At 53.8% G+C, this 57671-nt stretch carries 48 protein-coding genes and 2 pseudogenes (2 of these 50 cut by a window edge); 25 read left to right on the forward strand and 25 right to left on the reverse strand.

Annotation, left to right across the window (positions count from 1 at the left end):
- From ACLJRS_RS19690 to hrpB, 8 genes are all read right to left on the reverse strand, one after another.
- Positions 1-756, reverse strand: partial view of a fimbrial biogenesis outer membrane usher protein gene (locus tag ACLJRS_RS19690; protein ID WP_001750268.1) — the beginning only. Its footprint begins 1902 nt before the window's first position; 756 of the gene's 2658 nt are visible here — the first part of the coding sequence; the start codon lies at positions 754-756; its stop codon lies beyond the left edge, outside the window.
- Positions 757-841: 85 nt separating this feature from the next.
- A complete protein-coding gene (gene stfA / locus ACLJRS_RS19695; protein WP_001090554.1) occupies positions 842-1402 on the reverse strand; it encodes a fimbrial major subunit StfA in 561 nt (186 codons plus the stop codon).
- Between the two features lie 940 nt (positions 1403-2342).
- Positions 2343-4382 carry a Fe(3+)-hydroxamate ABC transporter permease FhuB gene (fhuB, locus tag ACLJRS_RS19700; protein WP_001673685.1) on the reverse strand — a complete coding sequence of 680 codons (2040 nt, stop codon included), beginning with the start codon at positions 4380-4382 and terminating at the stop codon, positions 2343-2345.
- A gap of 14 nt (positions 4383-4396) precedes the next feature.
- Positions 4397-5287 (reverse strand): Fe(3+)-hydroxamate ABC transporter substrate-binding protein FhuD, encoded by an 891-nt coding sequence (gene fhuD / locus ACLJRS_RS19705; protein ID WP_001205357.1) that lies wholly within the window; start codon positions 5285-5287, stop codon positions 4397-4399.
- Positions 5287-6084, reverse strand: coding sequence for a Fe3+-hydroxamate ABC transporter ATP-binding protein FhuC (fhuC, locus tag ACLJRS_RS19710; protein WP_001157204.1), 798 nt, complete (start codon positions 6082-6084; stop codon positions 5287-5289). Before fhuC ends, fhuD begins: the two co-directional genes overlap by 1 nt.
- A 48-nt stretch (positions 6085-6132) precedes the next feature.
- The gene (gene fhuA, locus ACLJRS_RS19715) at positions 6133-8322 is read right to left on the reverse strand and encodes a ferrichrome porin FhuA (RefSeq protein ID WP_000113220.1); all 2190 of its coding nucleotides are present in this window, start codon (positions 8320-8322) and stop codon (positions 6133-6135) included.
- A gap of 292 nt (positions 8323-8614) precedes the next feature.
- Positions 8615-11137: a bifunctional glycosyl transferase/transpeptidase gene (gene mrcB, locus ACLJRS_RS19720; RefSeq protein ID WP_000918127.1), complete on the reverse strand. Its 2523-nt coding sequence runs from the start codon at positions 11135-11137 to the stop codon at positions 8615-8617.
- Positions 11138-11277: 140 nt separating this feature from the next.
- Positions 11278-13707, reverse strand: coding sequence for an ATP-dependent helicase HrpB (gene hrpB / locus ACLJRS_RS19725; protein WP_001750267.1), 2430 nt, complete (start codon positions 13705-13707; stop codon positions 11278-11280).
- 72 nt (positions 13708-13779) lie between these two features.
- On the opposite strand from hrpB, the gene thpR reads away from it, so the two are divergent.
- The 9 genes from thpR to panD all read left to right on the forward strand — a co-directional run bounded on the left by thpR (position 13780) and on the right by panD (position 21030).
- Complete coding sequence (gene thpR, locus ACLJRS_RS19730; RefSeq protein ID WP_001294185.1) at positions 13780-14310, forward strand: RNA 2',3'-cyclic phosphodiesterase; 531 nt, start codon at positions 13780-13782, stop codon at positions 14308-14310.
- A gap of 16 nt (positions 14311-14326) precedes the next feature.
- Positions 14327-15031 (forward strand): DNA/RNA nuclease SfsA, encoded by a 705-nt coding sequence (sfsA, locus tag ACLJRS_RS19735; protein WP_000899412.1) that lies wholly within the window; start codon positions 14327-14329, stop codon positions 15029-15031.
- Positions 15032-15207: 176 nt separating this feature from the next.
- The gene (dksA, locus tag ACLJRS_RS19740) at positions 15208-15663 is read left to right on the forward strand and encodes an RNA polymerase-binding protein DksA (protein WP_001155232.1); all 456 of its coding nucleotides are present in this window, start codon (positions 15208-15210) and stop codon (positions 15661-15663) included.
- A gap of 68 nt (positions 15664-15731) precedes the next feature.
- Complete coding sequence (gluQRS, locus tag ACLJRS_RS19745; RefSeq protein WP_001667835.1) at positions 15732-16628, forward strand: tRNA glutamyl-Q(34) synthetase GluQRS; 897 nt, start codon at positions 15732-15734, stop codon at positions 16626-16628.
- A 161-nt stretch (positions 16629-16789) separates the two neighbouring features.
- Positions 16790-18187, forward strand: a complete 1398-nt coding sequence (gene pcnB, locus ACLJRS_RS19750) for a polynucleotide adenylyltransferase PcnB (RefSeq protein ID WP_125540466.1) — start codon at positions 16790-16792, stop codon at positions 18185-18187.
- Entirely contained in the window at positions 18184-18663 is a 480-nt protein-coding gene (gene folK, locus ACLJRS_RS19755) for a 2-amino-4-hydroxy-6-hydroxymethyldihydropteridine diphosphokinase (protein ID WP_000150773.1), read from the forward strand. Before pcnB ends, folK begins: the two co-directional genes overlap by 4 nt.
- 120 nt (positions 18664-18783) lie before the next feature.
- Positions 18784-19575 (forward strand): 3-methyl-2-oxobutanoate hydroxymethyltransferase, encoded by a 792-nt coding sequence (panB, locus tag ACLJRS_RS19760; RefSeq protein WP_000805493.1) that lies wholly within the window; start codon positions 18784-18786, stop codon positions 19573-19575.
- Positions 19576-19700: 125 nt separating this feature from the next.
- Complete coding sequence (gene panC / locus ACLJRS_RS19765) at positions 19701-20555, forward strand: pantoate--beta-alanine ligase (RefSeq protein WP_000905348.1); 855 nt, start codon at positions 19701-19703, stop codon at positions 20553-20555.
- A 94-nt stretch (positions 20556-20649) separates the two neighbouring features.
- Positions 20650-21030: an aspartate 1-decarboxylase gene (gene panD / locus ACLJRS_RS19770; RefSeq protein WP_000621526.1), complete on the forward strand. Its 381-nt coding sequence runs from the start codon at positions 20650-20652 to the stop codon at positions 21028-21030.
- 6 nt (positions 21031-21036) lie between these two features.
- On the opposite strand, the gene ACLJRS_RS19775 is transcribed toward panD, so the two are convergent.
- The gene (locus ACLJRS_RS19775; protein ID WP_000245308.1) at positions 21037-22266 is read right to left on the reverse strand and encodes a polysaccharide deacetylase family protein; all 1230 of its coding nucleotides are present in this window, start codon (positions 22264-22266) and stop codon (positions 21037-21039) included.
- Positions 22267-22327: 61 nt separating this feature from the next.
- Complete coding sequence (locus tag ACLJRS_RS19780; RefSeq protein WP_000901960.1) at positions 22328-22768, reverse strand: PTS sugar transporter subunit IIA; 441 nt, start codon at positions 22766-22768, stop codon at positions 22328-22330.
- Positions 22769-23137: 369 nt separating this feature from the next.
- Here ACLJRS_RS19780 and stiA point away from each other — a divergent pair, with 369 nt between their 5' ends.
- The 5 genes and pseudogenes from stiA to ACLJRS_RS19805 all read left to right on the forward strand — a co-directional run bounded on the left by stiA (position 23138) and on the right by ACLJRS_RS19805 (position 26335).
- Complete coding sequence (gene stiA, locus ACLJRS_RS19785) at positions 23138-23677, forward strand: Sti fimbria major subunit StiA (RefSeq protein WP_000779123.1); 540 nt, start codon at positions 23138-23140, stop codon at positions 23675-23677.
- A gap of 47 nt (positions 23678-23724) precedes the next feature.
- A complete protein-coding gene (stiB, locus tag ACLJRS_RS19790; RefSeq protein WP_410957884.1) occupies positions 23725-24408 on the forward strand; it encodes a fimbrial biogenesis chaperone StiB in 684 nt (227 codons plus the stop codon).
- Positions 24409-24434: 26 nt separating this feature from the next.
- Positions 24435-24683 (forward strand): annotated as a pseudogene (locus ACLJRS_RS19795) (FimD/PapC N-terminal domain-containing protein); the annotation flags it as partial.
- A 15-nt stretch (positions 24684-24698) separates the two neighbouring features.
- A pseudogene (locus tag ACLJRS_RS19800) lies at positions 24699-25247 on the forward strand (fimbria/pilus outer membrane usher protein); the annotation flags it as partial.
- 8 nt (positions 25248-25255) lie between these two features.
- The gene (locus ACLJRS_RS19805) at positions 25256-26335 is read left to right on the forward strand and encodes a fimbrial protein (RefSeq protein WP_000794041.1); all 1080 of its coding nucleotides are present in this window, start codon (positions 25256-25258) and stop codon (positions 26333-26335) included.
- A gap of 116 nt (positions 26336-26451) precedes the next feature.
- On the opposite strand, the gene ACLJRS_RS19810 is transcribed toward ACLJRS_RS19805, so the two are convergent.
- The gene (locus ACLJRS_RS19810; RefSeq protein ID WP_000983418.1) at positions 26452-27222 is read right to left on the reverse strand and encodes an ABC transporter permease; all 771 of its coding nucleotides are present in this window, start codon (positions 27220-27222) and stop codon (positions 26452-26454) included.
- On the reverse strand, positions 27219-28145 hold the full coding sequence (locus tag ACLJRS_RS19815; RefSeq protein ID WP_410957885.1) for an ABC transporter ATP-binding protein: 927 nt from the start codon (positions 28143-28145) through the stop codon (positions 27219-27221). Before ACLJRS_RS19815 ends, ACLJRS_RS19810 begins: the two co-directional genes overlap by 4 nt.
- 108 nt (positions 28146-28253) lie before the next feature.
- Here ACLJRS_RS19815 and can point away from each other — a divergent pair, with 108 nt between their 5' ends.
- Positions 28254-28916 (forward strand): carbonate dehydratase, encoded by a 663-nt coding sequence (can, locus tag ACLJRS_RS19820; protein WP_000651591.1) that lies wholly within the window; start codon positions 28254-28256, stop codon positions 28914-28916.
- Positions 28917-28973: 57 nt separating this feature from the next.
- Here the strand turns inward: can and hpt are convergent, their stop codons facing one another.
- Complete coding sequence (hpt, locus tag ACLJRS_RS19825; RefSeq protein WP_000683342.1) at positions 28974-29510, reverse strand: hypoxanthine phosphoribosyltransferase; 537 nt, start codon at positions 29508-29510, stop codon at positions 28974-28976.
- Between the two features lie 205 nt (positions 29511-29715).
- On the opposite strand from hpt, the gene ACLJRS_RS19830 reads away from it, so the two are divergent.
- On the forward strand, positions 29716-32106 hold the full coding sequence (locus ACLJRS_RS19830; protein WP_000829727.1) for a glucose/quinate/shikimate family membrane-bound PQQ-dependent dehydrogenase: 2391 nt from the start codon (positions 29716-29718) through the stop codon (positions 32104-32106).
- A 77-nt stretch (positions 32107-32183) separates the two neighbouring features.
- Here ACLJRS_RS19830 and cueO read toward each other — a convergent pair whose 3' ends face one another.
- The gene (gene cueO, locus ACLJRS_RS19835) at positions 32184-33794 is read right to left on the reverse strand and encodes a multicopper oxidase CueO (protein WP_410957886.1); all 1611 of its coding nucleotides are present in this window, start codon (positions 33792-33794) and stop codon (positions 32184-32186) included.
- Between the two features lie 201 nt (positions 33795-33995).
- On the opposite strand from cueO, the gene ACLJRS_RS19840 reads away from it, so the two are divergent.
- The 3 genes from ACLJRS_RS19840 to speD all read left to right on the forward strand — a co-directional run bounded on the left by ACLJRS_RS19840 (position 33996) and on the right by speD (position 36125).
- Positions 33996-34343, forward strand: a complete 348-nt coding sequence (locus ACLJRS_RS19840) for a YacC family pilotin-like protein (protein ID WP_000846613.1) — start codon at positions 33996-33998, stop codon at positions 34341-34343.
- Between the two features lie 106 nt (positions 34344-34449).
- Positions 34450-35310, forward strand: coding sequence for a polyamine aminopropyltransferase (gene speE, locus ACLJRS_RS19845; RefSeq protein ID WP_000829968.1), 861 nt, complete (start codon positions 34450-34452; stop codon positions 35308-35310).
- A 20-nt stretch (positions 35311-35330) separates the two neighbouring features.
- Positions 35331-36125: an adenosylmethionine decarboxylase gene (gene speD / locus ACLJRS_RS19850; RefSeq protein WP_000734276.1), complete on the forward strand. Its 795-nt coding sequence runs from the start codon at positions 35331-35333 to the stop codon at positions 36123-36125.
- Positions 36126-36154: 29 nt separating this feature from the next.
- On the opposite strand, the gene ACLJRS_RS19855 is transcribed toward speD, so the two are convergent.
- The 5 genes from ACLJRS_RS19855 to yacL all read right to left on the reverse strand — a co-directional run bounded on the left by ACLJRS_RS19855 (position 36155) and on the right by yacL (position 40723).
- Positions 36155-36922 (reverse strand): DeoR/GlpR family DNA-binding transcription regulator, encoded by a 768-nt coding sequence (locus ACLJRS_RS19855; protein ID WP_000678253.1) that lies wholly within the window; start codon positions 36920-36922, stop codon positions 36155-36157.
- A 9-nt stretch (positions 36923-36931) separates the two neighbouring features.
- Complete coding sequence (locus ACLJRS_RS19860) at positions 36932-37915, reverse strand: D-threonate 4-phosphate dehydrogenase (protein ID WP_000448753.1); 984 nt, start codon at positions 37913-37915, stop codon at positions 36932-36934.
- Positions 37905-39176 (reverse strand): D-threonate kinase, encoded by a 1272-nt coding sequence (gene dtnK / locus ACLJRS_RS19865; protein WP_000783303.1) that lies wholly within the window; start codon positions 39174-39176, stop codon positions 37905-37907. The genes ACLJRS_RS19860 and dtnK overlap by 11 nt, the downstream gene beginning before the upstream one ends.
- On the reverse strand, positions 39173-40126 hold the full coding sequence (locus tag ACLJRS_RS19870; protein ID WP_001022089.1) for a 2-keto-3-deoxygluconate permease 1: 954 nt from the start codon (positions 40124-40126) through the stop codon (positions 39173-39175). The genes dtnK and ACLJRS_RS19870 overlap by 4 nt, the downstream gene beginning before the upstream one ends.
- A 234-nt stretch (positions 40127-40360) precedes the next feature.
- Positions 40361-40723 (reverse strand): protein YacL, encoded by a 363-nt coding sequence (gene yacL / locus ACLJRS_RS19875; RefSeq protein WP_000384308.1) that lies wholly within the window; start codon positions 40721-40723, stop codon positions 40361-40363.
- A gap of 270 nt (positions 40724-40993) precedes the next feature.
- Here yacL and ACLJRS_RS19880 point away from each other — a divergent pair, with 270 nt between their 5' ends.
- Positions 40994-41317 (forward strand): low molecular weight protein tyrosine phosphatase family protein, encoded by a 324-nt coding sequence (locus ACLJRS_RS19880; RefSeq protein ID WP_001101536.1) that lies wholly within the window; start codon positions 40994-40996, stop codon positions 41315-41317.
- A 410-nt stretch (positions 41318-41727) separates the two neighbouring features.
- Positions 41728-42192: a membrane protein gene (locus tag ACLJRS_RS19885; protein WP_000110436.1), complete on the forward strand. Its 465-nt coding sequence runs from the start codon at positions 41728-41730 to the stop codon at positions 42190-42192.
- Between the two features lie 39 nt (positions 42193-42231).
- Here the strand turns inward: ACLJRS_RS19885 and acnB are convergent, their stop codons facing one another.
- Positions 42232-44829, reverse strand: coding sequence for a bifunctional aconitate hydratase 2/2-methylisocitrate dehydratase (gene acnB, locus ACLJRS_RS19890; protein WP_000888958.1), 2598 nt, complete (start codon positions 44827-44829; stop codon positions 42232-42234).
- 388 nt (positions 44830-45217) lie between these two features.
- On the opposite strand from acnB, the gene ACLJRS_RS19895 reads away from it, so the two are divergent.
- Positions 45218-46843, forward strand: a complete 1626-nt coding sequence (locus ACLJRS_RS19895) for a DUF3300 domain-containing protein (protein ID WP_000174520.1) — start codon at positions 45218-45220, stop codon at positions 46841-46843.
- A gap of 12 nt (positions 46844-46855) precedes the next feature.
- On the forward strand, positions 46856-47647 hold the full coding sequence (locus ACLJRS_RS19900; protein ID WP_000757452.1) for a DUF2950 family protein: 792 nt from the start codon (positions 46856-46858) through the stop codon (positions 47645-47647).
- 37 nt (positions 47648-47684) lie between these two features.
- Here ACLJRS_RS19900 and ACLJRS_RS19905 read toward each other — a convergent pair whose 3' ends face one another.
- The 5 genes from ACLJRS_RS19905 to pdhR all read right to left on the reverse strand — a co-directional run bounded on the left by ACLJRS_RS19905 (position 47685) and on the right by pdhR (position 55374).
- On the reverse strand, positions 47685-47969 hold the full coding sequence (locus ACLJRS_RS19905) for an outer membrane protein (RefSeq protein ID WP_000765363.1): 285 nt from the start codon (positions 47967-47969) through the stop codon (positions 47685-47687).
- Between the two features lie 288 nt (positions 47970-48257).
- On the reverse strand, positions 48258-49682 hold the full coding sequence (gene lpdA / locus ACLJRS_RS19910) for a dihydrolipoyl dehydrogenase (RefSeq protein ID WP_001519338.1): 1425 nt from the start codon (positions 49680-49682) through the stop codon (positions 48258-48260).
- 200 nt (positions 49683-49882) lie between these two features.
- Entirely contained in the window at positions 49883-51772 is a 1890-nt protein-coding gene (aceF, locus tag ACLJRS_RS19915; protein ID WP_000963594.1) for a pyruvate dehydrogenase complex dihydrolipoyllysine-residue acetyltransferase, read from the reverse strand.
- A gap of 14 nt (positions 51773-51786) precedes the next feature.
- Entirely contained in the window at positions 51787-54450 is a 2664-nt protein-coding gene (gene aceE, locus ACLJRS_RS19920) for a pyruvate dehydrogenase (acetyl-transferring), homodimeric type (protein WP_000003852.1), read from the reverse strand.
- A 159-nt stretch (positions 54451-54609) separates the two neighbouring features.
- Positions 54610-55374 carry a pyruvate dehydrogenase complex transcriptional repressor PdhR gene (gene pdhR, locus ACLJRS_RS19925; protein ID WP_000331771.1) on the reverse strand — a complete coding sequence of 255 codons (765 nt, stop codon included), beginning with the start codon at positions 55372-55374 and terminating at the stop codon, positions 54610-54612.
- Positions 55375-55936: 562 nt separating this feature from the next.
- Between pdhR and aroP the strand changes: the two genes are divergently transcribed.
- Both aroP and ACLJRS_RS19935 read left to right on the forward strand, forming a co-directional pair.
- A complete protein-coding gene (aroP, locus tag ACLJRS_RS19930; protein ID WP_000969487.1) occupies positions 55937-57310 on the forward strand; it encodes an aromatic amino acid transporter AroP in 1374 nt (457 codons plus the stop codon).
- 163 nt (positions 57311-57473) lie between these two features.
- On the forward strand, positions 57474-57671 hold the 5' portion of the coding sequence (locus ACLJRS_RS19935; protein WP_000357534.1) for a glycoside-pentoside-hexuronide (GPH):cation symporter. It continues 1209 nt past the right edge of the window; 198 of the gene's 1407 nt are visible here — the first part of the coding sequence; the start codon lies at positions 57474-57476; its stop codon lies off the right edge, out of view.

The raw sequence follows: 57671 nt of genomic DNA on the forward strand, positions 1-57671 counted from the left end.
GAGCTGCGGGATCGCCCGCCAGGCGTAATAGCGGTTCCAGTCCCAGTTCTGTTCGGAACTGGAGCCAAAGTTGTCTTTATCTTCGCTGTCATTTTCGTGACGATAGTTAGCCTGCCAGTCCGCGCGCAAACGCCACGCGCCGAGGTTGGCACCCACCGTGCCGTTGCCGCTGATGTCATATTCATCGCCGTCATCATGTTCAGCATGTCGCCACTGGCTGTTAACGTTGTAGTCAAATAATACGCCGGGAATCCCTTCATCCCAGCGGGAAGGTGGATCCCACTCTTCATCGCTGTATTCCAGATACGCCTGCGGAATAATCACCGTCAGCGTTGACTGGCTTAAATCCGTTTGGGTTTCCATCCCTTCCAGTTGATCTGGTTGCAGACACTGACCGGCATTTATCCAGATCATTTTATCTGCTATTTCAGGTTTTAACCCCAGCAGCGAGACCAGTTCAGGCGATAAACAGGGATAGGTGTTATCAGGATCGTTATTATCAACGGAATACGTAATAACATTATCCTGGACAATTTGACTCTGATTGACCAGCACCTGGAGATGATAGCTCCCCGGCATAATGTAGCCTTTACGGGAAAAACGGGAGAGATCCAGGCTGGCATCATCTTTAACATCAAGAAATCGGGTATTAAATTGAATGGGCGCTTCCGCGTAGCTATTTTCCGGACCGACAGCCAGAACAATACCCACCACGGCCGCAAGCGTGCTCAGACGAAATTTTTTATAGTGAGCCATCAGACAATCTATCCCTGAAATATATAATCTATTTTTTTACTTTGAGCATCATCCTGCGGCAGACTGCCGCAGGATGATATTTCACTTACAGATAGCTGATCGTGAAGTTTACGGTGCTGCTGAATTCGCCGGTATCGATAGTGGTGGCAGCAGAATCGCCTTTCACCCAGGCTTTGAAGTTAAGAGTCTGTTTCGCCGCCGCAACGCTGCCGTTCATCGTCAGGTTTTCGCTGTAAGCGTCGCCCAATTTGATCGCGGAACCCAGGTGGTTGCCGATAACAATGCTGGAACCCGCCATTTCGCCGCCGCCGATACGCATCAGCGCAACGCTGCCCGGATTAGCGCTGGATTCGTTACCGATGGCAGAGAAAACGGTAGACGCTTCTTTCTCAGTGGTGAATGCGCAGTTTTCCAGACCGATATGGAAATCGACTTTTGAAGATTCTTTACCGCCCATCAGAGAACCGGTACCGATATGGCCCAGGTTAACGGTCTGGTGTTCGTCGCCAACCACGATTGAACACGGTGAATCTTCAATAGTACCGGTAAAAGTCACCGTACCAGTATTACTGCCCGCAGCATTGGCAAAGCTGGAAACACCCATAACCAGTGCGGCAGCAACCGCAGCTTTTACTGCTGTATTCATTTTTCATCCTTATTAAAAGTTGGTGAGTATTTTTACGCTATTCACACAGAGTTATACTCAATACCCCATGTTTATATTAGTAGATATATATTATATGACGAGTTATGAAATTGCCGATGCAACATTCAAAAGAAGCAAACAACACGTTAATAAATAACATCCCTTAGGCGCGGTGAAGTATTTTTCATTAAAAACCCAAAGACAAGCGTTTTTTATTTAAAGGATTATCAGAATTAAATAATAAATATTTTTACCGTTCAAAAAACAAACAAAGCAAGCAAGACGGGAGAGCCAAAAAAACAATAAACATGTCAAAATGAATAAAAAAAGATCAGAATTACAGTACTGAATATATAGCAATGACGCGTAACATTTATTTTTGGTATAAATTTCATTAAAAAAAAACAAAAAATGCTAAATTACATTTTTTTTGTTTACTCGTGGCAATTAATTTATTTTAATAGAGTTGTTTTTTATTACTTCGATAAAAAAATAATATTTTATTATCGAAGTTTTATAATGAAAATTTATTATTAAATTAAAATTGATTTACGAGATGCATTAAAGATGCGGCATCCGCATCTTAATATTTAAAAAGGCTTAATACCGAAACCGGTAATTCTTATTATTGGATAGATCATGCCGCAATTTATCATCAACGTTTCGGGCCTGGATATGTTGAAATTAGTCACCCTGTTCACGAGACAGCGGCGCGCCACTGAAATAGCTCATGACTTATCGATACAAAAATAACACCTGCTTCTTGCTGAAAATAAAAGCAGAGTTCCCTCGATAAAACGTGACAGGACAGCTCTCGCACCTGATAGCGTTCAGCTATTTTTAGGCCTACAAAATATTGCCACAACATATTGATATTGTGTAATTTGTAGGTCGGGTTGAGCATGGCTGCCACCCGACATAAATGTGGCACAGCTTTTTTTTACCGACTCTGTTTACGTAGCAAATAGATAAAGTACGGCGCGCCAATAAAGCTTGAAAGCAGTCCCGCCGGGATCTGATACGGAAATAGCGCCATCCTGCCGCACCAGTCGGCAAAGACCAGTAAAACGCCCCCTGCCAGCGCCGAGATGACCATATGCGGCATCGTCCGGCGAAAACCGAGCATCCGCGCAATATGCGGCGCCATCAGTCCAACGAAACTCAGCGGCCCAATGGTCATCGTCGCGGTTGCCGTCAAACACGCCGCCAGCGCCAGCAGCGCGATACGCGACGGCGTAAGCGCCATGCCCACCGCACGCGCGGCATCGCCGCCCAGGGGCAAAATCGTTAACCAGCGGCGACACAACGGCACAAGTGCCAGCAAAATCACCATTACGATCGCGGTTCGCGTAACCTGCCCGCCAGTGGCGTTATAGGTAGATCCTGAGAGCCAGGTCAATACTTCCGCCATCCGCGGGTCGCCGCTCGCCTGGAGCATCATTAGCAGCATGGTAAACGCGGTGCTGAGCGCCATCCCCGCCAGCAACATCCGTTGCGGCGAGAAACCGCCGCGCCCGGCGGCTATCATAATAATCAGCAGTGTCGCCGCCGCGCCCAGGCTTCCGGCAGGCAGTAGCCAACCGAAGGCATTCCCCGGCACCAAAAACAGCATCAACACCACGCCAAACGCGGCTCCGGAACTGATCCCCAGCACTTCCGGGCTGGCCATTGGATTACCGGTCAGACGCTGAATAATGCAGCCCGCCACCGCCAGCATGACGCCCGCCATTAACGCCGCCAGTATCCGCGGCCAGCGCCACGGCATCAGTTCTTCAAGCAGCGTTCCGCTCGCCCACGTCCAGCCGTGCGCGTCGCGACCAAAAGAGAGGGCGACCCATGTTGCCAGCAGCAGGAGCGCGCCACCGGCAACGGCAAAAGCAAGAACGTGCCGACGTTCCGCCGCCACACGATCGCTGGCGTTCATATCCGGCGCGCTCATGCTTTTAAGCCGCGGCAGCAGCCACAGGAGCAGCGGCGCGCCGATTAACGCCGTCACTGACCCGGTGGAAACCTCCATCCATACGCGGGTTAGCCAAAGGATAATCTGATCGGATAGCCACAAAATAAGCGCCCCAATGAGCGGCGCCAGCATCAGGCGCGCCAGCAGACGTCTTGCGCCAAGCATTTTCGCCAGCAGCGGCGCAAACAGGCCGATAAAACCGATAATGCCCACCGCGTTGACCAGCAGAGCGCTCAACACAATCGCCAGCGACAGCGCCGCCAGACGCGCTAACGACAGCGCTAGACCCAGATTACGCGCAACGCCGTCATCCAGCCCCATCAGCGTCATCGGGCGTAACAACAATAACGTGAGCATCACACCGCCCAGCAACTGCGGCCACAGACGCTGCACGCCGCTCCAGTCGGTTTGCGTTAGCGTTCCTGTGCTCCATAAAAACATGCTTTGCAACTGATCGTGGTGGAAAATCACCAGTAACTGGTTGATTGCGCCACAGTAAAGGCTGACCACCAGCCCGGCGAGGATCAGGGTCACTGGCGACAGACGTTTGCCCCACGCCACGCCGAACACCAGCGCGCCGACGATACAGGCTCCCGCCAGGGCGGCAAACTGCGTGGTCAGCGCGCCGGGAATCGCCCAAAGCGTAGTCACCGTGATCCCCAATTGCGCGCCGGTCGCCACACCCAGCGTGGTCGGTTCCGCCAGCGGGTTACGTAATACTTGCTGGAACAGGACGCCTACCAGCCCAAGTCCCGCGCCCACCAGTAGCGAAATCGCCAGTCTTGGCAGCAGGCTGTAATGAAAAATCATCTGCTCAATGATGTCGATATCCGGTGACCAGATAGCCTGTTGCCACTGGCTGCGCGGTAGCGCAACGGAGAAGTTAACCCATGTCAGCCAGCAGGCGGCAACAAACAGCGCCAATAACAGCAACGCCGGATGGCGGCTTCGCCTTATCCGGCCTACAAAGCGCCCGAACCGTAGGTCGGATAAGACGCTTTTCGCGCCGCCATCCGGCATTTCACGTTTTCTGCTCACGCTTTGCCTCCCAACACGTTATTCAGGATGCGGACAAAGTGCATCGTGGAGAGGGTCGCGCCATAGAACCAAACGGCGGGCACCCGGTGAAAGCGCCCGGCGCGGACAAACGGCATGGCCTGCCACAGCGGCGTTGCCATCAGCGCGTTCATATCGGTGTTATTCCCGTGATCGAAGCAGATCACATCCGCTTCTTTATACATCGCCAGCCGATCGATGCTAACCGCCGTACTGCCCCAAAAGTTGGTTTCACCCTGCCAGGCATTGACGATGCCATACTCGTCCAGCACCTCCTGGAACAGGCAATTCGGGCCGAGCACCAGCATATGCCGCGGATCGATAAGCGTCGTCATCAGTAACGGACGCCCCCCGCGGCGGATAAAATGCGGCTTCTGGCTGGCGATGAAGCGATCGTATTGCGCCAGATGTTTTTCTGCCGCAGCTTCCAGATTCAGCGTCTGCGCCAGTTCAACCAGCGAGCGTCGGGCCACCGCCAGCGGCTTTTTGCCGTCGCTAAAATCGAACCCGCGCCCCGGCGCGATCCGCGCCAGTTTCTCCGGCGAGGGTCCGTAGCCTGCCGACCAGACCATAAACGACGGCTTCATCTCCGTCAGCAGTTCGAGATTGGGTTCAGTGCGAAGACCCACATCAATCACCGAATCCGGCAACGGCGGTTCGCTAACCCACAGCTTATAATTTGGCACGTCCGCCACGCCATACGGCGTAATACCGAGCGCCAGCAGCAGCTCAACCGGCAGCCACTCCAGCGCCACAATCCGGCGGGGATCGATAGCGGCAGCCTGCGCCGTATTCATTTGCCACAGCAGCGGCGAGAGCGCCATCGCCGTTAATAAACGGCGGCGAGTAAGAGGATATAAATCACGCATTAATACACAAAACTCACAGGTGCCGCGCCCGCCGGATGCGGAAGGATACCCATCGGGATACCGTAAATCTGTTCCAGCGTGTCACTGCGCATCAGTTCCGCAGGCGTTCCTTGCGCAATCATTTCACCGCCGCGTAGCGCGACTAAATAATCACAGTAGCGGGCCGCCATGTTGATATCGTGCAGCACCGCTACCACCGTCAGCCCGCGCTGTTGGCTTAAACGATGCACCAGCGCCAGCACGTCAACCTGATGGGCGATATCCAGCGCTGACGTCGGCTCATCCAGCAGCAGACAACGGCTGTCCTGCGCGACCAGCATGGCAATCCACGCGCGCTGGCGTTCACCGCCGGAAAGACTGTCTACCAGACGATGCGCCAGCGGTTTTAAGCCGACCAGCGTAATCGCCTCGTCTACTTTTTCCCGGTCCGCGACGCCAAAGCGTCCCAGCGCGCCGTGCCACGGATAGCGGCCAATCGCCACCAGTTCGCGCACCGTCATTCCTTCCGCCTGTGGCAATTGTTGAGGCAGATAGGCAACTTTGCGGGCAAACGCCTTGCTGCTCCAGCTCGCCAGCGGCTGATTGTCGAGCAGAATATCCCCTTCGGAAGGCGGCTGATGGCGGCCCAGCATTTTTAACAGCGTGGATTTACCGGAACCATTATGACCAATAAGTCCGGTGACGCGACCTGCGGGAAACGTTAACGAGAGGGGGTGTAAAAGCGTGCGGCCCGGCACACGAAAGGCGACGCTTCGCAGCGCAAAGGTGGTATCGGAATGAATGTGGTTTTCCTGCATCGCAGCCAACTTGTAAAACGGGCACGGCAAGCCGTGCCCAAAAAGAAATTAGAAACGGAAGGTTGCCGTTGCAACGACCTGACGTTCTGCGCCCCAGAAACAGCCGTAGGTCTGGAAGCAGCTGGCGACGTATTCGCGGTCGAGCAGATTATTAACGTTAACCGCAATGCTGGAGCCCGCCATACCAAAACGCGCCAGATCGTACTTGACGACCGCATCCATCACCGCTGCACTGCCTACCTTGAAGCTATTAGCCGGATCGCCGTAACTGGAACCAATAAAACGACCGCCTGTTCCCAGCGTTAAACCTGACAACGGACCTTCGTTGAAGGTGTAATCGCCCCACAACGACGCCATGTGTTCAGGCACCTGCTCTGGCGTATTCCCTTTCAGATTAGTGTCTTTCGTGTATTCAGCATCAGTATAAGTGTAAGACGCCGTCATATTGATGTTAGCCGTCAATGCTGCTTTGGCTTCCAGCTCTACACCTCGCGCACGAATTTCGCCTGCCGGCACCTGCGCTAATGGGTTGGTTGGATCGGCGGTCAGGTTATTGGTTTTGGTCAGCTGATAAACGGCACCCGTAACAACAACCGGCATGTCTTTCGGTACATATTTCACCCCTGCTTCATATTGCTCGCCTTTTGACGGCTTGTAAGAAACGCGTGGGGTGCTCCACAAATCGAAGGCGCTTGGCTCGAAAGATTGGCTATAGCTGAAGTAAGGTGAAATTCCATTATCGAATACGTAGTTTACGCCACCGCGCCAGGTGAACTGGTGGTCATTACGTTCAATATATCCTTCTGTCGGCGTAGTGGAATTCTGACGCACCGTTGTCGCTTGTTTAGACCAGTCATAGCGGCCGCCGAGAGTAAATACCCACTTATTCCATTCCGCCTGATCCTGAACATAGAGGCCTGTTTGTTTACTTTCGTTCATCTGGTACGGCTCAGCGCCGCCGAAAGCAAAGTATTCAGGATGGTAATTGTTATAGAGATCGATTGACGGCGCGCTACCAAACGTCGCGTTAATATCATTACGCATACGCATGAAATCGACACCCGTCAGCAACGTATGATCAATATCGCCGGTCGCGAATTTACTTTCCAGTTGTGTATCTACGCTGAAATTCTGTAAACGCTCGTTGTCAACGATAGTACCGCGGTTAAGCGTATGGCCGTCCGCCGCAATCCCCGTGCCATAGACGCTTTTTTGCGCGGTTTTCATTTCGACAAAACGTAAATTCTGGCGCACGGTAAAAGTGTCGTTGAAGCCATGCTCGAAACTGTATCCCACCATTTTCTCGTTACGAGAATAGGTGTTGTTTGACGCCCCTTCATTGAAATCTGTCGGCAAGCGTTTACCATTCGGTAACGGTTCAACCGTTCCCTCTTTCGGCAGCCAGCCGTAGTAGCCGGTCTCTGGTTCGTTCTGGAAATAAGAAAGGAACGTAAAATTCGTTTTCTCATCAGGACGCCAGGTAAAAGAGGGCGCAATCGCATAGCGCTGCGACTCAGAACTCTTTTGCTGCTCATTTGTCGAACGCGCCAGCCCCGTCAGACGATATGAGAACTCACCGTTGTCATCCAGGGAATCACTAAAATCAAAACCGGTCTGGAACAAATTGTCCGTCCCCATTTTGAATTGAATTTCTTTCAGCGGCTCAGTAGTCGGCCGCTTGCTAACCATCGAAATGATACCGCCCGGGTTGCTCTTACCGTAGAGGACGGACGTTGGGCCACGCATCAACTCAACACGCTCAAGCATGTAGGGATCAATAACCGCATCGTTGTAGAAGTTCCCCTGCAATTTCAGGCCATCCAGATAGTTGTTCTGGCTCAGGCCGACGGAAGAGAAGCCACGGATAATCACGAAGTCATAGGTATTGGAAGCGCCGCGGCTGCTTACCGTTACACCCGGCGTGTAACCCAACGCTTCTTTTACTGACTGGAATTGATGCATCTGCATCTCTTCGTTAGTGACCACCGAAACCGACTGTGGCGTTTTTTCGATAGGTGTATCAGTTTTGGTGGTGGTGGCGGAACGCTTCGCGGCGATGGTCGGAGCCGGTCCCCAGGCACTTTCCTGCGCGGCAGGCGCTGCGGTTACGGTAATGGTTTCTTCTTTCGGTTGAACCGCCGCCTGTGCATAGACAGACATGCCGCTAACCGCTGTGGCTACTACAACTGCGATTTTACGCAGTGAGGAGTTTGGCTGAGCAGTTTTAAGACGCGCCATTGGTATATCTCTGATGAAAGTGAATGATAACGTAAACGATAATTATTATTATAACCGCAGCATGATAGGCGAAATATCGTCGCAATGGCAAGCGATACGCGGCCCTACGAAAACTAAGGGGTTAAGAAATAACCAGATGAAAAGGAAGGGTTAATAAATTAGACTGAAATGTTATTTATGGAGGATTTGCCGGATGGCGACGTAAGCGTCTTATTCGGCCTACGTCGCACATAATGGGGTCGTAACGGTGTAGACCGGGTAAGCACAGCGCCACCCGGTACTATTACCGTGATTAATTGCCGCCGAACATCTCCTTAATCCAGCCGGCAACGCCGTCGCTCTTCTCTTCTTTCGGCGGCTGTTGCTGCGCAGGCTGCTGCGGCTGAGACGACTGATCGAACGGATTGCCTGACGGCTGCTGTTGCTGCTGCATCATCTCGCCCTGCTGGCACAGCGTATTTGGATCGTCCGTCCAGACCGGCAGAGTGCGCATACCGCCGCTACAGACAAAATTACCGTCGTAATCAACGCCCATATCCACCACATCTTCCGGCGGCGTCAGAACTAAAGGCGTCGGCGTCTGGTTCGCCAGATAGCGCTGGTAAATCGCCATCGCGCCGCTGGCGCCGTACAATTTCGTCGGCTGGTTGTTATCACGGCCTACCCAGGTGATAGTCACCTGGCTGCCGTCGATACCGGCAAACCAGGTATCGACATTGTTGTTTGTCGTCCCGGTTTTACCGGCCAGATGCAGACCCGGATATTTCGCGCCAAGCTGACGCCCCGTACCACGCTGGACGACCTGCTGCATTGTCCAGAGCGTCAGGTAAGCCGCCTGTGCCGGTACAGCGCGTTCAGCTTGCGGATAACTTTGGTACAACACCTTACCATCTTCCGCAATAACCGAACGCAGCGCTGATAACGGCGCGCGATTTCCGCCGCTGGCGATAGTCTGGAACGCCTGCGCCACTTCGATCGGCGTCAGGTTCAGCGCCCCTAACAGCATCGCCGGAACCGGATTGAGCTGATCTTTCGGCACGCCGAGCTTCGTCCAGGTATCGGTTACCGCCGGTAAACCTAACGCCATCCCCAGATTGACCGTCGGTACGTTCATTGAGCGAGTTAACGCATCCACCAGCATCACTTTCCCGCTTTCGCTGTAGCGACGATCGTCGTTCTGCGGCGACCAGACCTGACCATTCGGCTGGCGCAGAGAAATCGGCGCATCGGCAATCCAGGTGTTCAGACGGTATAAGTTCGGCTGACTTAACGCGGTCAGATAGGTCGCCGGTTTCGCCAGCGACCCGATGGAACGGCGCGCCTGCATGGCACGGTTATAGCCGGCATACTGCGGCTCCGCCCCGCCAACCATCGCGCGCACCTCGCCGCTAAAGCGATCCACCACCACCATCGCAGTTTCCAGATCGCTCAATTTACGCTGCTTCTTCAACGCCGGAATACCTTCGACAACGGCTTTTTCTGCGGCATCCTGCGCCACGGAGTCAAAGGTGGTGAAGATCTTCACGCCGGAGAGATCTTTAATTTTATCCCCCAGCTTCGCCTGCAGTTCCTGACGAACCATCTGCATAAACGCTGGCTGCGGTGAAATAACGCCGCCGCGCGGCTGTACGCCAAGCGGACGCGCGCTCAGCATGTCATAGAGTTCCTGATCGATGATTTTCTGCTGCTGTAACAGGCGTAACACCAGGTTACGACGCTCCAGCGCCAGTTTCGGGTTACGCCACGGGTTATAAATCGACGCCCCTTTTACCATCCCCACCAGTAACGCCTGCTGATCGAGGCTCAGTTCCTCTACCGGACGGCCAAAGTAATACAGGCTCGCCAGCGGAAAACCGCGAATTTCATTGTCCCCGCTTTGACCGAGGTAGACCTCGTTCATGTACAGCTCAAGAATACGATCTTTACTGTAACGGGCATCCATGATCAGCGCCATGTAGGCTTCATTCGCTTTACGCCAGTATGATCTTTCGCTGGAGAGGAACAGGTTCTTCACCAGCTGCTGGGTCAGCGTACTGGCCCCCTGCACCGTGCGTCCCGCCGTCAGGTTGGCCAGCACCGCACGCCCGATAGAGTAAAGACTAATGCCATCATGCTCATAGAAATGACGGTCTTCCGTCGCCAACAGCGTATCGACCAGCAGATCCGGGAAACCGCTGCGCGGGACGAATAAACGCTGCTCGCCATTTGGCGAAGAAAGCATGGTGATAAGCCGCGGATCGAGACGGAAGAAGCCAAACTGGCGGTTGTTATCCAGATTGACGATGGTTTCCAGACGCCCGTCACTGAACGTCAGCCGCGCGCGCACCTGCCCTTCTTTGCTGTCCGGGAAGTCAAACGGACGACGGATCATCTCAATGCTATTGGCCTGCACGGTAAATTCGCCGGGACGGGTCATCTTCGTCACCAGACGATACTGCGTCGCTTCCAGCAATTTTACCATCTCGTTTTTGCTGACAGGCATGTCTGGCTCAAGGTTCACCATCCGGCCATATACCGCCGCCGGAAGCTGCCAGACCTTGCCATCGATACGGCTGCGGATTTTTTGATCCAGATAGACGCCGTAAATGGCGAACAGCACCACAAAAACGATAAACAGTTTTAGCAATAGCCACAGCCAGCCGCGCTTGCCACGAGGCTTACGCCCTTTGCCCTTACCTTTACGCGGCATCGGTTCTTCATCCTCATAGTCATCATCATAATCGTCGTCATGCTGCCGACGACGGCTCACCTTTTGTTTCACAGGACGTGACGGTTTCCCCTTACGTCCAATCGGCTCGCGGTCATTCCCCGCCATGCTTTTTCTCCGCAACATACAGGCGCAAAGGCCCGATTCTCTATTCTTCCGCCAGACGACAGAAGAAGAAATCTCTCAATTTACCCTTTTGCCGGATGGCGATTAACGCCTTATCTGGCCTGGAGGCAACGTATAACACGTCACGAATACTTCTTCGTGCGCCGCGTTGGGGCCGTATTCGCCGGATCGTCCGGCCAGACATGTTTGGGGTAACGGCCCTTCATCTCTTTTTGCACTTCGCGATACGCCCCCTGCCAGAAAGCGCTTAAATCGCGCGTAATCTGTAGCGGTCGCTGCGCTGGCGAAAGCAGTTCCAGCACCAGCGGCACGCGGCCCTGAGCGATGGTTGGGGTCTTCGCTTCGCCAAACATTTCCTGCATTCTGACCGCCAGCGCGGGCGGGTTATCTTCATGATAACGAATCGTTATTCGGCTTCCCGTCGGCACAGTGTAATGCCCAGGCAGTTCACTATCCAGACGTTGCAGCATGGCATAGTCAAGCAGTCCCCGTAACGCCTGATTAACGTTCAGGGATTTTAGCCCTCGTAACGACTGTACGCCTGTCATGTGCGGCAGCAACCAATTTTCCAGAGTCGCCAGCAGCGACGCCTCATCCACGGCAGGCCAGTCATATTCCGGCAGCCATTTCGCCGCACAGTGCAGACGCAGACGGAACTGCTCCGCTTCCGGCGTCCAGTTAAGGACGGACAGACCTTTATCGCGGATGCCGTTCAGCATCGCCTGATGAAGCTCCTCTTCAGACGGCTTCGCCAGTGGCTGAACGCTAACCGTCAACTGTCCAATACGCATTCTGCGCCATGCTTTCAACGTTCCCTGCGCCTCGTCCCATTCAACCGTGTCGGACTGGCGCAGTAAATCAGGACACGCCTGAATCAGCGAGGCGATATCCAGCGGCTGCGCCAACAATATTCGGGCGTCCGGCGAGGCGCTACCTTGCAGTAACAGCGGCGCGATCAGCCATTCATGACGTCCCAACGCGTCATCCGCATCTAACATCGCGCCCATACCATTGGCTAACTGATAGCGCCCTTCCTGACCACGACGCCGCGCGATGCGGTCGCTAAACGCTCTGGCCAACAGCGGCATAATAAGCGCGCTATCCGGCTCGCCATTACGCACCTGCAGCCGTTTTAAAAGCTGCTGGCTACGCTGCTGCCAGCCCGGCTGTCGCCGCGAAAATACTACGCTTAAATCCGTACCGCCGCCGCGCGGCGGGTCCTCAAGGATGGCCGCGAGCATGGCGGCAGTGGCGGCGCTATCGCCCTCGCCGGCGTTGACTAACATCGCCGCCAGGCGCGGATCGTTACCTGTTGCCGCCATTTTCCGGCCCCGCGCGCTTAACCGCTCGCCCTCCAGCGCGCCTAACATCAATAATAAACGGCGGGCGGCCTGAAGATTCACCTCCGGCGGCCTGTCCAGCCAGAAAAGCGATGCCGGATCGTGACATCCCCACTGCAACACCTCCATCAATAAACCGGAAAGGTCGCTGTGTAAGATTTCCGGATCGCTTTGCGCCGCCGCCCGCTCCGCCTGTTCTTTGGCCAGCAGATGTAAACAGATACCCGGCGCCAGTCGTCCGGCGCGCCCCGCGCGCTGCGTCATTGATGCCTGACTGATACGCTGCGTAACCAGCCGCGTCAGTCCCGTTCGCGCGTCAAATCGCGCCACGCGCTCCTGAGCGCTATCGACGACCAGACGAATCCCTTCAATCGTCAAACTGGTTTCGGCAATGTTAGTCGCCAACACCACTTTACGCATCCCGGCGGGTGCCGGAACAATCGCTTTGCGTTGCGCTTCCAGAGACAATGCGCCATACAGCGGACAAAGCAGGACATCGCTGCCTACCCGCGACGCCAGATGTTCATGAACGCGCTGTATTTCGCCTACGCCGGGTAAAAATAGCAGCAGCGAACCGTTTTCATTGCGCAACAGTTCCGCTGTCGCCATCGCGACGGCTTCATCAAAACGCAAATGCGTCGCGAGCGGCTGATAACGTCGCTCCACGGGAAACGCGCGCCCCTCCGAGACGATCATCGGCGCATCAGGCAGTCGCTGACAAAGCCTGTCGTTATCCAGCGTCGCAGACATGATTAACAGCCTGAGATCGTCACGGAGCCCTTGCTGGATATCCAGCAACAGCGCTAACGCTAAATCCGCCTGTAAACTGCGCTCATGAAATTCATCCAGTATCACCAGCCCCACGCCGCGTAATTCGGGATCGCGCTGAATCATTCTGGTCAATACGCCTTCTGTCACTACTTCCAGCCGGGTACGCGGCCCCACGCAGCTTTGCGCGCGCATCCGGTAACCTACCGTTTCGCCAGGCTTTTCATTCAACGCTTCCGCCAGACGCTGCGCGACATTACGCGCCGCCAGACGACGCGGTTCAAGCAGGAGGATTTTTCCAGCAACCGGACCTTGTTGCAGGAGTTGCAACGGCAGCCAGGTGGATTTCCCCGCCCCGGTAGGCGCGGACAACAAAACCTGCGGCGCGGTTTTTAGGGCTGTCAACAATTCAGGCAATACGGCGGCAACGGGCAATGACGTCACAAACGGCTCCACGGGGTTAACTTTCTTTGCGCCGCATTGTAGCATCGTGTTAATCCATAACCGAGTATCCCTATGTCTGAGCCAAAACGGCTGTTTTTTGCGATTGACTTACCCGACGACGCGCGCACGCAAATTATCGCCTGGCGCGCCGCTCATTTTGCGTCTGAAGACGGACGCCCCGTCGCAGCGGCGAACCTGCACCTGACGCTGGCCTTTTTAGGCGACGTCAGTAACGATAAGCAGCGCGCGCTTGCGCAACTGGCCGGACGAATTCGCCAGCCGGGCTTTACGCTACATCTGGATGACGCCGGTCAGTGGCTGCGTTCACGCGTGGTGTGGCTGGGGATGCGCCATCCGCCGCGCGGGTTGTTGCAGTTGGCTAATATGCTGCGCGCGCAGGCCGCCCGCAGCGGTTGTTACCAAAGCCCGCAGCCTTTTCACCCGCATATTACGCTGCTGCGCGACGCCAGCCATACGGTGGCTATCCCGCCGCCGGGCTTTTGCTGGTCATTTCCGGTTACGTCATTTGCGCTTTACGCCTCTTCGTATGGGCAAGGCCGTACCCGCTATGCCGAGCTGCAGCGCTGGACGCTGGGCGAATAATAATGAAGGAATGTCGATGCTATTCTCCCCCCCTTTACAACGCGCTACGTTGATTCAGCGCTATAAACGTTTTTTAGCCGATGTGATCACCCCTGACGGTACAACGCTTACGCTGCACTGTCCTAATACCGGCGCGATGACCGGCTGCGCCACGCCTGGCGATACCGTCTGGTATTCGACATCAGAAAATACTAAACGCAAATATCCGCATACCTGGGAATTGACTGAAACGCAATCCGGCGCATTCATTTGCGTGAATACGCTGCGGGCGAACCAGCTAACGAAAGAAGCGATTCAGGAGAATCGCCTGCCAGCGCTGGCGGGGTACAATATTCTGAAAAGTGAAGTCAAATATGGCGCCGAGCGCAGCCGTATAGATTTTATGTTACAGGCAGATTTCCGCCCGGACTGCTATATTGAAGTGAAATCGGTCACGTTAGCGGAAAAAGAAAACGGTTATTTTCCCGACGCCATCACCGAACGAGGGCAAAAACATCTTCGGGAGTTGATGGGCGTTGCGGCGGCAGGTCATCGCGCAGTGGTGGTGTTCGCGGTGCTGCACTCCGCCATTACACGTTTTTCACCCGCACGTCATATCGATATAAAATACGCGCAGCTATTGAGCGAGGCTCAGAATAAAGGCGTGGAAGTTTTAGCTTATAAAGCAGAACTTTCAGCCCAAAAAATGGAACTGAACGAACCAGTACCCATAACGTTGTAGTGGAATAACAGCCTGATTATTAAGTATTCTGGCCGCGTGCGTAAATACGCTTTTCCTCACAGGGTTGTCAAGTGTTACGTTTAGATAATTGCTATCCGGAAAAGCATCTGCTATTTATAGCGACCTGATTTTCCCCCGAACATGGGGATCGATAGTGCGTGTTAAGGAGAAGCAACATGCAAGAAGGGCAAAACCGTAAAACATCGTCCCTGAGTATTCTCGCCATCGCTGGGGTGGAGCCGTACCAGGAGAAACCGGGCGAAGAGTATATGAACGAAGCCCAGCTATCGCACTTCAAGCGTATTCTTGAAGCATGGCGTAATCAACTCCGGGATGAAGTCGATCGCACTGTGACGCACATGCAGGACGAAGCCGCCAACTTCCCCGATCCGGTCGATCGCGCCGCGCAGGAAGAGGAGTTTAGCCTGGAGTTACGTAATCGTGACCGTGAGCGCAAACTGATCAAAAAGATCGAGAAGACGCTGAAGAAAGTGGAAGATGAAGACTTCGGTTATTGCGAGTCCTGCGGGGTGGAGATTGGTATCCGCCGCCTGGAAGCGCGTCCAACAGCCGATCTGTGCATCGACTGCAAAACGCTGGCTGAAATTCGCGAAAAACAGATGGCGGGTTAATCCCGTTCGTTTCTACCCTATTTATGACAGGCGGGAGTTTTCCCGCCTTATTCTTTATTGCCCGCAGCATGACTGACTCACACTATATTGGCCGTTTCGCGCCATCGCCATCCGGCGAACTGCATTTCGGCTCGTTAATCGCCGCCCTCGGCAGCTATCTACAAGCCCGTGCGCAACGCGGAATTTGGCGCGTTCGCATAGAGGATATCGACCCCCCACGTGAAGTTCCCGGTGCCGCAGCGACCATTCTGCGCCAGCTGGAACATTACGGCCTGCACTGGGATGGCGAGGTCTTATGGCAATCACAGCGTCATGAGGCTTATCGCGAGGCGCTGGCCTGGCTTCACGAGCAGGGACTGAGCTACTACTGCACTTGCCCCCGCTCGCGCATTCAACGTCTGGGCGGTATTTACGACGGCCATTGCCGGACGTTATGCCACGGGCCGGAGAATGCCGCCGTCAGAATTAAACAGCAGCATCCAGTGATGCATTTCCATGATGCCTTGCGCGGCGATATCCAGGCTGACCCACAGCTGGCGAGCGAAGATTTTATTATCCACCGCCGCGACGGACTGTTTGCTTATAATCTGGCCGTGGTGGTCGACGATCATTTTCAGGGGGTGACGGAGATCGTCCGCGGCGCAGATTTAATCGAACCCACTGTCCGACAGCTTTCTCTGTATAAACAGTTTGGCTGGCGTGCGCCAGGTTACGTGCACCTTCCGCTGGCGCTCAACGAACAAGGCGCTAAACTTTCCAAGCAAAATCATGCCCCTGCGCTTGCGACAGGCGATCCGCGCCCGGTACTGGTCCAGGCATTGCGCTTTTTAGGCCAACGCGACGTCGTAGCGTGGCAGGAGATGTCTGTTGAGGAGTTGCTGCGCTTTGCGGTGACGCACTGGAGGCTTACAGCCGTACCCACATCGGCTAATGTAAATCCGGCATTCTCAAATGCGTCTCGCTGAGCTATGATTAGCCGCTATTTTTGCTCATCGTCTTTCGCATTGCTGCGGCGTTAATGATGCTTACAGCCCAGGTCGCGTTGCTCTCTTACGCCCGTCTGCCGTAATGCGAAAGACATAGAGTAAGTTGATCTTATTAATGTATGACACTACCGAGGTGCGCTATTTTTACCCGAGTCGCTAATTTTTGCCGTAAGGTGTTAAGCCGCGAGGAGAGCGAGGCAGAACAAGCCGTCGCCCGTCCACATATGACGATTATCCCGCGTGAACAGCACGCTATCTCCCGCAAAGATATCAGTGAAAATGCCCTCAAGGTACTGTACAGGCTGAACAAAGCGGGCTATGAAGCCTACCTGGTCGGCGGCGGCGTCCGCGATCTCTTGCTCGGCAAAAAGCCGAAGGATTTCGACGTGACCACCAACGCAACACCGGATCAGGTACGGAAATTATTCCGCAATTGCCGTCTGGTGGGGCGTCGTTTCCGCCTGGCTCACGTGATGTTTGGCCCGGAAATTATCGAAGTGGCAACGTTTCGTGGTCATCATGAAGGCAGTGAAAGCGACCGTACGACCTCCCAGCGTGGGCAAAACGGTATGCTGCTGCGCGACAACATCTTCGGCTCTATCGAAGAAGATGCCCAGCGCCGCGATTTCACCATCAATAGCCTTTACTACAGCGTAGCGGATTTTACCGTGCGCGATTACGTCGGCGGAATGCAGGATCTGCAAGAAGGCGTGATTCGCCTGATCGGCAATCCGGAAACGCGCTACCGCGAAGATCCGGTTCGAATGCTGCGCGCCGTGCGTTTCGCTGCGAAGCTCAATATGCGTATCAGCCCTGAAACGGCTGAGCCAATCCCGCGTCTGGCAACCTTGCTAAACGACATTCCTCCCGCGCGCCTGTTCGAAGAGTCGCTGAAGCTGTTGCAGGCGGGGAACGGTTACGAAACCTATCAACAACTGCGGGAATACCACCTCTTCCAGCCGTTGTTTCCTACCATTACGCGTTATTTCACCGAAAACGGCGACAGCGCAATGGAACGCATCATTGCACAGGTGTTGAAGAATACGGATAACCGCATCCGTAACGAGATGCGCGTTAACCCGGCATTTTTGTTTGCCGCCATGTTCTGGTATCCGCTGCTGGAGATGGCGCAAAAAATCGCTCAGGAGAGCGGCCTTGCCTATTACGATGCTTTCGCGCTGGCCATGAATGACGTGCTGGATGAGGCCTGCCGTTCACTGGCGATCCCGAAACGCCTTACCACGCTGACCCGTGATATTTGGCAGCTTCAGTTACGCATGTCCCGTCGTCAGGGCAAACGCGCCTGGAAGCTGATGGAACATCCCAAATTCCGCGCCGCGTTTGATTTGCTGGAGCTGCGCGCTCAGGTGGAAAATAATACTGAACTGCAACGTCTGGCGCAGTGGTGGGCCGAGTTTCAGGCTTCCGCGCCGCCGGAACAAAAAGGGATGCTCAACGAGCTGGACGACGATCCTGCTCCACGCCGCCGTCGTTCACGTCCGCGCAAACGCGCGCCGCGCCGCGAGGGCACCGTATGACGATCGCGTATATCGCGCTTGGCAGTAATCTGGCCTCTCCGCTGGAGCAGGTCAATGCCGCCCTGAAGGCTATCGCCGACATTCCCGATAGCCGTATCGTCGCGGTTTCTTCGTTTTACCGCACGCCGCCGCTTGGCCCACAGGATCAGCCCGATTACCTGAACGCTGCGGTGGCGCTGGATACCGCTCTCGCCCCCGAAGAATTGCTTAACCATACCCAGCGCATTGAGCTGCAACAGGGCCGGGTGCGCAAGGCCGAACGCTGGGGGCCGCGCACGCTGGATCTCGACATTATGCTGTTTGGCGATGAAGTCATTAACACCGACCGTCTGACCGTGCCGCACTACGACATGAAAAACCGCGGTTTTATGCTGTGGCCGTTATTCGAAATCGCTCCTGATCTGATCTTTCCGGATGGTATCAGCCTGCATCAGCATCTCACCCATCTTGGTGCTGCAAAACCCGCCCACTGGTAAAACATCGCCTCCCCTTTAGCGTTTACTGCTTTAGCGCCAAACGATTGCTTAAATCAATTGCCCCCCTGAATATGACTGTTAGAATGCCGGGAAATATAACTTTTACCATCAGGAAACGTTATGAAACCCACCACTATTTCACTGCTGCAGAAATGCAAGCAAGAGAAAAAACGCTTCGCGACAATTACCGCCTACGACTACAGCTTCGCTAAGTTATTTGCCGACGAAGGTATCAATGTGATGCTGGTTGGCGACTCACTGGGCATGACAATTCAGGGGCACGACTCCACCCTGCCTGTCACCGTGGAAGATATCGCCTACCACACCCGCGCGGTACGCCGCGGCGCGCCGAACTGCCTGCTGCTCTCCGACCTGCCGTTTATGGCTTACGCCACCCCGGAACAGGCGTTTGAAAACGCGGCTATCGTGATGCGTGCGGGGGCCAATATGGTCAAAATTGAAGGCGGCGCCTGGCTGGTTGATACGGTGAAAATGCTCACCGAACGCGCCGTGCCGGTTTGTGGTCATCTGGGGCTAACGCCACAGTCGGTGAATATCTTCGGCGGCTATAAAATTCAGGGCCGCGGCGACGCCGGGCAGGTACTGCTGGATGATGCGCTGGCTTTAGAAGCCGCTGGCGCTCAACTGCTGGTGCTGGAATGCGTGCCGGTTGAGTTGGCGAAGCGCGTCACGGAAGCGCTGTCGATTCCGGTGATCGGCATCGGCGCGGGCAACGTCACCGACGGTCAGATCCTGGTGATGCACGATGCGTTTGGCATCACCGGCGGTCATATTCCAAAATTCGCGAAAAATTTCCTTGCCGAAGCGGGCGACATGCGCGCCGCCGTACAGCAGTATATGGCTGAAGTGGAGTCCGGCGTTTATCCGGGCGAAGAACACAGCTTTCACTAATTTTTCTGACCGTGCCGGATGGCGACGCGACGCGTCTTATCCGGCCTACAGATCCTCAACGGATGTAGGCCTGATAAGCGCAGCGCCATCGGGCAGGATCATCAAGCAACTCAAGGAGTTTTGTTGTGCTAATCATTGAAACCCTGCCGCTGCTGCGCCAGCATATTCGTCGTCTGCGTCAGGAAGGTAAACGCGTCGCACTGGTTCCCACCATGGGCAACCTGCACGACGGCCATATGAAGCTGGTCGATGAGGCAAAAGCCCGGGCTGATGTGGTGATCGTCAGCATTTTCGTCAATCCGATGCAGTTTGATCGGCCGGACGATCTGGTGCGTTATCCGCGCACGCTGCAGGAAGATTGTGAAAAGCTGAACAAACGCAAAGTCGATTATGTCTTTGCGCCAGCCGTTGAGGAAATCTACCCACAGGGGCTGGAAGGCCAGACGTACGTTGATGTTCCCGGCCTCTCTACCATGCTGGAAGGCGCCAGCCGTCCAGGTCATTTCCGCGGCGTCTCGACTATCGTCAGCAAGCTGTTCAACCTGATCCAGCCGGATATCGCCTGCTTTGGCGAGAAGGATTTCCAGCAACTGGCGCTGATCCGCAAAATGGTGGCGGATATGAGTTATGACATTGAGATCGTCGGCGTGCCGATTATTCGCGCTAAAGACGGTCTGGCGCTCAGCTCACGTAACGCTTATCTGACCGCAGAGCAGCGCAAAATTGCGCCGGGTCTATACAACGTGATGAATAGCATCGCTGAAAAACTGATTGCGGGTAATCGTGAGCTGCAAGAGATTATTGCCATTGCCGAACAGGAACTGAATGAAAAAGGCTTCCGTGCCGACGACATTCAAATCCGTGATGCCGACACGCTGCAGGAGCTGACGGAAACCAGCAAACGCGCAGTGATTCTGGCCGCCGCCTGGCTGGGTCAGGCGCGTCTGATCGATAATCAAAGCGTTACATTAGCCCAGTAGACAAGGGTTAAAAATCGGGCAATACTGCCTGAGAATTTCCAAAGCAGGCCACAAGCGCCTGCTTAGCCAAGGTAAACGACAGGGTAAAGAAGTTATGATTCGCACCATGCTGCAAGGCAAGCTCCACCGCGTAAAAGTCACGCAGGCGGACCTGCACTACGAAGGTTCTTGTGCCATTGACCAGGATTTCCTTGATGCCTCCGGTATTCTGGAAAACGAAGCGATTGATATCTGGAACGTGACCAATGGGAAACGTTTCTCAACCTATGCGATTGCGGCTGAACGCGGCTCCAGAATCATCTCGGTGAACGGTGCGGCGGCGCACTGCGCTGAAGTTGGCGACATTGTGATTATCGCCAGCTTCGTCACCATGTCTGATGAAGAAGCGCGTACATGGCGTCCGAAAGTGGCCTATTTTGAAGGCGACAACGAAATGAAGCGCACCGCGAAAGCCATTCCGGTACAGGTTGCCTGATAGTCCTTATCCCTGCGGCTGGTTGCTGATCAGCCGCGACATGGTTTCCAGCGAATCCGTGCGCAGAATATACAGCCTTTTGAGCAACATCGGATTATCCCCCGGCTTCACCTTCCCTCTCACCGTGGTGACCGCCAGATGGAAACCGGCGTCTTTTGCTGCTTTGATCGCGGTCACGTTATAGCCGCCAAAGGGATAAGAAAGATAAAATACGTGCGGAGTAAACTGTGCGAGCGCCCGCCGCGAGCGTTCAAAATCAAACAGAATATTATGGTAGCTGCGGCTATATAAAATCGGGCGACGATGCCCGTCTACCCGGTGTAAAAAATGGGTATGCGACTGAAAATCAAAAACATCGCTTATCTTGCGCAATTCGGACACGCTCATAAATTGCAGCGACCTGGGATTCCATGTTTGCGGATGGCGCTTAATACGCGATGAGATAATAAATGCCGTCGCTTTCATATCGTACTGCTTTAATACCGGATATGCATAGCGACTCACCGATTTAAGGCCATCGTCAAAGGTGATAACCACCGCGCGCGCCGGGAAATTGGCGCGGTTATGGATGTAATCCTCCAGTTGGTACATCGTCAACGTGGCATAGCCGCGATCGCGAAGCCAGGTCATTTGGTTGCTGAATGCCCGAACCGAAGTCGTGGTGGACGTATGGCGAAAACGGGTATTCTCTTCATCACGTAAGATGTGATGATAGGTCAAAATCGGAATGCCGTTGTCTTCCTGCGCATCCATGGCGCTGACATAAGCCAGCCTGTCGCCAATACGGATCTGATACCAGGTTTGATGTAGCCGGCCTTTCAGCTTGCTAATAATGGGGTAACGCAAATTATCCACCAATACGCCAAACGGGGCGCTACTGATGTCCGGCGCGTTATACACCGGCGTGTCCTTCCAGGTCACCAGATTCTGATTGCTGAGCGGCTTGTTAAGATCGCCCAGCCCATCTTCCACTTTTTGTTTTCCCTGCACGGATTCCAGATGGCCTTTATCGATAAAGCCCACACCGAAGCCGAATTTAAAGGCATAATAATCAGCCGCAACAGGCGTTACGGAAAGAATTTGTCCGGCGCGGATATTCCCTACGGTCACCATTTTGTCGCCAATCTGCGACCAGATGGCGGCATCTTTCGTCGTTTGCATATAACGAGCGGGCAAGGCAGCCAACACATTACCGGCGAAAAAGAACAGCAAGATAAGAACAACGCGCATAACCATATATCATAACCGAGGCGAAAAAACGCCGTCATTGTAGCAAAAGCGTCGTCAATGGTATTGATCAAAACTCATACGAATCATGCAGCAACACAAAAGGCGGATTTTTCTGCTGCTGATGCCAGAGACTGGTGACATCCGGCGCGCCAAGCGCGACAATCTGGTCGCGAAATGCTGAACTGCTCATCGACTCTCGCCAGGTAATCATTTCCTCCATCAATGAATAGCTGACACCGGAAATAACTTCACATTGAGAATGTTTATGGCTCATCAGCGACGCTACACGATAAGGCGCCGCGCCGGAAATGTCGGTTAAAAATATCACGCCTTCACCGGAGTCGGTGGCATGGAGGGCGTCACACATCATGCGGCTGAGCATATTTACGCTTAACCCACGCCAGAAATTGACCGCCCGACACTGCGCCAACGGCCCATACTTCTTTTCAAGACCTTCGAGCATTTCCTGCGCCCGATCGTCATGACAGGAAATGACCCATCCCAGCATAACTTCTCCTCCATTGAGCTCCAATCCTGCATGATGTCAGCATGTTTTTTTGGCCGACAACACACTATGACCACGATCATTTTTTATTCAAAAAAATTTGCATTATTTTTAAAATTGTTAGCAGCCTTCATAGAATCTGGCCCATTAAAGGGTAACCACGGCGATTCAATTAAACAAACACTCACCAAAATAATTGATTAAATATATATTATAAATATTTCATATTTATGTATTCTGAATTTTTCTTCGCGCCGCAAAAATCATCGGACATTATATTTACTCATTCGGCAATAAAAAGAACAATAACTTCCCACACTATAGATATTGTTACTATGTCAATATTTATAATATCTTAAAGGATCAAAGATAATGAAACTCACCTTAAAAACACTCACTGTGGCACTGGCTGCCATCACCCTCTCCCCCGCCGCGCTGGCAGACACCGCCAAAGACGGCACCGTACATATCACCGGCCTCATTAAGCAAAACGCCTGTACGGTAAAAACGGATTCAGTAGAGGTGACATTACAGGAAGAATTTGCCTCTCTTTTCACTGCCGCAGGGCAGACGGCAGGGGATACAGACTTCACCATCGAACTCGAAAACTGCGACGCAAACATCTACAGCAGTGTACAGGCGCGCTTTGAAGGCACACTCGACGGAACCGATGCGACCATCCTGAAAAATGAGGATGATGCTGAGAATATTGGCGTGCAAATTCTTGATAAAACTAGCACCCCTATGACCTTTAACGATCTTCAGGCATGGTCTGCCGCAGTCGCGCTCCCTACAGCAGAGGGGGTGACGGAACTCTCAATGCCTTTCACCGCCCGCTATATCGCCACCGCAGTTCCCGTTAAGTCGGGAACGGTCGATGCAACCGCAACATTCTATCTGCAATATAACTGATCCTGGTGGCCAGCGTCGGCTGGCCCCTTTGTTTATTGAGGTCATCAATGAATTCATTGGCTAAAGCAGGGTTGCTTTGTTGCCTGTTGTGCGGTTCGCTGGCGCATGCCGCAGGGATAAACATCGGCACAACGCGGGTTATTTTTCACGGCGATGCCAAAGATGCGTCCATATCGATAAGCAATAACGACAACGTTCCCTATTTAATTCAGTCCTGGGCGCAATCGATCAGCGAAACAGGGGCGAGCGGCGATGCGCCGTTTATGGTCACCTCGCCGCTTTTTCGCCTTAATGGCGGGCAAAAGAACGTACTACGAATTATCCGTACCGGCGGCAATTTGCCGGAAGATCGCGAGTCGCTGTACTGGCTGGATATTAAATCGATTCCCAGCAGCAATCCGGACAATAAACACAACACACTCATGCTGGCCGTTAAAGCGGAATTTAAGCTGATTTACCGGCCAAAAGCGTTAACCCAAAAACCAGAAGAGGTTGCCGATCGGTTAACGTGGTCGCGTCAGGGTCGCACGCTCACCGTGAAGAACCCCACGCCCTATTATATGAACTTCGCCACCCTTTCCGTTGGCAGTCAAAAAGTGAAAGCCCCGCGCTATGTGGCGCCTTTCGGCAACGCGCAGTACGCGCTGCCTACCGCCGCCAGCGGCCCGATTGTCTGGTCTATCATCAACGATTTTGGCGGTACTGGCCCCGAACATAAACAAACGCCTTGAGAAGAGTGACAGGGATGAGAGTGCCGATGCGCAAAAGGCAACACCGGGTATTTTATTTATCGCGCTGCGCTGTGTGTATCGCGCTGGGCAGCACGTTCACACACGTTGCATGGGCGCGCGACTATTTCAATCCGGCATTTATTGAAAACCATGGGCAGGCGAATCGCACAAGCGTCGATCTGTCGACATTTGATAACGACAAAAGCCAGCTGCCTGGCACCTATTACGTCACTATCAATATCAACAAAACAGAAATCGGCGCGCGAAACGTTGATTTTCAACTCACGACGCTCAGTGGCGGCATTCTGGCGCACGAAAACGGTATTACCCTGAGCCAGCCGATTACCGGCGCGGCGATTTTAATTAAAGCGCCCGGCGCCAGCGGCGTTTCGGTTGAAAACCAGACCGGCGTCGCCACCGACTTCCGGGGTTATACGGTGATCCCCAACGTCACGCCGTATTATCGCTACGATATTTCGCTCGACAGCAGCACGTTTGCTGACAACGTGGATATTCCGCTCAACAACCAGACCGTCTACCCGACGCGTAATGCGGTGGTGCGCGCGGCGTATGACACACATAAGGGCTATCGCGTGTTGTTAACGCTGACGCGCAGCAATGGCGAGCCCGTGCCCTTTGGCGCGACGGCAAGCGTCGATGGGCAGGATGCGAACCTGGCCAGTATCGTCGGCGATAAAGGCCAGGTCTTCCTCAGCGGCCTGCCGGAAGAGGGCCTGCTGCTGGTGAACTGGGGAAGCGCCTCTTGCCGCGCGGATTACCGCCTGGATATCAGCAAAAATATGAACGGCATAGTGATGGCGAACGCCGTCTGCCAGTGAGGAACACAATGAAGAATTTATGGATGCTGCTGGCGCTGTCGCTATTTTCAGGCCATGCGCTGGCAGACGGAACGATGGGCAACGGAAGCGGCTGGTGTCAACCCACCAGCGGCACGCATAATTTCTTTTTTCCCCTTGACCAGACCATTACCGATACGGATGAGAACCAGGCAGGGAAAATAGTCAAAGAGAGTTGGTCGGTCGGCGGCGAATACAGCGCCAGGTGCGACTGCGATAATAAAGATTATCAGGGCGTTAACTATTTCACCGCCACGACCGGCGATTTAACACAAAAAGGAACGTACAGCGAAGCGGGTAGCAATGGGCAACAGATGGATTTTTATGTTCTGGTCGCGGGTAAGCTGGAGATTGGTACGGAAACCTACATCGTCGGTAACCTGAAACAGTATATCCCCGTTCCCTTTTCAGCGATCAGTAATCAGGACCCCACCGCAGGCGGGTGTACGGGCGCGGACATAAACAAAATGTCCGCAGGGAATAAGGGTAACGTGCGTATTTATATTACTCACCCACTGGTAGGTGAAATCACCATTCCTGAGACGACGATTATGAATCTCTATTTGTCAAAAACGCCGGGCAGCAGCGGAGATAATATTCCCCCTTCCGTTCCACCGATGGCGCACGTCACCATGTCCGGGACCATTACCGTGCCGCAGTCCTGCTCCATCAACGCCGGGCAGGTTATCGAGGTCAGGCTACCGGATATTGAGGGCAAAGATATTCGTCACCTCGGCGACAGTCCGCAGAACTCGCACGTCACCACTCAGGTAAACTTTACCTGTAGCAACGTGGCGGACGGCACCAACCTGTCGATGTCATTAAATGGCGCAACCGATCCGCACAACCCGGACTACCTGAAAACTGACAATGAGAATTTGGGGATACGGATTTCCGATAAATACGATAATACCATCGTTCCCGGCGGCAGCGCCGAATTGCCGATTGAAGATTACGCCGACGGTAAAGGCAGCACCGAGTTCACCGCCGCGCCGGTCAATACCACCGGACATGTTCCCCACACCGGAGAATACCAGGCCACCGCCACGCTGGAGATTCAGATTCGCTGAGAGAAGCGTTGGGTTTCGACAAGCCTCACCTACCGACCCGTAACCCATTGATATTACGGACCCGTAGATGAAGTGAAGCGAAGCGCAACCCAACGCCCCATCTCCCCAGTCAGCGCTTAACTGCGCAACCCGCGCCCGCGCTGGATCAGCGACCAACACAGCAGATAGAAAGCAGCGATAAAGATCACCAGTACGCCAAACGTCGTCACCAGCGGCACATCATGGATACCCAGAAAACCATAACGGAAACCGCTGATCATGTAGACGATCGGGTTCAGGTGCGACAGCCCTTGCCAGAACGGCGGCAGCAGCGTCAGCGAGTAAAATACCCCGCCGAGGTAGGTCAGCGGCGTCAGCACAAAGGTCGGGATCAGACTGATATCGTCAAAGGTTTTCGCAAACACGGCGTTCAGCAGTCCGGCCAGCGAGAACAGAATCGCGGTCAGAATCAGCGTTAGCGCGACAAATACCCAGGAATGCACCTGGAAAGGCACGAAAAAGAGCGAAATCGCCGTCACCAGAATCCCTACGCATAGCCCGCGCGCTACGCCGCCGCCGACAAATCCGGCGATGATCACGTGCGTTGGCACCGGCGCGACCAGCAGTTCCTCAATATTGCGCTGAAACTTGGCGCTAAAAAATGACGACGCGACATTCGCGTAGGAGTTAGTAATGACCGCCATCATAATCAGGCCCGGCACAATAAATTGCATATAGCTAAAACCATGCATTTCGCCGATGCGCGAACCAATCAGGTTGCCGAAAATAATAAAATAGAGCGTCATGGTGATGACGGGCGGCACCAGCGTTTGCACCCAGATCCGCATAAAGCGGTGAATCTCTTTCGCCCAGATGCTTTTAAGGGCAACCCAGTAAAGCTGCATCATGCGCGATCTCCTTGTTTTTCATGCACCAGCGACACAAACAGTTCTTCCAGACGGTTGGCTTTATTACGCATACTTAATACCTGAACCCCCTGCTCGCTCAGTTGGCTAAAGACACTGTTAACCCCCTGCTCGCGTAACACTTCCACCTCCAGAGTCGAGGTATCCACCAGACGATATTGATAACCCGTAAGCTTAGGTAGCGGGCTTTTTGGCGCTAAATCCAGAATAAACGTCTCCGATTTCAGCTTTGAAAGCAGATTTTTCATGGAGGTATTTTCCACCAGCTCGCCGTGCTGAATAATACCGATATTGCGGCACAGCATTTCCGCCTCTTCCAGATAGTGGGTGGTGAGAATAATGGTGGTGCCTTTGGCGTTTAAGTCTTTCAGGAATCCCCACATCGAGCGACGCAATTCGATATCGACGCCCGCCGTCGGCTCATCGAGAATCAATAGTTTAGGCTCATGCATCAGCGCGCGGGCGATCATCAGGCGGCGCTTCATCCCACCGGAGAGCATCCGCGCGCGTTCATGACGTTTTTCCCACAGATCGAGTTGTTTTAAATACTTTTCGCTACGTAAAACCGCCTCTTTAAGCTCCACGCCGTAATAACCGGCCTGATTCACTACGATCTGTTGCACCGTTTCAAACGGGTTAAAGTTAAACTCCTGTGGCACCAGTCCAAGCTGTCGCTTGGCGTTAACCACGTCTTTTTCCAGGTCGTAACCAAAAACGTTAACGCGCCCGGACGTTTTATTAACCAATGAGCTGATAATACCGATGGTGGTCGATTTCCCTGCTCCATTTGGCCCCAGAAGCGCGTAAAAATCCCCCGCTTCGACCTGCAAATCTATGCCGCGCAGCGCCTGAACGCCGCCGGGATAGGTTTTTTTAAGTTGTTGAAGTTCCAGCGCAATGGTCATAAATTCTCACTTACTTTACGTTCTTACACTTTATATATGGTTTAAATAATTACGGAGTTGCCCTATATTAGCCCAACGCACTTATTTGGTTACAGGTCGTTAACTTCCATGAAAGACATAGATACACTCATCAGCAACAATGCACTATGGTCAAAAATGCTGGTGGAAGAGGACCCCGGATTTTTTGAGAAACTGGCGCAAGCGCAAAAACCGCGCTTTCTATGGATTGGATGTTCCGACAGCCGCGTTCCCGCAGAGCGTTTAACCGGGCTTGAACCGGGCGAATTGTTTGTTCACCGTAATGTGGCTAACCTGGTTATTCACACCGATCTGAACTGTCTCTCCGTGGTTCAGTATGCGGTAGATGTTCTGGAAGTTGAGCATATTATCATTTGCGGCCACTCCGGTTGCGGCGGTATCAAGGCTGCGGTAGAAAACCCTGAGCTGGGCTTGATTAATAACTGGCTGCTGCATATCCGCGACATCTGGCTTAAACATAGCTCGCTGTTGGGAAAAATGCCCGAAGAGCAACGTCTGGACGCGCTCTATGAATTGAACGTCATGGAACAGGTCTATAACCTGGGGCATTCCACCATTATGCAGTCAGCGTGGAAACGCGGTCAGAATGTGACCATTCACGGCTGGGCGTACAGTATCAATGATGGCCTGCTGCGCGATCTTGACGTCACCGCCACCAACAGAGAAACGCTGGAGAACGGCTATCATAAGGGTATTTCCGCCCTAAGTCTGAAATACATTCCCCACCAATAAGCCATTAGCTATAGGCCGGATAAGTCGCTTTAGCGACGCCATCCGGCATTTCTGCGCTTACTCGTCCAGCAGCACCACTTTACCAACATACGGTAGATGGCGATAACGCTGAGCGTAGTCGATACCGTAACCGACTACAAATTCGTCCGGAATCGAAAAGCCAACGAACTCAACCGGCACGTCCACTTCGCGGCGAGAAGGTTTATCCAGCAGCGTACAAATCGCCAGCGATTTCGGCTCGCGCAGGCCCAGGATTTCACGGACCTTCGACAGCGTATTACCGGAATCAATAATGTCTTCGACAATCAGCACGTCTTTACCACGAATATCCTCATCCAGATCTTTGAGGATTTTCACGTCGCGGGTGGTGGACATGCCGCTACCATAACTGGAGGCGGTCATAAAATCGACTTCATGAGGAACCTGAACTTCACGGCACAGGTCCGCCATAAACATAAATGAGCCACGCAACAGACCTACCAGCACCATTTCACTGCCGCTGTCTTTATAACGTTCGGTAATCTGACGACCCAGCTCGGCAATACGTGCTTTGATCTCCGCTTCGGGGATCATGACTTCAACAGTATGTTTCATATTTATAACCATATGATTTAAAAACAAATCACTCAATGCCGGTGACTAATAACGCCGCATTGACGCGCAAGGCACGCAGTATAACAGCAAACGTATTCATTCGCGGCATTTGATAAGAAAGCTCATTTTGTGATGACGATCACACATGTTAATTCCTATACTTAATTGCTACTAAAAAATTAACAATTTGGGATGGTGTCTTTTTATGGCAGAAAATAACGCACGATCGCCACGATTACTCGTGACGCTGACGGCCCTCTTTGCAGCACTTTGTGGGCTGTATCTTCTTATCGGAGGTGTCTGGCTGGTTGCTATTGGCGGTTCCTGGTACTACCCCATCGCGGGCCTCGTGATGCTGGTTGTGGCCGGATTGCTATGGCGCAGTAAACGTGCCGCACTGTGGCTGTATGCCGCCCTGCTGCTGGCGACAATGATTTGGGGCGTGTGGGAAGTCGGGTTCGACTTCTGGGCGCTCACGCCGCGTAGCGATATTCTGGTGTTTTTCGGCATCTGGCTAATATTGCCGTTTGTCTGGCATCGGCTGGTGGTTCCTTCCAGCGGCGCAGTGGCGGCGCTGGTCGTGGCGCTGCTGATTAGCGGCGGCATTCTGACTTGGGCTGGCTTCAACGACCCGCAGGAGATCAACGGTACGCTTCGCGCCGACGCCACGCCCGCCGCAACAAGCTCGTCGATCGCCGACGAAGACTGGCCGGCCTATGGACGCAATCAGGAAGGCCAACGCTATTCACCGCTGAAACAGATCACTGCGGATAACGTTCACCAACTGAAAGAAGCGTGGGTCTTCCGCACCGGCGATCTGAAACAACCCAACGATCCGGGTGAAATCACCAACGAAGTGACCCCGATTAAAGTCGGCGATACGCTTTATCTGTGTACGGCTCACCAGCGTCTGTTCGCGCTGGACGCCGCCAGCGGTAAAGAGAAGTGGCATTTTGATCCTCAGTTGAAGACCGATTCGTCTTTCCAGCATGTGACCTGCCGCGGCGTCTCTTATCATGAGGCCAAAGCGGATACCGCCTCGCCGGAGGTCATCGCCGACTGTCCGCGCCGTATTATCCTCCCGGTCAACGACGGTCGCCTTTTCGCGGTGAATGCCGAAACCGGCAAGCTGTGTGAAACCTTCGCCAACAAAGGCGTCCTGAATCTGCAAACCAATATGCCGGATACCACGCCGGGACTGTATGAACCGACGTCGCCGCCGATTATCACCGATAAAACGATTGTCATTGCCGGTTCGGTCACGGATAACTTCTCTACCCGCGAAACGTCCGGCGTTATCCGTGGTTTTGATGTTAATAGCGGTAAACTACTGTGGGCCTTCGATCCGGGGGCGAAAGATCCGAACGCGATTCCAGCCGATGAGCACGCTTTTACCTTTAACTCGCCGAACTCCTGGGCGCCTGCCGCCTATGATGCGAAACTGGATCTGGTCTATCTGCCGATGGGCGTGACCACGCCGGATATCTGGGGCGGTAACCGCACGCCGGAGCAGGAGCGTTATGCCAGCTCCATCCTGGCGCTGAATGCCACCACCGGGAAACTGGCCTGGAGTTATCAGACCGTCCATCACGATCTGTGGGATATGGACCTGCCGGCACAGCCGACGCTGGCGGATATTACCGTTGACGGTACTACCGTTCCGGTTATCTATGCACCAGCGAAAACCGGTAATATCTTTGTGCTGGACAGACGTAATGGCGAGCTGGTCGTGCCCGCTCCGGAAAAACCGGTCCCGCAGGGCGCGGCAAAAGGCGATTATGTCGCCAAAACTCAGCCGTTCTCTGATTTAACCTTCCGCCCGAAAAAAGATCTCTCCGGCGCGGATATGTGGGGCGCGACCATGTTCGACCAACTGGTGTGCCGCGTTATGTTCCACCAATTGCGCTATGAAGGTATCTTCACCCCGCCATCCGAGCAGGGGACATTGGTATTCCCTGGCAACCTGGGGATGTTTGAATGGGGCGGTATTTCCGTCGATCCAGACCGTCAGGTCGCTATCGCTAACCCGATGGCGCTGCCGTTTGTCTCGAAACTGATCCCACGCGGCCCGGGTAATCCGATGGAGCCGCCGAAAGACGCGAAAGGTACCGGAACAGAAGCGGGTATTCAGCCACAGTACGGCGTACCGTTCGGTGTCACGCTGAATCCGTTCCTTTCGCCGTTTGGCCTGCCGTGTAAACAACCGGCCTGGGGCTATATTTCCGCGTTGGATCTGAAGACCAATGAAATCGTGTGGAAGAAACGTATAGGGACGCCGCGCGACAGTATGCCGTTCCCGATGCCGGTTCCAGTGCCGTTCAACATGGGGATGCCAATGCTGGGCGGGCCAATCTCAACCGCCGGTAACGTGTTGTTTATCGCCGCGACCGCCGACAACTACCTGCGCGCTTATAACATGAGCAACGGGGAAAAACTGTGGCAGGGACGTTTACCCGCCGGAGGCCAGGCAACGCCGATGACCTATGAGGTAAACGGTAAGCAGTACGTGGTCGTTTCTGCCGGAGGCCACGGTTCGTTTGGTACGAAGATGGGCGACTATATCGTGGCCTATGCTTTGCCTGACGACGCGAAATAACCATTAATGCCCGGCGTATGCCGGGCATTGTGCCGGGTGGCGGTTTCGCCTTACCCGGCCTGCGTCGGAGACATCGGTCAGACCGTAAATCCTAACATCATTCCCGTATCTTCATGTTCTAACAGATGACAGTGCGCCATATAGGCATGTTCCTTCGGCGCGTCGTGATCGAACTTGACCAGCACTTCGCTGATACCACCCTCAACGCGTACCGTATCCTTCCAGCCCGTTCTGTGCGCCGCTGGCGCTTTGCCGTTCTCTGACAAAATACGGAACTGCGTGCCGTGAATATGGAAAGGATGCAGCATCATGTCACCCACGCCGGAAATCACCCAACGTTCATGTCGGCCTTTTTGCGCCGCGAACATCGGTTTGTTCATATCAAAGACCTGGCCGTTGATAAAGTTAGCGTTATGGAAGTCGAATTTTCCGCCGTGATTCATATTGCCCATCGCGCCATGATTCATCCCGCTGTGATCCATGTTGCCATGATCCATCTCGCCATGCCCCATATTGCCGCCCTGCATATGCGCGTTCATGCTGTCATGATCCATGCCGCTCATCGCCTGAGCGCCATATTTCTTCATCAGCATTTGCATCCCCATCATATCAAGACGCGGGTCCATCGACAGTTTCAGGTTGCGCACCGTCAGCCCTTCCAGCGACGGCAGCGCCGGCATCGTCGTCAACGTATCCGGCAGCGTATCGGAGGCGGTAATCCGCAGCGGCTGGATACGCATCACCGGATACGGTTTATCAAACGGAGCGATCGCCATTCCCATCTGGCTGACCGGCAGCGTCACCAGGTCAAAGGCTTTCCCGTCGCTGATATCCACCAGCACTTCAAAACGCTCGCCCATTAATAACGGCAGTTCGGTGACTTTCACCGGCTCCGCCAGCAGGCCGCCGTCGCTGGCGATCACATAAAGCGGACGATTATCGCTGGCGGCGATATTCAGCGAACGCGCATTACAGCCATTTAGCAAGCGCAGACGTAGCCAGCCTTTCGGCGCGGAATGCTGCGGATAGATAGCGCCATTGGTCAGCAGCGTATCGCCAAACCAGCCGACGGCGGCGGTCATAATATCCAGTTGATAATCAATCTGGCCATCGGCGGAGAAGCGTTTGTCCTGAATGATCACCGGCACATCGTCGATGCCCCACTGTTTCGGCAGGCGCAATTTGCGAATCTCGTCATCTTCAATCAGCACCAGTCCGGCAAGGCCCATCGCCACCTGGCGCCCGGTTTTGCCGTGTTTGTGCGGATGAATCCAGCAGGTCGCGGCGCGTTGCTGCGGCGTAAACGTCACCGTACGGGTTCCGCCTGCGGGAATAATCCCCTGCGGACCGCCGTCGACGATGCCTGGAATCTCCAGACCATGCCAGTGAAGCGTCGTGTCTTCGGCCAGTTGGTTATGGATATCAACGGTCACGCTTTTTCCTTTGTGAAGCTGTACCGCTGGCCCCAGCAAATTACCGTTGTAGCCCCAGGTTGTCGCGTTCTTACCGGCGAATGTGGACTGTCCGGCTTTAACAATTAACTGCATACGGTTGCTCGCATCTGCCGTTAACAGGTCAGGAATAGGCAACGCGGGACGTTCGGCGGCAAAAGCGGCGCGGCTCCACAGCGGCAGCGCTGATGCAACCCCCAGCGCCACTGAATATTTTAAGAAATCACGGCGTAACATAATCATTTCCTTATAATGAACAGGCGGGTGTCTAAGCTTAGACCCTGCCCTAACGGGAAGGTCAAGCCAGCAACACGTCTTTACCATTCCTGACAGCAATACAATAAGAATGAAAACACCGCGACCAATCCTGATAATAAAAGTCGTCGCTACGTTCTCAGTATGCTAACGTTGACTTTCCCTGATGCCGTGGTAGAAGCAATGAAGACGTTTTTCAGACCCGTGTTGTTTGGCAGCCTGATGGCCTTATGCGCAAATAGCTATGCGCTTACTGAATCCGAAGCTGAAGATATGGCCGATTTAACGGCGGTTTTCGTTTTTCTGAAAAATGACTGTGGTTACCAAAATTTACCCAACAGTCAGATTCGGCGTGCGCTGGTCTTTTTTGCCCAGCAAAATCAGTGGGACCTGAGTAACTACGACACCTTCGATATGAAATCGTTGGGCGAAGACAGCTACCGCGATCTTAGCGGCATCGGTATTCCGGTCGCTAAAAAATGCAAAGCTTTGGCCCGCGATTCTCTGAGCCTGTTAGCCTACGTTAAATAATCCTCCGTGATCCTATTGCTGAAATAATGACCGTGCATCCACGGTCATTGTTAGCTATGATGTTGCGCCCTTTTTTTACGGGTGTTAACAATGGAGGTATCAGCCAATGGCCGAAAATACGATGTGGCATGAAACGCTACACGACCAGTTTGGTCAGTACTTTGCCGTAGACAACGTTCTGTATCATGAAAAAACCGATCACCAGGATTTAATCATCTTTGAAAACGCCGCTTTTGGCCGCGTGATGGCGCTGGACGGCGTGGTACAGACCACCGAACGCGACGAGTTTATTTATCATGAAATGATGACCCACGTCCCGCTGCTGGCGCACGGTCATGCGAAACACGTTCTGATTATCGGCGGCGGCGACGGCGCAATGCTACGTGAAGTTACCCGGCATAAAAACGTCGAAACCATCACCATGGTAGAGATAGACGCTGGCGTAGTCTCGTTTTGCCGCCAGTATTTACCCAACCACAATGCCGGCAGCTACGACGATCCGCGCTTTACGCTAGTGATCGACGACGGCGTGAATTTCGTCAATCAGACCCATCAGACCTTTGATGTGATCATTTCCGACTGTACCGATCCGATAGGCCCCGGCGAAAGCCTGTTTACCTCCGCCTTTTATGAAGGCTGTAAGCGTTGCCTGAATCCGGGCGGCATTTTTGTTGCCCAGAACGGCGTGTGCTTCCTGCAACAGGATGAAGCGCTCGACAGCCACCGAAAGCTGAGTCATTACTTCAGCGATGTCGGCTTCTACCAGGCGGCGATTCCGACCTATTACGGCGGCATTATGACCTTCGCCTGGGCGACGGACAACGACGCTCTTCGTCACCTGTCGAGCGAAATTATTCAGGCGCGTTTTCATGCCGCCGGCCTCAAATGTCGCTATTACAACCCGGCTATTCATGCCGCTGCATTTGCGCTACCGCAATATCTACATGACGCACTGTCCGCACAGTGACGTTAAGGAGGTGATAAAAATTGAAAAAGCTGAAACTGCATGGCTTTAACAATCTGACGAAAAGCCTGAGTTTTTGTATTTACGATATCTGCTACGCCAAAACCGCAGAAGAGCGCGATGGCTATATCGCCTATATCGATGAACTCTATAACGCCAACCGACTGACCGAGATCCTGTCGGAGACCTGCTCCATTATCGGCGCGAACATCCTGAACATCGCCCGTCAGGATTATGAACCCCAGGGTGCCAGCGTCACGATTCTGGTGAGCGAAGAGCCGATCGACCCGAAACTTATCGATCAAACCGAACATCCCGGCCCGCTGCCGGAAACCGTGGTGGCGCACCTCGATAAGAGCCATATCTGCGTGCATACCTATCCGGAAAGCCATCCGGAAGGCGGGCTATGCACCTTTCGCGCCGACATCGAAGTGTCAACCTGCGGGGTGATTTCACCGCTAAAAGCGCTCAATTACCTGATCCACCAGCTAGAGTCCGATATCGTCACCATCGATTACCGCGTGCGCGGCTTTACACGCGACGTCAACGGTATGAAGCACTTTATCGATCATGAGATTAATTCTATTCAGAATTTTATGTCGGAAGATATGAAGTCGCTGTATGACATGGTGGATGTAAACGTGTATCAGGAAAATATTTTCCATACCAAGATGCTGCTTAAAGAGTTCGATCTTAAGCACTACATGTTTCACACCAAACCGGAAGATCTCACTGAAACCGAACGCCAGGAGATCACCGCCGCGCTGTGGAAAGAGATGCGCGAGATTTACTACGGCCGCAATATTTCTGCGGTCTGATTCACCACTGGCAGCGCCTGACGGCGCTGTCACTCCGGCTGCACCAGCATTAGCGCAAAAGCGCGCCCTTTCAGTTCAACCTGCGCTGACGGCGGCAGATTGACGTCAGTAATCACATCATTAAAGCGCTCAAGCGGCACCACATTAAAGAGCGAATGCGCGCCATACTTACTGCTGTCCGCCAGCAACACTTTGCGCTGCGCATTAGCAATAATCTCCTGTTTAAGCCCGGCCTTATCTTCCGTTGGGGTCGTCACGCCCGTTTTTACCCCCCATGAATTACAGCTCATAAACGCGATGTTCGGGTAAACGCTGCGCAACAGCTTGCGCCCATGCTCACCGATACAGGACTGACTGCTGTCATCGATACGACCGCCGACAATCGTCACTTCAATTTGCCGGAACTCAGCTAAAAACAGCGCAATATGCAGATCGACGGTGATGACCCGCAGCGGAAGATGGGTTAAGCATTTCGCCAGTTCCATCATTGTCGTACCGGCATCCAGCACGACGGCATCGCCAGCATTGACCAGCGATGCGGCAACGCGTGCGATCGCCCGTTTTTCAGCGGGCGATCGCAGTTGTTTTTCATTGGTGGTGGGCTGGGCGGGTTCAAAACGCCGCAGCGCCACGCCGCCATGACTACGGCTGATCACGCCCTGCTCATCCAGCTTGATCAAATCGCGACGGATAGTGGCTGGCGATGCGTCAACCGCCTCAACCAGCTGTTCTACCGTAACCAGCGTATGATTTTTCAGATACGCCACAATGAGATCCAGACGGTGTTGTCCTTTCATAACAGGGAATTATGCCAGTTGCATTGCCAGTTTGATCGATACGGCCATGCTCTCAGATTTTGCTTTTCCCGTCCAGGCGATATCAAATGCGGTGCCATGATCGGCAGAGGTCCGAATAAACGGCAGCCCCGCGGTGATATTCACGCCATCATAAAAGCCAAGCAATTTCAACGGGATATGCCCCTGATCATGATACATCGCCACCACCATATCATACTGTCCCTCATAAGCCTGGAGAAATACAGTATCCGGCGGGCACGGCCCATAAACGTCCATACCTTTTGCGCGGGCATCGGTAATGGCTGGCGTCAGGATACGCGTCTCTTCATCGCCAAACAGGCCATTCTCGCCCGCATGAGGATTCACGCCTGCCACGGCGATACGCGGTTTAACGTAACCCACACGCTTGAGGAAAGTATCAGCAATGCCAATCACCGTTTCGACACGCGCGGTACTTAACGTATCAAGGAATTTACGCAGCGCGATATGCGTTGAAACGTGAATCACTTTTAGTTTATCGGTGTAAAGTACCATCGCGTAATCGCGGCTATGGGTCAGGGTCGCGAGCAGCTCGGTATGGCCCGGATAGTTGTGCCCTGCCAGGTGCAGCGCCTCTTTATTCAGCGGCGCGGTAGCGATAGCCTGTACGTCGCCCCGTAACGCTAACTCGGTGGCGCGCTTCACGCAGCGATACGCTAAATCCCCCGCCTGCGCCTGAACTTTCCCGGCCTCCAGCGCCTCCGGCTGCGCCAGCGGCTCATCAATCACATGAATGATGCCGGGCGCAAAACGCGCTTCGGCGACCCGTTCAATGGCCCGTAACTCGACGTTCGGCGTGATGCCCTTCGCCTGTAAACGTTTCAACGTTGTGAGGCATCCAATAACCACCAGCGGCGCGCCGTTGAGACCGTCTTCGCTTAGCGCTTTAACAATAATTTCCGGCCCAATGCCCGCTGGATCGCCCATGGTAATGGCAACGGTTTTAGTCTCCACAATACATCTCCTCAATATAATAAAGCGCGTCACACAACGTACTGTCTGAACCGAATCCGCCCGCTTTGGTAATGACCGGCAGATCGTCAATTTCGCTGTTTACAAACGTTCCACAGGGAATACAGGGCGCCACCTCGCTCTGAATGCGATAACCTTCAGCGCCAAGCGCGCCGGCGACGGCGGTAGCGATATCGCCGCCGGTCAGAAACAACCCGCCAATCCGCGCCTGCTCGATAATGTTTAACGTGACGACGCCAAGCCGCTGACTCAGTCGCTCGCCCAATTGCTGACGACTCATCGCGGATTTTTCGCACAGCGCGTCGATTAACTGTCGATCTTCTGCGCGACGGCTGGTGCGTAAAATCGTATGTCGATGCTGACTTAACAGCGCGCAGGCCTGCTCTACGACAGACGCGATTTCCTGTTCCGCGCTATCCGACACCATGCGCGCGGCATCGATATCCACGACCTCCGCACGTCCCCGGCACAGCGCATTATCCACCTGACGTCGCGTGGCTTCGCTCATCGAACCGGCCACCACCAGCACCGGCAGCCGCTGCCGGTCTTGCATAAAAAGTTCAACCGGCAACGCATTCGCCAGACCCGCTGCGCCGACGAGCAGCGGCATCGACGGTTGTTCACACGCCGCTTGCGCAATCAACGTCAGGTCCCGCTCTTCCACCGCATCCACGACGATAATCCCTTCGCCCTCAGCCGCATAAGCCGTAAGTAAGGCGCTTAACCCGCCGCGTCGGACATCCTGCAAAAAGACTTCATACACAGGGATCTCACTTTGCAACGCCACTACCTCGGCAATACGGGAAGAGACAATGGGCGTTTTCGGATCGCTGGCAAATTCGGTTTCCAGTAGCGGGACGCCATTAACCAGACATTTTCCTTCAAGCGTCGTGCGTCCGGCCGCAGGGATCGCGGCGGCGATAACGGCCAGTTTTCGCTGACTGGCGCGCATGGCCGCCGTCACTTCGGCGCCGATATTGCCGCGAAATGTGGAGTCGATTTTTTTGTACACCAGCGGCGCTGGCGATGTCTCACACCACGGGGAAAGCGCGGCATAAACGGCAGATGCCGCCTGATCTGCGGGCATCGCCCGGCTTTCGGTGTTAATGACTAACACATCGGCGCGGCGGGACGGTTTTTGCGACGCGCTCAACATAACTTCCGTTCTCGCCCCCTTCTTCGCCAACTGGACGCCGGTATCATTCGATCCGGTAAAATCATCGGCGATAACCATCATTTTCATGCGTTTTTCTCCAAAGAAGCCTGACGCGCCTGTTTTTTCGCAACCCAGGAGGTCAACACTGGCGTCAGGATTGCCGTGGTGATCACCGAGGCGGCAATCAGCGGAGCGGCAGCAGCGGCCACCTCGGCGAGCGAAGGGTCGGCCTGCGCAATAGCCAGCGGCGTCGCAACGGCATTACCCGCGGTGCTGGAGGCCGCCGCCCCGGCAATGCCAGTTCCGCCAACCAGACGATCTGCGCGAATATTAAAGAAACCGCCAACGAACGTTGTCAGCACGCCGAGCAGAATTCCGGCAAGTCCGCCTTGCAGTAACATTTCCAGATTGATGCCCGCCCCCAGCGCAAAAGCAAAGAAAGGAATGAGCAGCGGGCCGCCTTTGGTCAAAAAATCGCGCATATGAGGATCAAGATTGCCGAGGATCATGCCGACAACCAGCGGAACCAGCACCGCCACCAGCGCCATAATGGGAATGTTCGCCATCCCTGCCGCGCCCAGCGCAATCATCGTAAAGAAAGGGCCATCATTAAGAGACAAAATAGAGATAGCGCCGACGTCGCGCTCATTGCCGAATTCGCCTACCAGCGCAGCATAAAGTCCGCCATTCGAATTGCTCATCGCCGCGATAATCGCCACGCCGCTCAGGCCAAAAATACCCTCCGCGCCGAAAAGATGCTCCACGCCCAGGCCAATGCCGATGGCGACAAGCAACTTAGTGAGCGTAATCGTCCCGCCCTGCAATAACGCCTGGGGCGCAGCTTTCACACTGATACCGGCTCCCATACACAGCAGAAAAGCGCCAATTAGCGGCGCCGCGCCGTTTTTAAATAAGGCGGTGGTAAAACCGCCGATCTCAAGCGCCTGCGGGGCGAAGGTGTTAATGACTGCGCCAATAACGAGCGGTACGACCATCATGCCGCCGGGTACGCGCTCTATTGCTTTTTTGATGTTCATGGTCTTACCGCCTGTTGCTTGTTGTGATTGAATAAAATCATAACGATTATATTCAATCAAATTAAGATCACAAACGCGTCAGTTCACAGTTTTAAAATGATTAATAAAAATCAAAAAATCATTCTGCTATAAAAAAGCCGGGATACTCCCGGCTGGAATGTGTGGTGATTTCGTTTCCGCTACCGCCCCCAACTGTCCGTCGACTGGCGTTGTGGGACAATAACGAAGAGAGGGTCAGGCTTTACTGACGAATTCCCGATACGCGGCGACGACCCGCAGAAAATCCTCCATGCCGCACAGGGATAAACTCTCTTCATCGTAATAACTCATCCCCTCTTCCATCTCATCGCCGGAAAAATCCAGCTGATTGGCGCGAATCATCACCTCTTCGCCGTCCATCCAGATCGTGTATTCATGCCCTGCTCGTTGCCAGGAGCGTTCGCTGCCTTTGACCGTACGCGCGGCTTGTTCTACTTCATCCAGTAGCGAGAGGTTGTCTTTAACCTCTTCATTAAACCAGTGACCGACCACCTCGTGGCCCATCGACATTCGTACTTTTACCCCTCCGGTAACGTCGCGCAGAAATTCGTAATCCATAATTGTTTTCCTCTGCCCTGGCAATGCGCCAATACCGCATTGCGCCTTAAGGTAATTATCGCAGCACGGTGAAAGAAAAACAGCGGGGCGCACAAAAGATAAAATAAAAATGCCAAAACAGTTTATTATTCATACAGAAAGTCACTCTAGCGCTTCAATATATCTACACGCACTCCGACAAAGTGCTACGTGCCGCACCGTGGGGTATTAAGTCTCCACGATTCACAAACTCGCCGTTAGCGAAGCGCGATCTGGAAGAGTATTTATTTAATGAATGTGCTTTTCATATGCAGCCGAAATCAATGGCGCAGCCCCACGGCGGAGCAGGTGTTCCGCCGCTATCCTGGCCTTAGCGTCCGTTCCGCCGGCACCAGCCGTAATGCCAAAAAAAGCGTGTCGTGCGGGTTACTTCAGTGGGCTGATGTTATCTGCGTTATGGAGCAGAAACATAAAGACCGGTTGATGGCTGAATATCGTCGTATTATTGAAAATAAGCCCCTGCACGTACTCGATATCCCCGACGATTATCGCTATATGGACCCTGAACTGGTCAGGCAACTGGAAGAGCTGGTGCCGGAAGTGCTGGGGATATAGGCGTTGCCGCAAGGAAATGTCCATCATCCATCACGCTTACATACACTTAATCTCCGTTAAGCGAAAACTCGACGACAAATTTCACATCAGGCAGCGCGCCGTTTAGATGACCTTTTATTATGTGCCGGAAGAGCGCAGTCATTAAAAATGGCTGCCCCTCATCCAGTTATAGCATTACCAGCCCGGTGTCCCTCTGGCGTTTTTTTTCAGAAATCATCAATACCCTGCCACGCCGATGCCTGCTAGTCTTTCAGACGCTTCCTTATCATCCGGGTCGTTGTCATGAAATTGTTGGCTACTTGATAAGCGCTTTTCAACTAAGCTCCAGCAATGGGCGATATCAGCAGAGAAGCCGTAGTGAGTTGTATTTTTTGTCAGACGGTTGAAGGAAAATTCAGGAAGGATACATTATGTCTGTATTTCGACGAATAATTTATCATAGCGGTTGGTTTATTCTGTTTGGGCCGTTAATAGGCGCAGCCATCGCGATAGGTATCATAAACTTTTTACCCGCCATTATTGGCGGACCAGACTCATTTTTGTTGTATTTCTGCAGAACAATACCAGCATTAGTGATTATTACCGGCTGGATATACAGTCTCCTCCCCGCATGGTTAACCGGTGTCGCCTGCGCGCTGATACCCCTGAAATTATATCAAAAAATAATTAACAGGATGATCCTTTGCGCCATTGCAGGTGGTCTGATCACGACGCTGTTTAATTTTGCGCGATATGGTTTTGACATAAGCATACTACCATTAATATATGGTGAAGTATTGATTATGCTTATTCCAGCGATTGTAGCCGGGGCAATAATGGGCGGGGTAATTACGTATTTTCCGGGGCTACGGGAAGTGAAGCGTAATAATAAATAAGAAGCGCCATTCGGGCCCGGAAATCCGGGCCCGTCTCTGTTACACCGCAGTCTGGAAAATCACGCCGTCCGCTTTCTCGGTGTACTGAGAAAGCTGGTCGAAGTTCAGATAACGGTAAGTATCCACCGCCGTCTTATCTACCTGCGCCACAAAGGTCTGGTACTCTTCCGGCGTCGGCAGTTTGCCGATAAGCGCTGCCACCGCCGCCAGCTCCGCAGAAGCCAGGAAGACGTTCGCACCGGTACCTAAACGGTTCGGGAAGTTACGGGTTGAAGTCGAGACGACCGTCGCACCGTCGGCTACACGCGCCTGGTTACCCATACACAGGGAACAGCCTGGGATCTCAATACGCGCACCGCTCTTACCAAACACGCTGTAGTAACCTTCTTCGGTCAGCTGCGCAGCGTCCATACGGGTTGGCGGCGCTACCCACAGGCGGGTTGGCAACTGGCCTTTGTGGCTATCCAGCAGCTTACCAGCCGCGCGGAAGTGGCCGATGTTGGTCATGCAGGAACCGATGAACACTTCGTCGATCTTCTCGCCCTGCACGTCAGACAGCAGACGCGCGTCGTCCGGATCGTTCGGCGCACAGAGGATTGGCTCTTTGATATCCGCCAGATCGATGTCGATCACCGCCGCGTACTCTGCGTCAGCATCGGCTTCCAGCAGTTGCGGATCCGCCAGCCATTTTTCCATGCCCTGGATACGGCGTTCCAGCGTACGACGGTCGCCGTAGCCTTCCGCAATCATCCACTTCAGCAGGACGATGTTGGAGGTCAGGTATTCAATGATCGGCTCTTTGTTCAACTTGATGGTACAACCGGCAGCGGAACGCTCGGCAGAAGCATCGGTCAGCTCAAACGCCTGCTCCACTTTCAGATCCGGCAGACCTTCGATTTCCAGGATGCGGCCAGAGAAGATGTTTTTCTTGCCTTTCTTCTCAACGGTCAGCAGGCCCTGTTTGATGGCGTACAGCGGGATGGCATGGACCAGATCGCGCAGGGTGATGCCCGGCTGCATTTTGCCTTTGAAGCGTACCAGCACGGATTCCGGCATATCCAGCGGCATCACGCCGGTCGCGGCGGCAAACGCCACCAGACCAGAGCCCGCCGGGAAGGAGATACCGATCGGGAAACGGGTATGGGAGTCGCCGCCGGTACCCACGGTATCTGGCAGCAGCATACGGTTCAGCCAGGAGTGAATCACGCCGTCGCCCGGACGCAGAGAGACACCGCCACGGTTCATAATGAAGTCTGGCAGCGTGTGGTGCGTGGTGACGTCAACCGGCTTCGGATAGGCTGCGGTGTGACAGAACGACTGCATGACCAGATCGGCGGAGAATCCCAGACAGGCCAGGTCTTTCAGCTCGTCGCGGGTCATCGGGCCGGTCGTATCCTGAGAACCGACGGAGGTCATTTTCGGTTCGCAGTACGCGCCCGGACGAATGCCTTTCACGCCGCAGGCGCGACCGACCATTTTCTGCGCCAGCGAGAAGCCACGGCTGCTTTCCGCCACGTCTTTTGCCTGACGGAAAACATCAGAGTGCGGCAGACCCAGCGCTTCACGCGCTTTGGTGGTCAGGCCACGGCCGATAATCAGCGGGATACGACCACCGGCACGCACTTCGTCGATCAGCACGTCGGTTTTCAGTTCGAAGGTTGCCAGTAGCTCGCCGGTTTCATGATTGCGCACTTCGCCTTTGTACGGGTAGACGTCAATCACGTCGCCCATATTCAGGTTAGAAACGTCAACTTCGATTGGCAGTGCGCCCGCATCTTCCATAGTGTTAAAGAAGATAGGCGCAATTTTGCCGCCGAGGCACAGGCCGCCGCCGCGCTTGTTCGGCACGTTCGGGATGTCATCGCCCATGAACCACAGCACGGAGTTGGTCGCGGATTTACGGGAAGAACCGGTGCCCACCACGTCGCCCACGTAGGCCAGCGGGTAGCCTTTTTTCTGCAATGCTTCGATTTGTTTGATGGGGCCGACAACGCCTGGCTGATCCGGCTCAATGCCTTCACGGGCGTTTTTCAGCATCGCCTGCGCATGTAACGGGATATCCGGTCTCGACCACGCATCCGGCGCCGGAGAGAGATCGTCGGTATTCGTTTCGCCGGTCACTTTGAAAACGGTGACGGTGATTTTTTCCGCCAGCGGCGGACGGCTCAGGAACCATTCGGCGTCGGCCCAGGATTGCATCACCTGTTTGGCATATTCATTGCCCGCTTTGGCTTTCTCTTCTACGTCGTAGAAGTTATCGAACATCAGCAGGGTGTGAGACAGCGCTTTGGCCGCAATCGGCGCCAGTTTCGCATCGTCCAGCGCGTCAATCAGCGGATGAATGTTGTAACCACCCTGCATGGTGCCCAGCAGTTCAATGGCTTTTTCTGGGGATACCAGCGGGGAGGTGGTGTCGCCTTTCGCGACAGCAGCGAGAAAACCGGCTTTAACATAAGCGGCTTCATCTACGCCAGGAGGAACGCGGTTGATCAACAGGTCTAACAGGAATTCTTCTTCGCCCACAGGCGGGGTCTTCAGCAGCTCGACAAGCGCAGCCATTTGGGTTGCGTCTAAAGGTTTCGGCACAATCCCCTGGGCAGCACGCTCAGCTACGTGCTTACGGTATTCTTCTAGCACGACGATATCTCCTCGCTCTCATTGTCATAATGCGGCGCTTTTGTTGATGGGCGATTCTCTTCACGCTCCTGTGAGACAGTAGTTAGTAGGGTAAATGCCCGGTACCGCATAAGGCACAATAACAGGATTTTCTTTAAGTGTTAATCTGTTTACAAAAAAGCAACATAAAAAAGTGGCTGAATCGTTAAGGATGGTCTAATGCTCTACTGAGACGGGAGCTGCAGCCATAAATGCTTACCTCATTTCGTGCTTTGATCGTCACGTAACGTTACCGATCCCAACATTAGCTAAAAATTAAACTATCGTCCCTTTATACTCACGCGAAACTGCACCCCGTCGGCGGCAGGCATAATGACCATAGCGATTCTCGGGAATCGGGAGAGATAAAATGACGTTGCCCTTTAAACCCCATCTCATTGCCCTTGTGTGCAGTGCCGGGTTATTTGCCGCTTCGGGCGTACTGTATGTTAAAAGCCGCGCTCCCGAAGCGCCCGCGCAGGCGGCAGCTCCCGCCTCTGAGCCAACGCAGACCGCTGTGCCCGCGCCTGTCGCGAAAACGACCTTTACCACTGCGCAAATTGATCAATGGGTCGCGCCTGTCGCGCTTTATCCCGATGCCCTGCTTTCTCAGGTGCTCATGGCCTCCACCTACCCGGCGAACGTGGTTCAGGCCGTCCAGTGGTCGCGAGATAACCCCACGCTGCAGGGCGATGCCGCTATTCAGGCGGTGGCCAGCCAACCGTGGGACCCCAGCGTCAAATCGCTGGTCGCCTTTCCTCAGTTGATGGCGCTTATGGGCGAGAATCCGCAATGGGTGCAAAACCTGGGCGATGCGTTCTTAGCCCAGCCACAGGATGTGATGGATGCGGTGCAAAGGCTGCGTCTGCTCGCTCAACAAACCGGTTCGCTAAAATCCACGCCACAGCAAACCGTCACCAGCGTGCCGAAGTCCAGCGCTTCTACCGCCGTCACGACAACAACCACCACCACATCCGCCAGTACGCCAGCAACACCGTCGACCGTCATCAAAATTGAACCCGCGAATCCGCAGGTGGTGTACGTGCCGAACTATAACCCCGCGACGGTGTATGGCGCCTGGCCCAATACCGCTTATCCGCCGGTGTATTTACCGCCCCCTCCGGGGCAGCAGTTTGCCGATAGTTTTGTTAAAGGTTTTGGTTATAGTCTGGGCGTCGCCACCACCTATGCGTTGTTCAGCAGCATAGACTGGGATGACGACGATCATCACCACCATGACGACGACCATCATGATGATGATTACCATCATGGTGGTAACGGTTATCAACATAATGGCGATAATATCAACATCAATGTCAATAATTTCAACCGGATATCCGGGCAAAACCTGCCGGGCCAAACGATGGGCTGGCAGCATAATCCCGCCTGGCGCAATGGCGTCCCCTATCCGAATAATACCGTTGCGCAACGGTTCCATCCCACCAATGTTAGCGGCGGGTTAAGCGCAACGCAGCAAGCGCCAGTGTCTCGCGACAGTCAGCGCCAGGCGGCCATGACGCAATTCCAACAGCGCAGCCATACATCACCCGCTAACCTGTCAGGCGAGACATCCCGCGATAGACAGCGCAAAGCGGCATCGCAGCAGTTAAATCAAATTGCCCAGCGTAATAATTACCGTGGCTATGACGGAACACAAAACAGCAGTCGTCGCGAGGCGGCGCAGCAGACACTGAATAAATCCACCACGCAGCAGCATCGTTCCGAGCTGAAGGCTAAAGCCCAGCAGCACCCTGTTTCACAACAGCAGAGAGACACCGCCCGCCAGCGTATTGAATCTTCTACGCCGCAACAGCGTCAGGCATTTCGCCAGAATATGCACGCCAATGTGTTTAGCGGGAACGACAGTCGATCGCCGTCATGGCAATCGCAACAGCTACGCGGCCTGGAAAGCCGTCGCGGCAGTCACTTAAACACCGAGCAACGCGCCGCCGCGCGGGAACATTTTTCTGAACATCATGAATTTCATCGCCGTTAACCGGAGCAGATAATGAAAAAGGTTATGTTAAGCGCTCTGTTACTGTCGTTACCCTTGCTGGGCTACGCGCAGGAACGGTTCCCCTCCCCGGAAGCGGCCGCCAGCGCCTTCGCCGCGGCGGTAGCCGGAAAAAACGAAACGCAGCTTACCGCGCTACTGGGCGATGACTGGCGGCAATTTCTGCCGCCGGAAGGTGCCGATCCCGAGGCCGTGGCCCGCTTCAATCGTGACTGGCGCGAAGGCCATCGCATTGTACAGAAAGACAATACGGCGCACCTGAATGTCGGACGAGAAGACTGGCAGCTCCCGGTGCCCATGGTGAAAGAGACTGGCGGCTGGCGCTTTGATATGGCGGCAGCCGGGAATGAGATCCTCACCCGTACTATTGGGCGAAATGAACTTTCTACCTTACAGGCCATGCATGCTTACGTTGATGCGCAGCAGGACTATTACTTACAAAACCATCGCTGGGCGCACAGGATAATCAGTAGCGAAGGCCAAAAAGATGGCCTGTACTGGCCAACCAAAGCAGGCGACGTCCCCAGTCCGTTAGGCCCAAACTTTAGTCCCGCAGCGCCAGACGAGGGTTACCACGGCTACCATTTCCGTATTATCAGCGATAACGACGGTCACGGCGCGGCGCTTCTGGCCTGGCCGATGCATTACGGCGAAACCGGGGTGATGAGTTTTATGGTCAACCAGGACGATCGTATTTATCAGGCGGATTTAGGCAAGGAGACGGAGAGTAAAGTTCAGGCTATCACGCGTTTTGCGCCAGACGCGCAGTGGCAGGTCGCCGAATAACCCGTAAGCGCCTGGCGTTATCGCCAGGCCGTGATCATTAGCCCTGATGCGGCATCAATTCCGGATGGCCTTGTACCGGCGGCTTGTTGCTGGTCAGCGCGGCTTCATCAGCCTGAATGCTGCCGGAATTGGCCGCCCATACGCCTTCATGCGTGTGGGTGATCTGCTGATGCTGCGCATTCAAATCCTCGCCCATTGCCGCAATATGCGTGCTTTCCGTACCGCCGCTGTTAGTCGCCCAGGGGATGACGGGATCGCTGGCAAATGCCATGCCGGAAATCAAGGTCGCAGTTAGCGCTGCTGTTGTCAGAAAAAGTTTCATATATCAAACCTCATAATTAGCTCGCTATTATTTTATAGAGTTACCAATTTCAGGATGATGACAAAGTAAGGAGAGGTATTTCTTATGAAACAATTAGTTGGTCGAAAATGACAGACAAAGGCACTACCGACGGCATAAGCTTTGAAAAACGTACTGCTGCGGAAACGATAAATTTTGCGGTTTCGTTATCCTTCGCCATCATTTGACACATCTGATTTGCCATGCATAAAAAAAGCGGCTGTAAAGCCGCTTTTTTGTATCGGGTGGCGCATTGCCACCTACAGAAGATTATTTCTTCTTCGCTTTCGGGTTCGGCAGGTCGGTAATACTACCTTCGAACACTTCAGCAGCCAGACCGACGGACTCGTGCAGAGTCGGGTGCGCATGAATGGTCAGCGCGATGTCTTCCGCGTCACAGCCCATTTCGATCGCCAGACCGATTTCACCCAGCAGCTCGCCGCCGTTGGTACCGACAATCGCCCCGCCGATCACGCGGTGAGATTCTTTGTCGAAAATCAGTTTGGTCATACCGTCTGCGCAGTCAGAAGCGATAGCACGGCCAGAAGCTGCCCACGGGAAGGTGGCGGTTTCATAGCTGATGCCTTTTTCTTTCGCTTCTTTCTCGGTCAGGCCAACCCATGCCACTTCTGGCTCGGTGTACGCGATAGACGGGATAACTTTCGGATCGAAGTAGTGTTTCTTCCCGGCGATAACTTCAGCGGCAACGTGGCCTTCGTGAACGCCTTTATGCGCCAGCATCGGCTGACCGACGATATCGCCGATAGCGAAGATGTGCGGCACGTTGGTGCGCAGCTGTTTGTCCACGCGGATAAAGCCACGGTCGTCAACTTCCACGCCAGCTTTGCCCGCGTCGAGGTTTTTACCGTTCGGCACACGACCGATCGCTACCAGAACCGCATCATAACGCTGCGCTTCAGCCGGGGCTTTTTTGCCTTCCATCGAAACGTAGATACCGTCTTCTTTCGCTTCAACGGCAGTCACTTTGGTTTCCAGCATCAGGTTGAATTTCTTGCTGATGCGCTTGGTGAAGACTTTAACGATGTCTTTATCAGCCGCCGGGATAACCTGGTCGAACATTTCAACCACGTCAATCTCTGAACCCAGCGCGTGGTATACGGTACCCATTTCCAGACCGATGATACCGCCGCCCATGACCAGCATACGCTTCGGTACTTCTTTCAGTTCCAGAGCGTCGGTAGAATCCCATACGCGCGGGTCTTCATGCGGAATAAACGGTAATTGGATCGGACGAGAACCTGCCGCGATGATCGCGTTGTCGAAGTTGATCACGGTTTTGCCGTTTTCGCCTTCAACTTCCAGGGTGTTCGCCCCGGTGAATTTACCCAGACCGTTGACCACTTTCACCTTACGGCCTTTGGCCATACCCGCCAGACCGCCGGTCAGCTGCGTGATCACTTTCTCTTTCCAGGTACGAATCTTGTCGATATCGGTTTTCGGCTCACCGAAGACGATACCGTGTTCAGCCAGCGCTTTGGCTTCTTCGATAACTTTTGCTACGTGCAGCAGCGCTTTAGAAGGGATACAGCCGACGTTCAGACAAACACCGCCAAGGGTGTTGTAGCGTTCTACAATTACGGTTTCCAGACCTAAATCAGCGCAACGGAAAGCGGCAGAATAGCCTGCCGGGCCCGCCCCAAGTACCACGACCTGAGTTTTGATTTCAGTACTCATCATGACCTCTTTATTTGTATCCGGCGGTCCGGGGTACTTGATCGCCCATCATCCACCGGGTCGTTCTATCCGCCCGTATCTTACAAAATTGTTAACAATTTTGAAACAACAAACGGATCACGAATTATCGCTTTCGCTAATAACCTCACAAACTCCATGAGATTATCAAAAAAAAGCCGGCCGTCGGGCCGGCTTTTTCATTACATCACCAGACGGCGAATGTCAGACAACATATTGTTGATAATGGTAATGAAACGCGCACCATCAGCACCATCGATCACACGGTGGTCGAAGGAAAGAGAGATAGGCATCATCAGACGCGGCACAAACTCTTTCCCATTCCACACCGGTTCCATCGCCGACTTAGAAACGCCGAGGATAGCCACTTCCGGCGCGTTAACAATCGGCGCGAAGTGGGTAGTTCCCAGACCGCCGATGCTGGAGATAGTGAAGCAACCACCCTGCATTTCGCCAGCGGTCAGCTTACCATCACGCGCTTTTTTGGAGATGGTGGTCAGTTCACGAGACAGCTCGGTCACGCTCTTCTTATTCACGTCTTTAAAGACCGGAACCACCAGGCCATTCGGGGTATCAACCGCCACGCCGATGTTGATGTATTTTTTCAGGGTCAGACGCTGACCGTCTTCGGACAGAGAGCTGTTGAAGCGCGGCATCTGTTCCAGAGCAGCGGCAACCGCTTTCATGATGAAGACCACTGGCGTGTATTTCACATCCAGTTTGCGCTTCTCAGCTTCGGCGTTCTGCTGTTTACGGAACGCTTCCAGATCGGTGATATCGGTTTTGTCGAAGTGCGTAACGTGCGGGATCATCACCCAGTTACGGCTCAGGTTCGCGCCAGAGATTTTCTGGATACGGCCCAGTTCCACTTCTTCAACTTCACCAAACTTGCTGAAGTCCACTTTCGGCCACGGCAGCATACCCGGGATACCGCCGCCCGCAGCAGCCGGCGCAGCTTCCGCGCGTTTGATAGCGTCTTTCACGTAAGCCTGAACGTCTTCGCGCAGAATACGGCCTTTACGACCAGTGCCTTTCACTTTCGCCAGGTTGACGCCAAACTCGCGCGCCAGACGGCGAATCAGTGGGGTAGCGTGAACGTAAGCGTCGTTTTCAGCGAACTCAGATTTGCCTTCGGCTTTGGCAGCCGGGGCAGCAGGCTTCTCAGCTTTCGCCGCCGGAGCCGGTGCCGCCGCTTCCTGTTTAGCCGGAGCGGCCGCAGGCGCTGCGCCTTCTACTTCGAAGACCATAATCAGAGAACCGGTTTTCACTTTATCGCCGGTGCTGATTTTGATTTCTTTCACGGTGCCCGCGAACGGCGCAGGCACTTCCATGGAGGCTTTGTCGCCTTCGACGGTGATCAGCGACTGTTCAGCGGCAACTTTATCGCCGACTTTGACCATCACTTCGGTGACTTCAACTTCGTCACCGCCGATGTCCGGTACGTTAACGTCTTTCACGCCCGTCGCTGCTGCTGGAGCAGCCGCAGCCGGAGCGGCTTCCGCTTTCGCTGGTGCTGCTGCGCCTGCTTCACCCGCCACTTCGAAGACCATAATCAGAGAGCCGGTAGAGACTTTGTCGCCGGTGTTCACTTTGATCTCTTTCACGGTGCCTGCAAACGGAGCAGGAACTTCCATAGAGGCCTTGTCGCCTTCGACGGTGATCAGCGACTGTTCAGCTTCTACGGTGTCGCCCACTTTCACCATCACTTCAGTCACTTCAACTTCGTCACTGCCGATATCCGGAACGTGAACGTCTTTCGCCGCTGCCGCAGCAGGTGCTGCTGCCGGAGCCGCTTCTTTCTTCTCTTCTGCCTTAGCAGGTGCAGCGTCAGCTGCACCGTCGGCGGAATCGAAAATCATGATAAGTGCACCAGTCTCGGTTTTGTCGCCGACAGAGACTTTGATCTCTTTCACGACGCCAGCCTGCGGAGACGGGACTTCCATAGAGGCTTTGTCGCCTTCTACGGTGATCAGCGACTGTTCAGCTTCCACTTTGTCGCCCACTTTGACCAGAATCTCGGTGATTTCAACTTCATCTGTCCCGATGTCCGGTACTTTGATTTCGATAGCCATTATTCTTTTACCTCTTACGCCAGACGCGGGTTAACTTTATCTGCATCGATGTTGAATTTGGTAATCGCATCCGCTACCACTTTCTTGTCGATTTCGCCACGTTTAGCCAGTTCGCCCAGCGCTGCGACAACCACATAAGAAGCATCAACTTCGAAGTGGTGACGCAGGTTCTCACGGCTGTCGGAACGACCGAAGCCATCTGTACCCAGTACGCGATAGTCGTCAGCCGGTACGTAAGTACGAACCTGCTCGGCGAACAGTTTCATATAGTCAGTAGATGCTACAGCCGGAGCGTCGTTCATCACCTGAGCGATGTACGGAACGCGCGGGGTTTCCAGCGGGTGCAGCATGTTCCAGCGTTCACAATCCTGACCATCACGCGCCAGTTCGGTGAAGGAGGTCACGCTATATACGTCAGAACCTACGCCGTAATCTTTCGCCAGGATCTGTGCTGCTTCACGCACGTGACGCAGGATAGAACCGGAGCCCAGCAGCTGAACTTTACCTTTGCTACCTTCGAGGGTTTCGAGTTTGTAGATACCTTTACGGATACCTTCCTCGGCACCTGCTGGCATGGCCGGCATGTGGTAGTTTTCGTTCAGCGTGGTGATGTAGTAGTAAACGTTCTCTTGTTTCTCACCGTACATACGCTCCAGACCATCATGCATGATGACAGCCACTTCGTAAGCGTAAGCCGGGTCGTAAGAGATACAGTTCGGGATAGTCAGCGACTGAATGTGGCTGTGACCATCTTCGTGCTGCAGACCTTCGCCGTTCAGCGTAGTACGACCGGAAGTCCCGCCGATCAGGAAGCCGCGAGCCTGCTGGTCGCCAGCCTGCCAGCACAGGTCGCCGATACGCTGGAACCCGAACATAGAGTAGTAGATGTAGAACGGGATCATCGGCAGATCGTTGGTGCTGTAAGAGGTCGCCGCAGCCAGCCAGGATGCGCCTGCGCCCAGCTCGTTGATACCTTCCTGCAGAATCTGGCCTTTCTCGTCTTCTTTGTAGTAAGCAACCTGCTCACGGTCCTGCGGGGTGTACTGCTGGCCGTTCGGGCTGTAGATACCAATCTGACGGAACAGACCTTCCATACCGAAAGTACGCGCTTCGTCGGCGATGATCGGAACCAGACGATCTTTGATCGACTTGTTCTTCAGCATCACGTTCAGGGCACGCACGAAAGCGATCGTAGTGGAAATCTCTTTACTTTGCTCTTCCAGCAGCGCGCCGAAATCTGAAAGTTGAGGCAGCTCTAACTTCTCGGTGAAGTTCGGCTGACGGCTTGGCAGGTAGCCGTGCAGCGCCTGACGGCGTTCATGCAGGTATTTGTGTTCTTCAGAACCTTCCGGGAAGGTAATGTACGGCAGTTTTTCGAGATCAGCATCGGCAACCGGCACGTTGAAACGATCGCGGACGTAACGCACGCCGTCCATGTTCATTTTCTTAACCTGGTGAGCGATGTTTTTACCTTCCGCGGTGTCACCCATGCCGTAACCTTTAATGGTATGGGCCAGGATTACGGTCGCTTTGCCTTTGGTTTCCTGCGCTTTTTTCAGTGCTGCGTAGACTTTCTTCGGATCGTGACCACCACGGTTCAGCGCCCAAATCTGCTCGTCAGTCCAGTCGGCCACCAGGGCTGCGGTTTCCGGATATTTACCGAAGAAGTGCTCACGCACGTAAGCGCCGTCTTTGGATTTGAAGGTCTGGTAGTCGCCGTCAACGGTTTCGTTCATCAGCTGGATCAGTTTACCGCTGGTGTCTTTACGCAGCAGTTCATCCCAACGACCGCCCCACATGACTTTAATAACGTTCCAGCCAGCACCTGCAAAGATGCCTTCCAGTTCGTTAACAATCTTGCCGTTACCGGTGACCGGGCCGTCAAGACGCTGCAGGTTACAGTTGATAACAAAAACCAGGTTGTCCAGTTTTTCACGGGTGGCGATGGTGATCGCGCCTTTGGATTCCGGCTCATCCATCTCGCCGTCGCCGAGGAAGGCGTAAACGGTCTGTTTAGAGGTATCTTTCAGGCCACGGTGTTCCAGATATTTCAGGAATTTCGCCTGGTAGATAGCACCGATTGGGCCCAGCCCCATAGAGACGGTCGGGAACTGCCAGAATTCCGGCATCAGTTTCGGGTGCGGATAGGAAGAGAGGCCATTGCCGTGAACTTCCTGACGGAAGTTATCCATCTGTTCCTGGGTCAGACGACCTTCCAGGAACGCGCGAGCGTAGATGCCCGGAGAGATGTGGCCCTGGAAGTACACCAGGTCGCCGCCATCCTGTTCGTTGCGCGCACGGAAGAAATGGTTAAAACAGACATCATAGATCGTGGCGGAAGACTGGAAGGACGCCATGTGGCCGCCCAACTCAAGGTCTTTTTTAGACGCGCGCAGCACGGTCATGATGGCGTTCCAGCGGATCGCAGAACGAATGCGACGTTCCAGCTCCAGATTACCCGGGTATTCCGGTTCGTCTTCAACGGCAATAGTGTTGATGTAATTACTGGCCCCTGCGCCTGCCGCGACTTTCACGCCGCCTTTACGAGCTTCAGAAAGCAGTTGGTCAATCAGATACTGAGCGCGCTCAACACCTTCTTCACGGATGACCGATTCGATCGCCTGTAGCCAGTCGCGAGTTTCGATCGGATCCACGTCATTTTGGAAACGTTCTGACATGGGGGTATTCCTTATCTATCTAATACGTTGAGTTATCTGGAACCTGTCCCATTAAACTTTCGTCAGAAAGCTTAATAAGACAGGTTCTGCGTTTAGTTGCCGCGCACATTTTTGCGCGTTATTCACAACATCTTCTGGTTAACGTTCTGCCAGAAAAAACTAATTCTTGCGCTGTTCCAGGCGGCGTAAAGCGCGTTCACGACGGCTCTCCTCACGGCTTCTGTCCAGCATAATCTCTTCGATAAACGCCAGATGTCGGTGTGACGCTTCACGCGCTTCTTCTGGTTTTCCGGCCATAATGGCTTCAAATATACGGGTGCGATGCGTACTCACCAGCGGCAGCATCTCCCGACGCGCATACAGCAATTCGAAGTTCTGCCGCACGTTTTGCGCCAGCATCGGCTCCATACACCTTAGCAGATGAAGCAATACCACGTTGTGCGCCGCTTCGGTGACGGCGATTTGATACTGGAGCACGGCTTCGGACTCGGCATCCAGATCGCCGGACTCTTGCGCCAGCTCAATAGCATGGTGCAGCTCGCGAATACGGTCTTTATCTTCATCGGTGCTGCGCAGCGCCGCGTAATAAGCCGCAATGCCTTCCAGAGCATGGCGCGTTTCGAGCAGGTCAAACTGGGATTCAGGGTGATCGGAGAGCAGTTCCACCAGCGGGTCGCTAAAGCTCTGCCACAGGCTGCTCTGCACGAAGGTTCCGCCGCCCTGACGACGAAGCAACAATCCCTTCGCTTCGAGACGTTGAATCGCCTCGCGCAAGGAGGGACGGGAGACGTCGAACTGTTTTGCCAGTTCACGTTCCGGTGGGAGTTTTTCTCCGGGACGCAATGTTCCCTCAAGGATTAAAAACTCCAGCTGCTGCTCGATCACATCGGAGAGTTTTGGTTGGCGGATTTTGCTGTAGGCCATGATTTCCTGTCTTAAGCCATTTGCCCGGAGTCAATTGGTCTTACCAATTTCATGTCTGTGACGCTAAAGTAACAAAGTATTCACCTTCTGTCCATACAGGTTTTGATTGAAATCAGTAAAGGAGGCACATTTTAACAATTTTACAGAAATCATGTTTCAAAACTGTAACTGTGCACAAATGTTAAATTTACCCACCTGGAGGTAGATTTAACGTATTTGAAACGATAAAAAATCTCATCTGAACCGATTCAACAGTAGATTAAATGCATTTTTATGCATAAATAATGAATAAAAACAAATTAACATCTGTAAGGGAAAATAAAAGGAGGTATTTACAAGTGCTTTCTTTTTACGCAACTCGTCATCACCCCTGCACAAAGCAGGTGCATTCGCGGCCACATACCATTATTCTGATCAAGACGAAAGAGTTGAAGTGACATTTTAAAAAACGAGCTTGTAAATAAATCAATACAAAAAGCGGAATTGCAAACTTACACACGCACTACTGCATCGTTCAAAATAAGCGCGTTATGAATAAACCGCGCCCGATACACGAGGTTTTATGATGGACAGTCAGCAGCACGGCGAGCAGCTCAAGCGCGGCCTGAAAAACCGCCATATTCAGCTTATCGCATTGGGCGGCGCGATAGGGACAGGCTTGTTCCTGGGAAGCGCCTCCGTTATTCAGTCGGCGGGGCCAGGAATTATCCTGGGCTATGCGATTGCAGGCTTTATTGCCTTTCTGATTATGCGCCAGCTGGGGGAGATGGTGGTTGAAGAACCGGTCGCCGGCTCTTTTAGCCACTTCGCCTATAAATACTGGGGCGGCTTTGCCGGATTCGCTTCCGGCTGGAACTACTGGGTGCTGTACGTATTAGTTGCCATGGCGGAACTGACCGCAGTGGGTAAATATATCCAGTTCTGGTATCCGGAGATCCCCACCTGGGCTTCTGCGGCAGCCTTCTTTGTGATTATCAACGCCATCAACCTGACCAACGTTAAAGTGTTCGGTGAGATGGAGTTTTGGTTCGCCATTATTAAAGTGATCGCCGTCATCGCTATGATTCTGTTCGGCGCGTGGTTACTCTTCAGCGATACCGCTGGTCCGCAGGCCACCGTGCGCAACCTGTGGGAACAGGGCGGCTTTCTGCCGCATGGCTGGACCGGGCTGGTGATGATGATGGCCATTATTATGTTTTCGTTCGGCGGACTGGAGCTGGTAGGGATCACCGCCGCTGAAGCCGATAACCCGGAACAGAGCATCCCCAAAGCCACTAATCAGGTTATCTATCGCATCCTGATTTTTTATATCGGCTCGCTGGCGGTTCTGCTTTCGCTGCTGCCATGGACTCGCGTCACCGCCGATACCAGCCCATTTGTCCTTATCTTCCATGAGCTGGGCGATACGTTTGTCGCCAATGCACTGAATATCGTGGTTCTCACCGCCGCGCTATCGGTTTATAACAGCTGCGTTTACTGCAACAGCCGTATGCTGTTCGGTCTGGCCCAGCAGGGAAATGCGCCGAAAGCGCTGCTGAACGTCGACAAACGCGGCGTGCCGGTGAGCTCCATTTTGGTTTCCGCCGTCGTGACGGCGTTGTGCGTGCTGCTCAACTACCTGGCTCCAGAGTCCGCATTCGGACTGCTGATGGCGCTGGTGGTCTCCGCGCTGGTCATTAACTGGGCGATGATTAGCCTTGCCCATATGATGTTCCGTCGCGCGAAACAGCAACAGGGCGTGAAAACCCGCTTCCCGGCCCTGTTTTATCCGTTCGGCAACGTTCTCTGCCTGCTGTTTATGGCGGCGGTATTGATCATTATGCTGATGACGCCAGGTATGGCGATCTCCGTGTGGCTGATTCCGGTATGGCTGCTCATCCTGGGCGTCGGCTACCTGTGTAAAGAAAAAACGGCAAAAACGGTGAAAGCCCACTGATCGTGGCATTACTTTTCCGCCCTCCCCGTCCGGGGAGGGTGTTATCTGCCTCACAGTTTCCCACGTATAACCATTTTATCCATATCAGCGGCGTGATCCTGCTACGCAAATAAAAGCTCGCAGGCGAATAATTACCGCCATCATCTGATGGGGAGAAGTCTCAATGGATAAGGGCAGACTTTCGGTAAGAGAGAAAATCGGGTATGGCATGGGCGACGCCGGATGTAACATTATTTTTGGTGCTATCATGCTGTTTGTTAATTATTTTTATACGGATATTTTTGGTCTTGCCCCGGCGTTAGTCGGTGTTTTACTCCTTTCAGTACGCGTTATCGATGCCGTTACCGATCCGGTGATGGGC

It is taken from the genome of Salmonella sp. SAL00670, assembly GCF_046552235.1.
GTDB classification, from domain to species: domain Bacteria; phylum Pseudomonadota; class Gammaproteobacteria; order Enterobacterales; family Enterobacteriaceae; genus Salmonella; species Salmonella enterica.

Excerpts from the sequence above, each read along its gene's own strand:
- stfA (WP_001090554.1), bottom strand. The coding sequence starts at position 1,402 with ATGAATACAGCAGTAAAAGCTGCGGTTGCTGCCGCACTGGTTATGGGT.
- fhuB (WP_001673685.1), bottom strand. The coding sequence starts at position 4,382 with ATGCCGGATGGCGGCGCGAAAAGCGTCTTATCCGACCTACGGTTCGGG.
- fhuD (WP_001205357.1), bottom strand. The coding sequence starts at position 5,287 with ATGCGTGATTTATATCCTCTTACTCGCCGCCGTTTATTAACGGCGATG.
- fhuC (WP_001157204.1), bottom strand. The coding sequence starts at position 6,084 with ATGCAGGAAAACCACATTCATTCCGATACCACCTTTGCGCTGCGAAGC.
- fhuA (WP_000113220.1), bottom strand. The coding sequence starts at position 8,322 with ATGGCGCGTCTTAAAACTGCTCAGCCAAACTCCTCACTGCGTAAAATC.
- mrcB (WP_000918127.1), bottom strand. The coding sequence starts at position 11,137 with ATGGCGGGGAATGACCGCGAGCCGATTGGACGTAAGGGGAAACCGTCA.
- thpR (WP_001294185.1), top strand. The coding sequence starts at position 13,780 with ATGTCTGAGCCAAAACGGCTGTTTTTTGCGATTGACTTACCCGACGAC.
- sfsA (WP_000899412.1), top strand. The coding sequence starts at position 14,327 with ATGCTATTCTCCCCCCCTTTACAACGCGCTACGTTGATTCAGCGCTAT.
- dksA (WP_001155232.1), top strand. The coding sequence starts at position 15,208 with ATGCAAGAAGGGCAAAACCGTAAAACATCGTCCCTGAGTATTCTCGCC.
- gluQRS (WP_001667835.1), top strand. The coding sequence starts at position 15,732 with ATGACTGACTCACACTATATTGGCCGTTTCGCGCCATCGCCATCCGGC.
- folK (WP_000150773.1), top strand. The coding sequence starts at position 18,184 with ATGACGATCGCGTATATCGCGCTTGGCAGTAATCTGGCCTCTCCGCTG.
- panB (WP_000805493.1), top strand. The coding sequence starts at position 18,784 with ATGAAACCCACCACTATTTCACTGCTGCAGAAATGCAAGCAAGAGAAA.
- panD (WP_000621526.1), top strand. The coding sequence starts at position 20,650 with ATGATTCGCACCATGCTGCAAGGCAAGCTCCACCGCGTAAAAGTCACG.
- ACLJRS_RS19775 (WP_000245308.1), bottom strand. The coding sequence starts at position 22,266 with ATGGTTATGCGCGTTGTTCTTATCTTGCTGTTCTTTTTCGCCGGTAAT.
- ACLJRS_RS19780 (WP_000901960.1), bottom strand. The coding sequence starts at position 22,768 with ATGCTGGGATGGGTCATTTCCTGTCATGACGATCGGGCGCAGGAAATG.
- stiA (WP_000779123.1), top strand. The coding sequence starts at position 23,138 with ATGAAACTCACCTTAAAAACACTCACTGTGGCACTGGCTGCCATCACC.
- stiB (WP_410957884.1), top strand. The coding sequence starts at position 23,725 with ATGAATTCATTGGCTAAAGCAGGGTTGCTTTGTTGCCTGTTGTGCGGT.
- ACLJRS_RS19805 (WP_000794041.1), top strand. The coding sequence starts at position 25,256 with ATGAAGAATTTATGGATGCTGCTGGCGCTGTCGCTATTTTCAGGCCAT.
- ACLJRS_RS19810 (WP_000983418.1), bottom strand. The coding sequence starts at position 27,222 with ATGATGCAGCTTTACTGGGTTGCCCTTAAAAGCATCTGGGCGAAAGAG.
- ACLJRS_RS19815 (WP_410957885.1), bottom strand. The coding sequence starts at position 28,145 with ATGACCATTGCGCTGGAACTTCAACAACTTAAAAAAACCTATCCCGGC.
- can (WP_000651591.1), top strand. The coding sequence starts at position 28,254 with ATGAAAGACATAGATACACTCATCAGCAACAATGCACTATGGTCAAAA.
- hpt (WP_000683342.1), bottom strand. The coding sequence starts at position 29,510 with ATGAAACATACTGTTGAAGTCATGATCCCCGAAGCGGAGATCAAAGCA.
- ACLJRS_RS19830 (WP_000829727.1), top strand. The coding sequence starts at position 29,716 with ATGGCAGAAAATAACGCACGATCGCCACGATTACTCGTGACGCTGACG.
- cueO (WP_410957886.1), bottom strand. The coding sequence starts at position 33,794 with ATGTTACGCCGTGATTTCTTAAAATATTCAGTGGCGCTGGGGGTTGCA.
- ACLJRS_RS19840 (WP_000846613.1), top strand. The coding sequence starts at position 33,996 with ATGAAGACGTTTTTCAGACCCGTGTTGTTTGGCAGCCTGATGGCCTTA.
- speE (WP_000829968.1), top strand. The coding sequence starts at position 34,450 with ATGGCCGAAAATACGATGTGGCATGAAACGCTACACGACCAGTTTGGT.
- ACLJRS_RS19855 (WP_000678253.1), bottom strand. The coding sequence starts at position 36,922 with ATGAAAGGACAACACCGTCTGGATCTCATTGTGGCGTATCTGAAAAAT.
- dtnK (WP_000783303.1), bottom strand. The coding sequence starts at position 39,176 with ATGAAAATGATGGTTATCGCCGATGATTTTACCGGATCGAATGATACC.
- ACLJRS_RS19870 (WP_001022089.1), bottom strand. The coding sequence starts at position 40,126 with ATGAACATCAAAAAAGCAATAGAGCGCGTACCCGGCGGCATGATGGTC.
- yacL (WP_000384308.1), bottom strand. The coding sequence starts at position 40,723 with ATGGATTACGAATTTCTGCGCGACGTTACCGGAGGGGTAAAAGTACGA.
- ACLJRS_RS19880 (WP_001101536.1), top strand. The coding sequence starts at position 40,994 with ATGAATGTGCTTTTCATATGCAGCCGAAATCAATGGCGCAGCCCCACG.
- ACLJRS_RS19885 (WP_000110436.1), top strand. The coding sequence starts at position 41,728 with ATGTCTGTATTTCGACGAATAATTTATCATAGCGGTTGGTTTATTCTG.
- ACLJRS_RS19895 (WP_000174520.1), top strand. The coding sequence starts at position 45,218 with ATGACGTTGCCCTTTAAACCCCATCTCATTGCCCTTGTGTGCAGTGCC.
- ACLJRS_RS19900 (WP_000757452.1), top strand. The coding sequence starts at position 46,856 with ATGAAAAAGGTTATGTTAAGCGCTCTGTTACTGTCGTTACCCTTGCTG.
- ACLJRS_RS19905 (WP_000765363.1), bottom strand. The coding sequence starts at position 47,969 with ATGAAACTTTTTCTGACAACAGCAGCGCTAACTGCGACCTTGATTTCC.
- lpdA (WP_001519338.1), bottom strand. The coding sequence starts at position 49,682 with ATGAGTACTGAAATCAAAACTCAGGTCGTGGTACTTGGGGCGGGCCCG.
- aceF (WP_000963594.1), bottom strand. The coding sequence starts at position 51,772 with ATGGCTATCGAAATCAAAGTACCGGACATCGGGACAGATGAAGTTGAA.
- aceE (WP_000003852.1), bottom strand. The coding sequence starts at position 54,450 with ATGTCAGAACGTTTCCAAAATGACGTGGATCCGATCGAAACTCGCGAC.
- pdhR (WP_000331771.1), bottom strand. The coding sequence starts at position 55,374 with ATGGCCTACAGCAAAATCCGCCAACCAAAACTCTCCGATGTGATCGAG.
- aroP (WP_000969487.1), top strand. The coding sequence starts at position 55,937 with ATGATGGACAGTCAGCAGCACGGCGAGCAGCTCAAGCGCGGCCTGAAA.